Origin of the sequence: Flavobacterium sasangense DSM 21067, assembly GCF_000686885.1 — a bacterium.
Taxonomy (GTDB): domain Bacteria; phylum Bacteroidota; class Bacteroidia; order Flavobacteriales; family Flavobacteriaceae; genus Flavobacterium; species Flavobacterium sasangense.
The window spans coordinates 1-57671 of sequence record NZ_JMLU01000010.1 but is presented as its reverse complement, the minus strand read 5'-3'; the positions used below and the strand labels follow the sequence as shown (position 1 = coordinate 57671).

Sequence of the window (57671 nt, the reverse complement as noted above, 5' to 3'; positions counted from 1 at the left end):
TTGCAAAAAAACCGAGTACAACTGCCGAAACATAAGGATTAAAGCTAAAACTAAGCCCAATTCCAAGTGAAAATGTAAATCCTAAAGAACAAATTAACAAGGTTAACATTCGTCTTCCAAAAGAAAGATTGGGCTGATAGTATAAAATAACCAAACCTCCTAAACTTGCCATTAAACCTTTTCCAAAATTATCAAAATATAATGCCAAAAAAAGAGGAATTGCCACACAAAGTGAAGCCAAAAAAGGAATATGACGCGAGCGTTTACTTTTTTTGAGTTCAAAAAAAGATTTTATTTTATCAACAACTGAGTTCAACATGAATTTAAAATTGCTCGTTCAAAGAATTTTCAAAGAGTAAAGTTAGTTTTTTTAATACTTAACGCTAAAAGAAATTAATAGTTTTAACAAAAAATCCCAATCTTTCGATTGGGATTTTTTTATATCTAAAATCAATTACTTGATAATTTCAATTTTTAATGCTTCTTCTTGGTTAACCGAATCAAAGAAACCTTGTTCGTTCATCCAATCATCACTAAATACTTTACTCATGTAACGAGAACCATGGTCTGGGAAAATGATAACGACTTTACTGTTTGCATCAAATTCACCTTCTTCAGCATATTGTTTCACAGCTTGAAAAGCAGCTCCAGAAGTATATCCTACGAATAAACCTTCTTTCTTAGCTAATTCTCTTGTAGTGTGAGCACTTTCTTCATCTGATACTTTGATAAATTTATCAATGATATCAAAATCGGTAGCGGTTGGAATTAAATTTTTACCTAAACCTTCAATACGGTATGGATAAATTTCAGCGTTATCAAATTCTTTTGTTTCGTGGTATTTTTTCAAAACTGAACCAAAAGCATCTACTCCTAAAATTTTGATATTTGGATTTTGCTCTTTTAAGAAACGTGCTGTTCCCGAAATAGTTCCTCCAGTTCCACTACACGCAACAAAATGTGTAATTTGGCCACCCGTTTGTTCCCAAATTTCTGGTCCTGTAGATTTGTAATGTGCATCTACATTTAAATCGTTAAAATATTGGTTGATATAAACCGAACCTTTAGTTTCTTCGTGTAATCTTTTTGCTACATTATAATAAGAACGATCATCATCAGCAGAAACGTGCGCAGGACAAACGTAAACCTTAGCTCCCATCGAACGCAACATATCAATTTTGTCTTTAGACGATTTTGAACTTACGGCTAAAATGCAATCATATCCTTTGATAATACTCACCATGGCTAAACTAAAACCTGTATTTCCTGAAGTAGTTTCAATAATGGTGTCTCCTGGTTTTAGGATACCTCTTTTTTCTGCTTCCTCAATAATATATAATGCGATACGGTCTTTTGTAGAATGACCTGGATTAAAGGCTTCAACTTTTGCATAGAAATTACCTGGTAAATCAGCTGAAATTTTATTCAGTTTGATTAATGGTGTATTCCCAATTAAATCTAATACACTATTATAGGCTTTTATTTCTTCTTTCATATGAAGATACTGTTTGTTTTAATGTTTCCAAAATACTATGCATTACTAGCATTTAAAGTATTTTATACTTGATTTTTTATTTAAAAGCGTTATTTTGACACTTCTAAAACCTTGCAAATTTAACAAAAAAAGTTTAACTACTTCTTAATTTTTTCTAAATCTAACAAAAATGCAAATTCTTTTGCTAATTCCTTAAGTGCTTCAAATCGTCCTGAAGCACCTCCATGACCAGCATCCATATTAGTATCTAAAAATAATTGCTTGTCATTAGTTTTCATTACACGCAATTTTGCCACCCACTTTGCAGGTTCCCAATACTGTACTTGCGAATCGTGAAGCCCTGTAGATACATACATATTTGGATAATCTTGCTTTTTAACTTGGTCGTATGGCGAATACGAAAGCATGTAATCGTAATATACTTTTTCGTTAGGATTTCCCCATTCGTCATATTCTCCTGTTGTTAACGGAATTGTGTCATCTAACATAGTAGTAACTACATCAACAAAAGGAACTTGTGCAATTACTCCATTATACAATTCAGGTGCCATATTAACAATTGCTCCCATTAACAAACCACCTGCCGAACCACCTTCTGCATATAAATGTTCTGGTGACGTATATTTTTGAGCAATCACAAATTTTGAACAGTCAATAAAATCGGTAAAAGTGTTAATTTTCTTTAAAAGTTTTCCGTTCTCATACCACTCTCTTCCTAAGTCCTCGCCTCCTCTAATATGAGCAATGGCATAGATAAATCCTCTATCTAATAAACTCAAACGAGTGGATGAAAAATAAGGATCCATAGTAGCTCCATAAGAACCATAAGCATATAACAACAATGGATTTTTTCCATCTTTTTTAATACCTTTTCTATAAACCATCGAAATTGGCACTTTAGTTCCGTCGGTTGCGGTTGCCCAAACTCTTTCTTCTATATAATTGTTCTTATCGAATTTTCCACCTAAAACTTCTTGTTCTTTCAACACTTTTTTCTCCTTAGTTCTCATGTTGAAATCAATCACAGAAGATGGTGTTGCCATTGATTGATAACCATAGCGAAGAATTTCAGTATCAAAATCTACGTTAGTTGTGGTGTATGCCGTGTAAGTTTCAATATTAAAAGGTAAGTAATACTCCCCTTTTCCACTCCAAGGCATAATTCTAATTTTATTCAATCCATTTGAACGTTCTTCAACCACTAAATAATCTTTGAAAATTTCGATTCCTTCTAATAAAACATCTTTTCTGTGTCCGATTAAATCTTTCCAGTTTTCAGCAGCAGTTGCGGTTTCTGGCGTTTTCATTAATTTAAAGTTGGTTGCTTTGTCTTTATTAGTAACGATGTAAAAACTATCACCATAATGTGAAATCGAATATTCTAATCCGCGTGTTCTTTTTTGGAAAACTTTAAATTCGCCATTCGGATTTTTCGCATCTAAAATTTGGTATTCCGAAGTCAACGTACTTGACGAACCAATAACTAAATATTTTTTAGATTTTTCTTTGTAAACAAATGTGTTAAACGTATCGTCTTTTTCATGAAAAACCATTGTGTCAGCCGAAGCATCAGCTCCTAAGGTATGTTTGTAAATTTTATCAGAACGTAAGGTTTGTGCGTCTTTACGAGTATAAAATAACGTTTTATTATCGCCAGCCCAAGTAGAACCTCCTGTTGTGTTTTCTAATTTCACTGGAAGAATTTCACCTGTTTCTAAGTTTTTAATTTGGATGGTATATTGTCTTCTTGAAACTAAATCTACTCCAAACGCCACCCATTTGTTATCTTCAGAAACATTTAAACCTGATAAATTGAAATAAGCGTGTCCTTTTGCCATTTCGTTGCAATCGAACATAATTTCTTCTTTAGCTTCTAAACTCCCTTTTTTACGAGAATAAATTGGGTAATCTTTTCCTTTTTCGAAACGAGTAATATAGTAATAACCATTGTATAAATAGGGAACTGAACTATCGTCTTCTTTAATTCTTCCTTTCATTTCCAAGAACAATTCGTCTTGTAATTGTTTCGTATGAGCGGTAGATTTTTGGTAATATTCGTTTTCTTTATTTAAGTAATCAATAACTTCTGGATTTTCTCTTTCATTTAACCAATAGTAGTTATCGATTCTTTTATCACCGTGCTTTTCTAATGTTTTTGGAACAATTTTAGCAACAGGTGGCTGTAATTTATCAGACATTTTTTTTGTTTTATTTTGACTGTGAACTGGAGCAAAAATAACACAACCTAAAAGGAAATACGTGATTTTTTTCATGAAGTTTTACAATAATTATTAACCGCTAATTTACTATTTTTGTCGGAATAAAAAAATTAAAATTATGTTTGGAGATATTATGGGTATGATGGGTAAACTTAAAGAAACCCAGCAAAAAGTAGAAGAAACAAAGAAGCGTTTAGACTTTGTTTTAATTGATGAAAAAAGCACTGATGGCTTGCTTGAAGTAACGCTAACTGCCAACAGAACAATTAAAAACATTACCATAAGTGACGATTTACTTAATGATAAGGAAATGCTTGAAGATTATTTAGTTAACGTTTTAAATAAAGCTATTGAAAAAGCAACAAACGTTCACGAAACAGAATTAGCGGCTGTGGCCAAAGAAGGTATGCCAAACATTCCTGGAATGGATCTATTTAAATAATTTTTTTAACTTGAAAAATTTCAAAAGTATACAAGAAAAATCAAAAAATTTATTTTTTTCAAAGAATGAACCTTGGTGGTTAATTGGTTTTTCGATGTTATTAGCTAGTGGTATTTTTATAGAACCATTATTAATTTGCACATCACTTATTAATGGCAAATTATCCGATATGTGGTTGTATTGGAGTGCAACTATTGGTTCTGCCTTTAGTATTTCTTTTTTTGCACATTTATGGAAAAATGTTCCCATTAACACCGAAAATGAATTCATTTTTTTTAGATTTTCGGGAATAGGTGCCAAATTTTTACATATTTTTAGAAGTATTTATTTGGGAGGATTTATTATACCATTCATTATTGCTTTTAATATTTTAGCATTCAGTAAAATAACTTGTCTAATTTTTCAAATTAAAATTAGCGAAGCAATAGTTTTGATTAGCGTTTTACTAATTATACTTTCTCTCTTTAATAGTTTTAAAAACAGAATAAGAATAGATTTTGTATTATTCATTGTTTTTATAGTTTCTTTTTTAATAGTCTTTATTACCATTTTTTTAAATGTTGATGGTTTAGATAATGTTGCAGTAATATTAAAAACTAAAGAGCAATTGCAAATTTTACCATCTATAAGCTCAACAACTATTAATGCATTCCTTATCTTTATACTAGTTCAATGGTGGTCAGCAACTATTTTAGATTATCCAGATATGAATGGACAAAAATTAATGGCTTCAAAATCAATCAAAGACATTTCAAAAAGCATATTTTTTCCTTCATTTTTAATGGTTTTTTTTAGAATTCTATTTTTTACACTCCCATTTATTGCCGTTTACTTTGGTTTTACCAATGGTTTTACCGATGGTGAATTAGCGTTCACCTCATTGTTTATTAATACATTGCCAAAATGGATGCTAATTTTTGTCATACTTCTTTTTTTTATCCCATTTTTGTCAATTGTTCAAAATACCCAAAATTGGGGAGGCTCGTTATTAATAGAAAATTTCTATAAAAAATACATAGATTTAAAAAGTGCAAACAATTTTTATATTGGAATTTTAGCAATGATTTTTATTATTGTTGTTTCTTGCGCTATTGCTTTATTTTCAGAATCATTAATTGAAATGTCTAAATTATTATTTTCAATGACGGCTGGCGTAGGTCCAGTATTTATTTTAAGATGGTATTGGTGGAGAATCAATGCTTGGTCACAGTTATCTGCAATGATTTCTGGTTTAATTTGTCCAAATATTTACGATTGGTTATTTTCAAACAACGTTTTTTTTAATCAATTTATTAAAACAGTTTCATACAAATATAATATTGATTATTACCCTATAAAACTTGTATTTCTAACTATAATAGTTTGTGCTATTTGGATTTCTGTAACCTTCTTAACTGCTCAAACCGATGAAAAAGTTTTAAAAACTTTTGTAGCAACTATAAAACCAGGAGGTTTTTGGAAAAAATATGAAAATAATGGTAAAGTTTTTTGTTCCCTTAGAATTTTAGGTTGGTTATTACAAACAATTAAAGGGTTTTTAATTTATTTTGTTTTTTGGAATTTTTTAATTGGAGAATATTTGAATTTTATTTTATTGTTATTTTTGGTAATTCTAATTTTTTCTATTTCTTATCATTTTATAAACAAAGCCAATCAAAATTATGATTTAACAATTAATAATAAAAACTAATAAATAAGTTTTATTACCCACAAAAGTCCTCTTTCTTTACAGAATTGATTTATATTTTTATTTAAAATTATTTTATTTTCGCCAACTGAAAATAGATAAGCAATCCCTAATTCTATAGCTAATTTTTCATTTTTTGTATTCTGAAAAAAGATGTTATTAATTCTGAATGGTTTATAAACTATTTTATTTTTTAAATAATTCATTCTATACAGCCAATATAATTGAATAGCATATAAAGCAATAGTATGAAGACCTGTTCTCTCAGTTTTAATCATAATTTCAATCAATTCATTTAGTGCTTTATGTTGAAATAATTCTTTTTTAAAATTAAAATATAATAATGTTTTAATTACCCTTGATACTATCCATGCTTTTTCATAAATATTAAAAGATTTACAATTCTCAAGAAGTTCATTAATATGATTCTCCCACGTATTTGCAATAATTCCATTATAAGAATCAAAAATTATCAAACATTCATAAAAACGTGATACCTCATGATAATGACATTTTTCTAACTCAATCTGATTTGTTATTGTAATAAATTGTTTAAAATAAAATTCCGAAAATTCATTCTGTTTATACAACTTTTGATTAATTAAAAATCCATAAGCAAATAATTTACGATATTCGTTATCAATATTTGGCAAATAATAATTTTCCAATGCTTTTGAAAAATAATTGTCCTTATTGTCTTCATCGACAAAACTCTCATAAAAAAGCAATTGACCATTTGCATTTTTACCTAAAATTTCAAGTAAATAATTTTTTTCTTTTATTTCTCTTATATGAAATCCTAATATTTCACCCGCAGAATAAATTAAAGTACTTTTTTCTTTTCCATTAAGTTTATTTAAAACTAATTCTAATGATTCACAACCTTCTTTATCAATTAAACACGCATTAAGTACTGAAATCGAAAATCCATCGGCAAATTCAGTAAGAAAATAATTAGTATCGAAAGGAATATTTGTTTGGTTTTCACAATATGCATCCCAATCTTTAAATTTTAAATAATTTGCTAATATATTAAGAGTTGATTTATATGGAGTTCTATAGGGCTTTATGACTCCGAAAAGTCTTCCAATTGTATATGACGAAATAAATAGCTTATCATTAGCCAACAAATCTGATAATCTTTTCGCTGCACCAATATTTTTTATTTTGAAACCCGACTGAATTTCAATTTGAGAACATATTGCATTTACATAAGGACTTGGTTGATTCATTTAAGCTATAATTAAGTATTACAAAAATAAGACTTAACAAACTTATACATTTAGCTCATACATACTTGCAATAACTTGCAATAATTTTGAAAAATGAAAAGGACTAGTTTTGAAAAATGAATTCTCATCACTAAAAAAGATCTAAAGAAGAAATTCAAAAAATTAGCACAAAATGGAAAAACTTTTTCAAAAGATTTGCAATAGTCTCGCTATTGTATCATTAGCCGTATTTAGTCAAACTGACGTAATCGCTCAAGAAACATTTACTATCAATCCTGAATTCTCCGAAAACTTTGTCAAATCTCAAGGTTTGAGATTTTTGCCTGTTTTTAGAGTCAATCAAAAAGAAATAGAAGTTTATAAATTAGAAAAAGCAGAAGTTCTCACGGCTGATTACGAAAATGTAAGTAAAGATATCGAACTTGTTAAATTTGGATATGAACAATATCTTTCAAAAAAAGAAGCTATTAAGACAATAATTACAGAATTGAACACATTTATCAATTCTTCTGATTCATACGACAAGAAAGAAAATCATTTAATTGTTGCTCAAAATTTAGCTACAAAACATGATATAATCATAGAAGTCAAAGATGAAAGATTATCTACGAGCTTCTTAAAAGACATCACAAATGACAATTCAACTAAAACTAGAAAGCTTTTGATTCATAAAAACGGCAAACGTACTAGTGAAAAAGATGCTATTGCATGCAAATTGTATCTCGAAAAAATCCCATACAACGAGCCCGTTGAACTGTATCGTGATTTCAATACATATTTGAAATTGACTGAACAATTATCTCGTATCCCTAAAACAGAAATTAGTGAAATCAAATCAAGCACATTAGAAAGAAAATCCGTTATGCTTATTGATTCTGTAGCAACTAACGTTCAAGATTTATCTGGAAATTTTATCGAACTAGGCACGAAATACATTTTGATATATGACAATTACAAGGACATATTCGTGAAATATCAATTAACAGATAAACTTAACGGCTTTTACAATAAGGGCGACGACAAACTATATTCGATAATACAAAATGTCGACACGAAAGACATGTATTATTTAATGAATGATAATTATTTGAGTAAATTAGTGGGTGCTCAAAAAACACAATGGTTAATTGAAACGGTTAATAAATTAGGCTATAAAGAATATAAGTCAGATGATAGATACGATGAAAATTTTTACATCAAATCAAAAACATCTGTAATTAAATTAGATGTTTTTACATATTCTGTACTTAAAGAAAATCATAATTTTATTGCCGAACTTGATGCAGACCAAGGAAAATTAGCTAATCTAGCAAAACAGTCAATACAGCATTCGAATAAATTAGACAGTTATTTAAGCACATATAATGTAAAAAAGAGTAGAATGTCATCGACTGAGTTATCTGCTTGGAGGACAGCTACAAAACAAGCAGATGTACTTAATATGCAAATGTATAAGATATCTGAAAAATATGCTGGAAATTATTCTATCACACCTATTGACAAGAGTTATCATTCAACAATAAGCAATTTTGCTGATAATTTACTAGCCTCTAAAGGCGTTTTAGGAATGTAAATAAAGCTAAATATTATAATCTTAAAAAAACTAAAATGATAACAGCAACATTTAGAGGTACAGGACAATTAAATGGTCCAATAAACATAAACAAGACAATAGAAATTGATGATGTAACTGCTAAAAACCTCGGCGGACAAAATCGCGATGACGTAAAAAGAGCAATTTTATCTGTTCATTTTCCGGGTGTAAAAATTAATCCTAGACAAATTGGAGTAGAAATAAAAAGAGGTCATAGTAAAAAAGAAGATTATAATGATTTAACTGGATTCTTAAAATCAAACTCGCCAAAAAAAACATTTAGCTTTACAAACATCTTAACTTGGATAATATTTTTTCCTATAAAATTAGCATGGTGGATTTTAAAAAGTATATGGCATAATAATCACATGGATGGTAAATGGCGTTAATAAATATTTTTTTTAAAATATTCACAATAATTTGTCTACAAACAAATTTGAAATTAAAACACTATGAATATAAATTTGCAACATTATCAAGAACAATACATTCAGTATGTCAAGAAACAAGAAATTGATGAGGAATTAAAAAAACAATTTATTGAAATATTAATTGAAAAAAAAACAGCAAAAAGGGCAGAAATGTGGAATTCTATGAGGATTCCACTAAATCTAATTAAATATCTACATAATTTAGCAAATCCATTTTACATTGGTTTTGGAAATCCTGAATCAGATATTTTATTTATAGGTAAAGAAAAAGCATTCAATATAATAAATAATCCTGAATCATTTTTAAACGAAAGCATAAATAATTTATTACATTGGGAAAAATCAAATGAAAAAGATGAATTCTCTTTTAATCCAAAAAATCCTTATATGTTTTATAAAACTAAATATAAGCACAAAATAAAAGGGGGAGAAACTTGGGGATTTTATAAAAATATGACCCAAAAAATTGTTTCAAAAAATGAAAACAACATCGAATTAAAAGATGATACTTTTTTCAATTATTGTTTTACTACTGAAATAAATCATATTCCTTCTAAAAAAACTTCAAATGAAAAGTTAATTAATCAAAGATTAGATTTCTTACAAAAGGAAGATTTTTTTAAGTCTTTTAAACATGTAATTATTGGAGCAAAAGGCTCAGTAAGCAAAGAAGAGATTAAACACATTTTTGGTAAATCGCCAATTGAAATTTCAATAATCTTAGGAAATAACAAAAGAACAACTTTTTCTATTGATGTTTTTGAATATGAAAACCAAAAAATTATTTTATGCAATCAATTAAGCGGTGCAACAGGTTGGACGAATGAAGTTTTGGAAAAATTAATTGAAACGATTAATTGAAAAAATCAAAACAATAAGTGATGATTTACTTCAAGACAAAGAAATGCTTGAAGATTACTTAGTTAATGTTTTAAACAAAGCGATTGAAAAAGCAACAAATGTTCATGAAACGGAATTAGCTGCTGTTGCCAAAGAAGGCATGCCAAACATCCCTGGAATGGATATGTTTAAATAATTCCCATTCCTAAAGCTATTGCAACTAAAAGCAATAAAACAGCGACAAAAACTTGGAGAAATTTTAGGGTAACTTTCTTTAAAAGTTGGTTACCCAAATACGCTCCAGTAATCGCACAAAGTGTTGCCGAAATCAACAATACTTTATTTTCATATAAGGTATAAGTTGTGATTTTCGAAGCATAAACACTCAATCGCGTAAAGTCGATAAACATCGAAACTACAATTCCTGTAGCAATGAAACTTTCTTTAGATAAACCAGCTTTAATCAAAAATGCACTTCGCAAAGCCCCTTGATGTCCGGAAAGTCCACCAAAAAACCCGCTTAAAATTCCGCCTAAAGGCAATTTATCTTTCCCGAATTCTAATTTACTCAAAAACGGAACCAAATCTAATAATGCAAAAATTACTAGTAAAATTGCAATGATGAATTTAACTGGAAAAACTTCTAATTGTTTTCCAAAAAGAGAATAACTGAATAATGGTTGTAAATCAGAAATTTGCAATAACAACCACGAACCTAACATCGCAGCAAAAATCGCTGGAATCCCGAATTTCAGCAAAACTTCTTTGTTAGCATGCTTTCCAACCAAGAAAAACTTAAATAAATTATTAGCAAAATGCACTAATCCGCATAAACCTATTGCAATATCAACAGGAAAGAACAACATAAAAACCGGAGTTAATAAAGTTCCCAATCCAAAACCTGAGAAAAAGGTTAGAATAGCTGTTAAAAAAGCAACGATGGATATGATTACGATTTCCATATAATTTTTGTTTCAGGTTTCAAGTTTGAAGTTTCAGTTTTCAAATTAGATTTTCTTAATTTCTATTATTTTTCAAATCTGTGTTACAAAAAATTAAAAAGTCAATTTCGAAAACACTTCCATCACATACTCATGCATTACTTCTTTGTAATCTAAATGCGTTACAATACGAAGTTTTCCATGTCCCATAGAACTAATGGCAATTCCTTTTTGTTTTAACTTTTCCATGAAAAGCTTTTCATCAACTGATGGTTGTAATCCAAAAATCAAAATATTGGTTTCCACTGGTTCTACATTGGCAACCCAAGGCATTTTTTCTAACAAATTGCCTAATTCTTTAGCTCTTCTGTGGTCAATTTCTAAACGACTAATGTTATTCTGTAAAGCAAATAATCCAGCGGCAGCCAAATAGCCTGATTGTCGCATGTTGCCACCAAAAATCTTTCTAATTCGTAAGGCACGATGCATATCTGCTTTACTTCCTAGCAAAACCGAACCAACAGGCGCACCCAATCCTTTAGATAAACAAACCGAAATCGTGTCAAACAATTCACCAAAATGCTTTGGATGTTGTTTTTTTGCTACCAAAGCATTCCACAAACGCGCACCATCTAAATGATATTTCAAATTATGGTCGATGCAAACTTGCTTAATTTCTTGTAAAGGTTGTAAATCATAACAAGCGCCACCACCTTTATTGGTTGTGTTTTCAATACTCACTAACGAAGTTAAAGGTGCATGATAAAACTCTGGGTCGTTGATTCCGTTTTTAACCAAATCAGCTGTAATCATCCCGCGATTTCCATCTACCAAACAACATGAAACTCCGCTATTAAATGATGCGCCACCACCTTCATAATGATAAATGTGCGAGTATTTATCACAAATTACCTGTTCGCCAGGCTGAGTATGCAACTTAATCGCTGTCTGATTTGCCATAGTTCCCGAAGGAAAAAACAAAGCGGCTTCCATCCCAAACAAATCGGCCAAAGTTTCTTCTAACTCATTGACTGTTGGGTCTTGTTTATATACATCATCACCTACTTTTGCATTAAACATAGCGTTTAACATCTCAACTGAAGGCTTCGTTACCGTATCACTAACTAAATTTATTTCCATATATCAATCAGATACCTTATTTTTGATAAAAATTTTTAGGAGCTAATTCCCGCTATCCGTTGCAATCTTTTTTTAAATTTTGTCATACTGAGCTTGTCGAAGTAAAATTTAAAAAAAGGATTTCCACTACTATCGGGGCTATGGCATCCCATTTCAAAACAAAACTACAATATTTATGATAAATACAGAACAAGTCAGAGATATTATTGATCGCCTTGGTGCGTTAAGGAGGTATCTTTGACATCGATGCCAAAACGATTGAAATAACTAATGAAGAAGAAAAAACCTTCGCTCCCGACTTTTGGAACAACGCCAAAGAAGCCGAAATCATTATCCGAAACCTACGTTCAAAAAAGAAATGGGTTGAAGATTACAATAAAGGAATTGAATATTCTGAAGAACTTCAGATTATGATGGATTTCTTTAAAGAAGGCGATGTTTCCGAAGAGGAAGTTGAAGAACACTATCAAAAAACCTTACATCACATTGAAGATTTAGAGTTCCGCAATATGCTTTCCGATGAAGGAGATAGTATGAGTGCTGTTTTGCAAATTACAGCAGGAGCTGGTGGAACTGAAAGTTGTGATTGGGCTTCCATGTTAATGCGAATGTACTTAATGTGGGGCGAAAAGCAAGGATACAAAATCAAAGAATTAAACTTTCAAGAAGGCGATGTTGCTGGAATTAAAACGGTAACCTTAGAAATTGAAGGCGAATTTGCTTTTGGTTATTTAAAAGGTGAAAACGGTGTTCATCGTTTGGTTCGAATTTCTCCTTTTGATAGTAATGCAAAACGCCATACGTCTTTTGCTTCGGTTTATGTGTATCCTTTGGTAGATGATTCAATTGAAGTAGAAATCAATCCAGCTGATATTGAAATTATAACTTCTCGTTCGAGTGGTGCTGGTGGACAAAACGTAAACAAAGTAGAAACTAAAGTACAATTATTCCATAAGCCTACAGGAATTCAAATTCAGTGTTCCGAAACGCGTTCGCAACAAGATAACCGCCAACGTGCGATGCAAATGTTGAAATCGCAGTTATACGAAATCGAGTTAAACAAACGCTTAGCACAAAGAGCCGATATTGAAGCAGGCAAAATGAAAATCGAATGGGGATCGCAAATTCGAAATTATGTAATGCATCCTTATAAATTAGTCAAAGACGTTCGTTCTGGATATGAATCAAGTGACGTTGAAGGCATTATGAACGGTGATATCGATAATTTCTTAAAAGCCTATTTAATGATGATGGGACAAAAAGAAGAATAATTCAGATAAATCAAATCTTATAAATCCGAATTTCAACAATTGAAATTCAGATTTTTTTATGCTTTATTAAAAAAAAACTAAAATCTTTTTATATATTCGGCGAAACTAAACCCACCAAACCAACTAATGAAACAAATTTCAATCGAAGAAATCAATGAAGTTCTAAAAGGAACAATTGTTGGTTCCATAACAACAAAAATTACAGCTCCAGAACAATTAGAAGTCGCTAATGAATCTGAAATTTCATTCATTGGAAATAAAAAATATGAGAAATTATGGGTAACTTCTAAAGCAGGTGTTGCTGTTGTAAATGAAGATATTTCGATAGAACCAGGAGAAAATAGAGCCTTTATAAAAGTAAAAAATGCGGATTTAGCTATGTCACAAGTTTTAGCACTTTTTGCTCCTCCTCCACCTGTTTTCAAAACCAATATTCATCCAACAGCAACAATTGACGAAACAGCTCAAATTGACAATAATGTAAAAGTTGGCGCCAATTGCTATGTCGGTCCAAATGTAACTATAGGAGAAAACACTATTTTGTATTCCAATGTAACCGTTTTAGATGAATGTACTATTGGTAAAAATACTACAATTTGGTCTGGCGCTGTAGTGAGAGAACGTTGTCATATTGGAAATGACTGTATTATTCATCCTAATGCAACTATCGGTGCTGATGGATTTGGTTTTCGTCCTGATCCTGAAAAAGGGTTGGTCAAAATCCCACAAATTGGCAATGTAATCATTGGAAATAATGTTGAAATTGGTGCCAATTCTTGTGTTGATAGAGGAAAATTCAGTTCAACAGTTATTGGAAATGGTTGCAAAATTGATAATTTAGTTCAAATCGGACACAATTGTAAATTAGGAATGTTCTGTATAATGGCTGGAAATAGTGGTTTGGTTGGCTCGGTAACTCTTGGAAATGGCGTAATTATAGGTGGAAGTGCATCGATTAAAGATCACGTTACTATTGGAGATGGCGCAATGATTGGTGCTGGTTCAGGTGTAGCGGCCGATGTTGAAGCTGGAAAAACAGTTTTAGGATATCCTGCAATTGATGTTAAAGACGCACTAAGACAATGGGCAATTTTAAAAAGAATGGTAAACGACTCCAAAAAATAAACATTCGTTAAAAATTAAGACTAAATCCATCTAAAAAATATATTTTTCGGATGGATTTTGTATTTTAGCCAATCAATAAAACAACAAACCCAAATGGACATTAATTTCAATAAAAACGAAGATCATAACAAACTTTTACTTTCCGATTTAAAAAACCGATTTGCCCAAGTTAAATTAGGTGGCGGACCAAAACGTATCGAAAAATTACATGCTGAAGGAAAAATGACAGCACGTGAACGCATTGATTATCTTTTAGATGAAAAAGCAAAAAGCATTGAAATTGGTGCTTTTGTTGGAGATGGTATGTACAAAGAACACGGCGGTTGTCCATCTGGAGGAGTTGTTGTAAAAATCGGATTTATTTCGGGGAAACAATGTATTGTGGTGGCTAATGATGCTACTGTAAAAGCAGGTGCTTGGTTTCCAATTACAGGAAAAAAGAACCTTCGTGCACAAGAAATTGCAATGGAAAATCGCTTACCAATTATCTATTTAGTGGATTCTGCTGGTGTTTATTTACCAATGCAGGATGAAATTTTTCCAGACAAAGAACATTTCGGTCGCATTTTTAGAAATAATGCTATCATGAGTAGTATGGGAATTACTCAAATTGCCGCCGTTATGGGAAGTTGCGTTGCTGGTGGTGCCTATCTACCAATTATGAGTGATGAAGCCATGATTGTAGATAAAACTGGAAGTATTTTCTTAGCTGGAAGTTACTTAGTGAAAGCAGCCATCGGAGAAACAATTGATAACGAAACACTTGGAGGCGCAACAACACATTGCGAAATTTCGGGTGTTACGGATTATAAAGCTAAAGATGATAAAGATGCTTTAGACAGAATTAAAAGTATCGTAGGTAAAATTGGTGATTTCGATAAAGCAGGATATAATCGTGTGAAAGCAGAAAAACCAGCTTTAGAACCAAAAGATATTTACGGAATTTTACCAAAATCAAGAGCTGATCAATACGATATGTATGAAATCATCAAACGTTTGGTTGATAATTCAGAATTTGACGAATATAAAGGTGACTACGGAAAAACCTTAATCACAGCTTACGCTCGCATCGATGGTTGGGCAGTTGGAATTGTAGCAAACCAACGAAAAATTGTAAAAAATGCTAAGGGAGAAATGCAATTTGGTGGAGCAATTTATTCCGATTCTGCGGATAAAGCAACACGTTTTATTGCCAATTGTAACCAAAAGAAAATTCCATTAGTATTTGTGCAAGACGTTACTGGATTTATGGTAGGTTCCAAATCAGAACACGGCGGAATTATCAAAGACGGTGCAAAAATGGTGAATGCGATGGCAAATTCTGTTGTACCAAAATTTACTGTGATTGTTGGAAACTCATACGGAGCTGGAAACTATGCGATGTGTGGAAAAGCATATGATCCAAGATTAATCTTCGCTTGGCCAAGTGCTGAATTAGCGGTTATGGGAGGAACGCAAGCTGCAAAAGTATTAGCACAAATTGAAGCTTCTTCTTTAAAAGCCAAAGGTGAAGTAATTGATGAAGTTAAAGAAAAAGAATTATTTGATAAAATAAAAGCACGTTACGACGAACAAGTTTCACCATACTACGCTGCTTCTCGCTTGTGGACAGACGCTATCATTGATCCATTAGAAACCAGAAATTGGATTTCTATGGGAATTGAAGCAGCCAACCACGCTCCTATTGAAAAACAGTTTAATTTAGGAGTGATTCAAGTATAATAAACAAAATGTAATAACTTAATAACCACGAGTACACGAATGTTTATATTTGTGCGTTCGTGGCTTTTTTATGAAAAAAACAATCTTTCAACCCTTCAAAACTAACATTTCAGGTATTTCTTTACCTGAAAAATTTACATTTCCTTTTTATTACGAACCTCATGAATTAAGCAGAATTGCAACAACTGAATTGCAATCATATTTGGAAACGCAAACCGATTTTGAACACAATTTCGGATTACAAGAAAATCAAGAAGGTTTAGTAATTGGTAAAATGTTTGGTGTTTTGGTTTGTCAAAATCAAGAAGGTGAATTAGGTTATTTATGGGCTTTTTCTGGGAAATTGGCTGGTGTAAATCACCTTCCCTATTTTGTACCGACGATTTTTGATATGTTGCACGAAGATGGTTTTTTCAGAAAAGAAGAAGAAGTTTTGAATGCAATCAATCGTCAAATTGAAATTTTAGAAAATTCAGACGAACTTTATAAAAAGAAAAATCAATTAGACGATACGAAAATTGAAGCTTTAACCGATATTCAAAATCAGAAAGATAAAATCAAAAGATTAAAGTTGGAACGTGATGAAAAAAGAAATTCATTCACTGATTTATCTTCATCTGAAATTGAACAATTAGAACAAGAACTTTCGGAAGAAAGCAAAAAAGAAAGCATTTTGCTCAAAAAAATGAACAAATATTGGAATTTTCAAATAGAAAATGCTCAGAAAGAAGTCAATTTACTTTTAGAAGAAATCAATCAATTGAAAGAAGAACGCCGAATGAAATCGGGAGCTTTACAACAAAAACTATTCGCTGAATATTCGTTTTTAAATCAATTTGATGAACGAAAAAGCATTGGAGAAATCTTTAATAATAATCCGCCAGCTGGTGCTGGTGAATGTGCTGCTCCCAAGTTATTGCATTACGCTTTCGAACATCAATTGAAACCGATAGCTATGGCTGAATTTTGGTGGGGACAATCACCAAAATCAGAAATTAGAAAACATAAACAATTTTATCCGGCTTGTAAAAGTAAGTGCGAACCTATTTTGTTATCACACATGTTACAAGGTTTGGAAATGGAAGCAAATCCGTTTCAAGAAAATCCGGCGGAAGGAAAAAACATAGAAATTGTTTATGAAGATGACATTTTAGCTGTAGTTAATAAACCCGCAGAATTTCTATCTGTTCCTGGGAAAATTATTTCCGATTCGGTTTATCAAAGAGTCAAAGAATTATATCCAAACGCCACTGGACCATTAATTGTGCATCGTTTAGACATGTCGACATCAGGTTTAATGTTAATTGCTAAAGATGAAGAAACCTATGTAAAATTACAAAGTCAATTTATCAAACGAACAATTAAAAAGCGATATGTTGCTTTACTAGATGGAATTTTAGAAGCAAATGATGGTATTATCGATTTACCACTTCGAGTAGATTTAGATGATAGACCAAGACAATTGGTTTGCTACGAACACGGAAAGCCAGCGCAAACTAAATGGGAAAAGATTGAAGTTAAGAATAACCAAACTTTAGTGTACTTCTATCCTATTACGGGTAGAACACATCAATTACGAGTGCATGCTTCACACGAATTAGGTTTAAAAACTCCGATTGTAGGTGATGATTTGTATGGCTCAAAAGCTAATCGTTTGCATTTACATGCTGAAAGTTTAACTTTTATTCATCCTATTTCAAAAGAAGAACTCACTATAACTACCGCTGCAGAATTTTAAAATTCAGTTCTTTTTGTAACATTTTTTCCAATTCAAACTCTTATATTTAGATTTTGAAAACAATCCTTATGAAAAACAGTTTTTTAGTTATCCTAACGATATTAGGAATTCAACAAATTAATGCTCAATTTACACGTCGTGATTCACTTCAAGGTGGTTTACGTATCGAGAGAACTTCTTATGATGTAAAGCGCTATGATTTAAACATTACGGTAAATCCAGAACAAAAAAGCATCAAAGGCTTCAATGAAATCACTTTTGAAGTACTTGTTCCTACTCAAAAAATTCAATTGGATTTATTTGACAATATGAAAGTGGATTCGATTGTTTGGAATACTAAAAAATTAAAATACAATCGCGACAATGATGCTGTTTTTATAGATTTTCCTGAAAAATTAGCTTCAAAATCAAATCATAAATTAAAATTTTATTATTCAGGAAATCCTAGAATTGCCAGAAATGCCCCTTGGGATGGTGGTTTTGTTTTTTCAAAAGACAAAGCTGGAAAAGATTTCATTGCTGTTGCAGTACAAGGAACTGGAGCTAGTTTGTGGTATCCAGTGAAAGATTCTCAAACAGACGAACCAGACAATGGTGCTTCAATTAAAGTTGCCGTTCCGAATGGTTTAATGAATGTTTCAAACGGACGCTTTTTAGGTTCTCAAGACTTAAAAAATGGTTACACTCGATGGGATTGGGAAGTTAAAAACCCAATTAACAATTACACAATAACGGTGAATATTGCTGATTATGTTCACATCCAAGATAAAATGCCCGATTTGGATTTAGATTATTATGTCTTGAGAGAAAACGAAGCGAAAGCTCGTGAGCATTTTATGGAAGTAAAACCGATGATGGAATGTTTTCAGTCAAAATTTGGTCGTTATCCTTTTTGGGAAGATGGTTATAAATTAGTAGAAACACCTTACTTAGGAATGGAACATCAAAGTGCTGTTGCTTATGGGAACAAGTACAAAAAAGGTTACATGGGATTTGATTTATCTGGAACTGGTGTGGGTATGTTTTTCGATTATATTACCATTCACGAAACAGGTCATGAATGGTTTGGAAATAGCATTACAAGTACTGATATTGCAGACATGTGGATTCATGAAGGCTTTACCACTTATTCTGAAACGGTATTTATTGAATGTATTAAAGGATATGATGATGCCATGAAATACATTAACGGTCAAGCTAAAAATGTTAGAAATGATAGACCAATTATTGGTCAGTATGGAGTTAACAATGAAGGTTCAGGAGATATGTATTACAAAGGCTCGTTATTATTAAATACCTTAAGACACGTTATTGCCGATGATGAAAAATGGTGGAAAATGTTATACAATTATTCGGAAACTTTCAAAAAGAAAATTATTACTTCAGACACTGTAATTGATTACTTTAACAAGGCTTCAGGTACAGATTTAACACCAATATTTAGACAATACTTATACACCAACCAAGTTCCTGTTTTTATTTATAAAATCAAAGGTGATTATCTATATTATTCATGGGATAATGTAAATGAAGACTTCAATATGCCTATTGATATTGGTTTTGAAGGGAAAAAAATTAGATTATTTCCAACAGCAAAAGAACAGAAAATCAAACTAAAAAAACTCAGCAAAAAGAGTTTTCAAATTTATGACAATCAGTTTTATGTTAAAATTAAAGAAGACAATTAGTCTTCTTTTTTTATTAATTTATGTTTTAATTAACGCATCAAAAAAACATAATATGTTAATTTTTAGTAAATTAGCCTAGTGTAATTTTAATCCGTTTCTTTATGGCTAGAATTAGAGAATTAAACAAATGGGCTAATGCAAACACATGTATTCCGATAGATATTCTTAGAGTTTCATTAGGTGTTTTTTTACTTTTAAAAGGTGTTTCTTTTATTGTAGACAAAAAATATTTACATGAAATTTTAAATTCAGTAGGAAGTTTCGGTAGCGAAATGTTACTAATTCATTATGTTGCAATGGCGCACATGGCAGGTGGAGTAATGATTATCATTGGCTTCTTGACTCGTTGGTCAATTTGGGTTCAGTTACCTATACTTTTAGGTGCTTTCGCAATAAACTTTATTGGTGTATTTAATCCGTCAGATTTTGTTCAATCATTAATAGCTTTTGCTACAAGTGTATTTTTCATCTTCTTTGGCAGTGGAAAACATTCTGCAGATTATTATTTAAAAATGGAAGAATAACTACCTTAAGGTTGTATAAAAATTTTAATATAGTACTTACATCATAACTTCATAATCCATTCATTTAAGTGTTATATTAGGCTTAATTTATACAACCTTTATTTTTCAATGTTTGATTTCGATTCACTTTTTTTGTTTCTGTTTCTACAAATTGAGTAACAAATAAGATTTCTCTTGGTCTTTCAAATTTTTCTAAAGAATTAAAAATAGACGAATCAATGTCTCTTTTTTCACCTTCAAGAACTAGGACTACTTTTGAACCTAAAACAGCGTCAGGTTGACTAGTAATAAAAAATCTATTTTGAATTTTTGAAGCTAACTTTGTCTCTATTTGTTCAGGAAATAATTTAATTCCTCCACTATTAATAACATTATCATAACGACCAAGCCATTTGAATTGTCTCTCATTTAAAATTTCAACAATGTCGTTAGTTATTACTTTTTCTTCTGAAATACTTGGTGCATCAATTACTAAACAATTTCTCTCATCTATTGAAATGGAAACATGTTCTAAAACATTAAAATACGCCTCACCTATTTTTTTTGCTGCAATATGAGTAATCGTTTCGGTCATTCCGTAAGTTTCATAAATAGCTGATTTAATTTCTTTTAGCTTAGTTGCTAAATCATCTGAAACTTTTGCACCACCAATTATTATCTTTTTAAATTGATGTAATTTATCTAAACTATTTTCAGCTTGAAGAGGAACAATAGCAACAAAGTCATAATTCTTATGAGGCAATAAATCATCTAAGTGCGAACTCGGAGCCATAATATCTAACTCTAAACCAAGCATCATAGCACGAACAATCATCATTTTTCCTGCAATATATCTAGCAGGTAAACACAGTAACGCTTTGTCTTGAGGATGTAAATTGAAAAAATTTCCTGTTGCAATAGCAGAATGAACCATTGATTGCTTCTTGATTGTAATAACTTTAGGTGCTCCTGTGGTTCCTGAAGTAGTCAACTGAATTGTTTCTTTATCATCCAACCAATCCAATAAAAAAACACCTAAATCATTTTCATAATCTTTACCTTCTTTTATTAAAGTATAGGCTAATTGATAAAGAGCTTCTTTATCAAAATGAAAATTATTAATTTTAAATCTATTGTGTATACTTCTATAATTTGGAATCATCGAAATCAATTTCTTTGTTATTTTCTATTAATTTTCCTGTCAATTTTTCTTTCCAATTGTTCCAACCATAAACTTTGGAAAAAATTAAAAGTAAGATTGGAAATATTACAAAAACTGGAGTTAAAACATCGAAGCCAGCTGATGGTTCTGACAAATCTTTTAAAATAGAATTGGTTTGAAATGCCGTCCAATCTGCTGTTAGTAATAAAGCTCCAACCAAATTATTAGCCGCGTGAAATCCTAAAGCTAATTCAAGACCTTCGTCCATTAAAGTCATAATCCCTAAGAAAAAACCAGTTCCAATATAATATAACATAATGATATAACCTATTTTTTCAACTTCAGGATTAGCAATGTGCATTAAACCAAACAACACAGATGTAATAATTAAAGGAATTAATCTGCTATTTGTTGCTAAACCAATTCCTTGCATCATATGACCTCTAAAAAGATACTCTTCAAAACTAGTTTGCATTGGAACTAAAACAACGGCTAACACAAGAAAAATAAAAAATTTCTCAGGATTAAAATTCCAAACAAAATTCTCAGGTTGGGTAAAATAAAGCGCTAAAATCATTAAAGTAGTAACGCTTCCCCATAGGAAGAAAGAGAAAAAAACGCGTTTCCAATCGATTTTTTTACGTGAAGTTGTCAAACTAGTTATTGATTGTCCTTGAACGAATTTGACCCAAAATAAAACAATCAATAATCCAAATGCCAAAGGTCCTACAAGTGCTACAAAAGTTAAATTTACACCTATCATTTTGATAGTCTGTTGAATAACCTCATTAGTATCTACACCTTCAGACATAAGAAAATTGAAAAGCATCAATAAAATAAAACCCAAAGGAATTGGCAAATAAGAAAATAAGTTAACTTTTTTAAATTTTAATTGTTCGATATACATAACTTTTAAACGAATTAAGTTTGCTACTAAAGTACTATTTTTTATTTCTTTGTGAAAAAGAAAACATGATAACTATTTACCATAATCCAAGATGTACTAAATCGAGAGAAGGTTTGTGCGAAATCGAAAACTTAAATCAACCTTTTGAAATTAGAAAATACCTTGATGAACCTTTTACAGAAAAAGAACTAAAAGAAGTAATCAAAAAACTGAATATCAAACCTATAGAACTTGTTAGAACCAAAGAAAGTATTTGGATTGAAAACTATAAAGGGAAAGATTTAAGTGATACTCAAATCATTGAAGCTATGCTCCAAAATCCAAAATTAATTGAACGTCCAATCATTGTTAATGGTAATAAAGCAGTTATTGCAAGACCAAAAGAAAAGATTAACGAAATCCTCTAGTAGTTTTAACAAAGATTTAGGAAACTAAGGCTAAACCAAAAGTTACTTTTGCAGTCTTATTTGAAAAAATATATTATGAACAAGAAAATTCTTACTGTTGCCTTAACATTATTCTTAAGTCTAACTGCTTTTGCACAGCGTCCTGAAGGAAAAAAAATTACTGTTTCTGGTAAGGTCATTGAAAAAGGAACTAATCTTCCTCTAGAATACGCTACAATTGTATTCGAAAATAGTACAACTAAACAACTTTCTGGTGGTATTACCGATGAAAATGGTGTTTTTAAATTTGAAGTAATTGCAGGGAATTACAATGTTAGAGCTGAATTTATTTCGTTTAAAACGGTAACAATTCCACAAAAAGTATTTAATGCTGACTCCAACTTAGGCACAATTCAAATGGAAGCCGATGTAGCACAATTAAATGAAATTGAAGTTGTTGCCGAAAAATCTACAGTTGAAATTAAACTTGATAAAAGGGTTTACAACGTAGGGAAAGATATGATGGTAAAAGGTGGAACTGTAAGCGATGTATTAGACAATGTACCATCTGTAACTGTTGATGCTGAAGGAACTGTAGCTTTAAGAGGTAATGAAAATGTAAAAATATTAATTGACGGAAAACCTTCTGGTTTAGCTGGAATAAATATTGCAGATGCCTTAAAACTTTTACCAGCCGATGCTGTTGAAAAAGTAGAAGTTATTACTAATCCATCAGCACGTTATGATGCAGAAGGCGGTGGCGGTATCATTAATATTGTTTTAAGAAAAGGAAAAGCAAATGGTGTTAATGGTTCTGTAATGGTAAATGCAGGTGATCCTGAAACTTATGGAACCAGCATTAATTTAAATAAGAAAAGTGATGATTATAATTTATTTTCTAACATAGGATATAATTATAGAAATAATCCAGGAAATTCTTTAGTTGACGCCGAATACTTTAATGCAGATGGTTCAACGAGTCGTTTTATTAAAGAAAGAAGAACAAATGAAAGATTAAGTGAAGGTTACAATGCTAACTTTGGTATTGATTTAAATTTATCAAAATCATTAACTTGGACCAATGCGTTAACATTTAGAGAAAATAACGGAAAAAATCCAGATAATGTTTTCTTTTACAATTTTGATGCTTCAAATAATCCAACCTTTGTAAGAAATCGTTTAAACGATCAAAAAAGTGATGAATTCAGTATCGAATACTCTTCAAACTTTACTAAAAAATTCAAGAAAGACGACCATAAATTAACAGTTGATTTTGCTACATCTCAAAACAGAGAAAATGAATTTGCAACTATTTATGATCAAATTTTAGATGATCCTGCTTCTTTAACAACTCAAGGAACATCAAATAAAAACAAACAACAAAGAAATTTGATTCAAACCGACTATGTTTTACCAATTGGTAAAAACGGCCGTTTTGAAGCAGGTTATAGAGGAAGTTTTCAAAAGAACTTAACTGATTTTGTGGTTACTCCTGTTTCCGACTTTTCTAACACATTAGAATATGTAGAAAATGTAAATGCACTTTATACTCAATACGGTTCTAAAATTAATAAATTCTCTTACTTCTTTGGTTTGCGCTTTGAAGACAGCCACATTGAAGTAAATTCATTATCATTAAACGATTACAACACTAAAAAATACAACAACTTATTCCCATCAGCTACTTTTAATTACGAATTTTCTGAATCGAGTTCAGTTAGTTTAAGTTACAGTAAAAGAATTAACCGTCCTAGAGGACGTTTCTTAAATCCTGTTTCATCTTTATCAAGTAACATTAATATCTTCCAAGGTAACCCAGATATTAATCCATCCTACACAGATGCTATTGACTTAGGTTACCTTAAAAAATGGAAAAAGTTAACATTTAATACTTCAGCTTATATCAATATCACAAATGATGCTTTTCAATTCATTAGAAAAGAATCAGGATTATTCGTTGAAGGAGTTCCTGTAATTTTAAGTACGCCTATTAACTTATCAAAAGAATACAGAACTGGTTTTGAATTTAATTTAAACTATACACCTTACAAATGGTGGAGACTAAATGGTAACTTTAATGCTTTTAGAAATGAAACTCAAGGTGACTATTCTTATGTAGATTATTTAGGAAATACTATTAATCAAAATTTTGATAATGTAGCTTTAACTTGGTTTGCAAGAATTTCATCAAAAATTACACTTCCTTACAAAATCGATTGGCAAACAAATGCTACTTACAATGCTCCACAATCAAACGCTCAAGGAAAATCACTAGGTGTTGCTTCAATGAATTTAGCGTTTAGTAAGGATGTTTTAAAAGACAAAGCAAGTATTTCATTAAATGTGAGCGATGTTTTCAATTCAAGAAAAAGAATTATGGAAACTAATATTCCAAACGTGGTAAACTCTTACAGCGAAATGCAATGGAGAGTAAGACAAGTTATGGTAACTTTTACATACCGTTTTAACAAACAGAAAAACGAAAAAGAAAGACAACCTAGAAGAGAAGATAATGGTGGTGAAGGAGATTTTATGGGAAGACCATAATTTCCAAAACCATTACAAATAAAAAAAGTCCCGATTAAATCGGGACTTTTTATTTTAAAAATTAAAAGAAATTTATCCTTCTAATTCAGCTTGTCTTTTAGCTCTTTTCTCTTTAATCAATTCCATGATAGCTCCGCCCAACCAATAGTGAACAAATCCTACTAAGAATATCATCAACCAAAAACCAATAGTTAATATGGTTAAGAAAAGTAAAAAACCTAGGTACTGTTGAAATTCAAACATAATATTTTCCGGAATTTATGAATTCTTGTCAAAGATAATAGGAATATTTATTTTTGACAATATAATTGCTATTATTTTTACCCTAAAACCACTTTTTGATTTTAAAATATATAAACATTACCGCAACAACTGCTAACATTATTCCCCAAATAATAAAATAGCCATACTCCCACTCTAACTCAGGTAAGTTTTTAAAGTTCTGACCATAAACCCCAACGATAAAAGTTAAAGGTAAAAAGAACATCGAAACCACCGTTAAAGTCTTCATAACCTGATTCATTTTATGGTTCTGAGCTGAGAAAAAATAATTTGATGTACTATCTAAAGTAATTAAATCAGAATCTATTTGTTCTAATAATTCTAAACATTTTTGGTGTAATCGTGAGAAAAACGTAAAATTTTCATGCTGAATATCATTGAAAACATTATCATCTTTAATGCTTTTGATAGAATACAAAGAATCGCGTAATGGAATAATCGAACGTTTTAAAAAATTGAAATTATCCCGATGTTTTTCAATCAATTCTAAAACTTCTGGATTCGTATTTTTCTTTGACAAATCAATTAAATCATCCACTTTATTTTCTTCACTTTCAATGGTAATATAAAAATTTTCAATTATCGCATCTAATAACAAATACAATAAATAGTCTGCTTTTTTTGTTCGTACGACTCCAGAATTTGTTCTAATTCGTTCTCTAATGTGTGTAAAAAAATCGCTTCTTTTTTCTTGAAAAGATAACAAAACATTATCCTTTAATAAAAAACTAATTTGCTCTACACTAATATTATCTGACTTTTTTTGAGGTAATAGCGATTTAACATTAAAAAATAAAATATTATGATATTCTTCAATTCTTGTTCGCTTTGTAGTATTTAAAATATCACTTATAATAAAATAATCTGCTTCAAACTTAGCTCCTACTTTTTCAATAAATGTATGATTATTTAAACCATGAATGTTAATCCAATTCACTTTTAAAGCATCAATATTGGCATCTAAGTCATGAGGTTCACATTGTTGAAATTCTATAACGTCATCTGTATTATAAACAAACATTTGCATTTCTGTTGGTGTATCTTTATGAATACCTGTATATTCCAAAGTGCTTGGATGAACTTTTCTTCCTTTCTTGTATTTAATTTTTCTCAAAACAAACAAATTTTATATAAAGATAGGAGTTTTTAAAAATGAGAAGTATTTTTACGAAAATTTATTTTCAATGCAAACGTTATTCATCAACATAAAAGAACTATTACAAATTAGAGAAGTTGAAATTGATAAAATTTCTGGAACCGATATGGCAATATTGCCTAAAATTGATAATGCTTATCTTTTAATTGAAAATAATATCATTTCCGATTTTGGTTCAATGGATAATTGTCCAAAACTTTCTGATGCGAAAATTATTGATGCAACCGGACAAGTAATTTTACCAACGTGGGTAGATAGTCACACACACATTGTGTATGCTGGAAATAGAATTCAGGAATTTGTAGATAGAATTAATGGCTTGTCATACGAGGAAATAGCCAATCGTGGTGGCGGAATTTTAAATTCGGCTAAAAAACTAAACGAAACTTCAGAAGATGAAATTTATGAGCAATCAAAATTACGTTTAGAAGAAGTCATACAACAAGGAACGGGTGCGGTAGAAATTAAATCAGGTTATGGATTAACTGTGAAAGGCGAATTGAAAATGTTGCGCGTTATCAAACGTTTAAAAGAAAATTATCCGATTGCTATAAAAGCTACATTTCTTGGCGCTCATGCTTTTCCAATGGAATACAAAGAAAATCATTCAGCCTACATCGATTTGATTATTAATGAAATGTTACCCAAAATTGCTTCCGAAAATTTAGCTGACTACATTGATGCATTCCTTGAAACTGGTTATTTTTCAGTAGAAGAAACCATTAAAATTATGGAAGCTGGTAGAAAGTATGGATTAGAACCAAAAATTCACGTCAACCAATTCACCGCAATCGACGGAATTAAAGCTTGCGTTGAAAATGGTGCATTATCTGTTGATCATTTAGAAATTGTAACTGATGAAGATATTGAAGTATTGAATAACAGCAAAACCATGCCAGTGGCTTTACCAAGTTGTTCCTATTTTATTAGTATTCCTTATACTCCAGCAAGAAAAATGATGAATGCAGGTTTACCATTAGCTTTGGCTACCGATTATAACCCTGGCACTACTCCATCAGGAAATATGAATTTTGTAGTGGCAACGGCTTGCATCAAAATGAAAATGACTCCGGAAGAAGCCATCAACGCAGCTACAATAAATGGTGCTTACGCGATGGGAATTTCAAAAACGCACGGAAGCATAACAAAAGGGAAAAAAGCAAATCTCATCATCACAAAACCAATCATGAGTTTTTACCAATTGCCTTATGCTTTTGGAACAAATTTAATTGATAAGGTAATGATAGAAGGTAAATTTATTTAATATGATTAAAACTCTTTTACTTGTTGGAATTGGAGGCGCCATGGGAAGTGTTCTTAGATACTTGACTCATTGGTTAACTTCTAAATATTTTCAAAGTTCGTTTCCTTTAAGTACCTTTTTAGTGAATATTTTAGGAAGTTTACTTATTGGTTTATTCATCGGTTATTTAGGAAAATACTTCCCAGAAAACCATCCGTTAAAGTTTTTATTGATTGTTGGTTTTTGTGGAGGTTTTACTACTTTTTCAAGTTTTGCTTTGGAAAACTACAATTTACTTCAAAACAACAACCAAATTACAGCTTATATTTATATGGCAACTTCTATTATTTTAACTGTTTCAGCAGTTGGATTTGGAAGTTATTTATCAAAATATCTATAAAAAAGTCCAATGAAATTACTCTCATTGGACTTTTAAAATTTTATAAAACGATTATTTCAATTCGAAACTTGTTTTAGAAACTAATTCTGCATTTTTGTCAAATACATTTACAAAGTAAGTTCCTTTTGCAAAATCTTTTCCAGGTACTTCTTCATTTACTTGAACTGTTTTGTTTTCATACTTTACAGTAGAAATAAAGCTATAAGTTAACGTTTTATCTCCAGCAGGGATTGTTTTCTTTTCTCCTAAAATATTGCTTTTACTGTCAATAATTTGAACATAATATTCTCTTGAACCTGTCTTAGCAATTTGATTTTCAGCAATTAAAAAACTTACTTTTAAAACATCTGCTCTGCTAGCTTTGTCTGTTTCAATTTGTTTTCCTGAACTTTTTTGTTTAACTGCTAAAACTTTTAAGTTTAAAACCGCTAGCTTAGAACCTTTTTCAACTGTTTTAGTTAGGCTTTCGTTCTGAGTTAATAAAGTATCATTGAATTTCTTAGCATCTGTTAAAACTACTTTTGTACTATCTAAACTAGATGTTAAAGCAACGTTTTGTTCTTTCAATGTTTTATTTTCAGCTACTAAATTATCCATTTCTCTTTTTAAACGGAAGTATTCATTTTTGTATTTTGCCATAGCTGCAGCATCACCTTTCGATTTTTCAACTTGCTCTAACAAAGCTACCATTTTAGCTTGTTCAGCTTGTAATTCATCTTTTAATGCCGTGTTATCAGCAATCATTGTGTCATATTCTGCAATTTTAGCTTTTAATTCTTCAGCTAAAGTATTTTTCTCTGTAGTTAATGAAGTTACTGTCTCTTTATTATCTGAAGAAAGTTTAAAAATATAACCTACACTTCCTAAGAAAAGTAAGGCTAAGACTACTACAGCAGCTTTTAATCCGGAATTATTTGATTTGTTTTCCATTTTTTGGTATTGTTGGGTTAATGTTAAGTTTTCCAAAAATACAATTTTTAAAGTATTTTCTAAATTTTAAACGAATTTTATTTAAAAATAGTACTTTTGATTGCATTTTTTAATTTTATGGAGAATATTACACTTTTAAGCCAAAACGAATTAGCCAAAATAACGAACCACAGAAGTGGCGAAATAAAATTTGGAGAAAAAATCATCACAGTCCCAAAAGACACTGATATTGTGGAATTTATAACCAACAACGAAGCTAAATTTGTACTTTTTGGAATACCAGAAGATATTGGAGTAAAAGCAAATTTAGGAAGAATTGGTGCTGCTTCGGCTTACGATAGTGCTTTACAAAGTTTGGCTAATATTCAACATAATAAGTTTTGTAAAGGAAGTAATCTACTAGTTTTAGGCAAATTAAATGTAGATGAACTTCTAGAAAAAGCCCAAAATTTAGATGCAAACAACAAAGAACATAGAAAAGAACTCTTCAAATTAGTTGAACAATTAGATATTGAAGTTTCACATATTGTACACCAAATTTGTAATGCTGGTAAAATTCCAATTATTGTGGGTGGTGGACATAATAATGCTTATGGAAATATAAAAGGTTTAGCCTTAGCCAAAGGAAAACCAGTAAATGCTATAAATTTTGACGCTCATACCGATTTTAGAATCTTGGAAGGAAGACATTCTGGAAATGGATTCAGTTATGCTTTTGAAGACGGCTTTTTAAAGAAATATTTCGTTTTTGGATTACATGAAAACTTCGTTTCAAAAAGTGTTTTCAATACGTTGAAAGAATTAACTTCGAGAGTTAAATATGTTACTTATGAAGAAGTAGAGGTAAAGCGTGAGAAAAACTTTGAAACCGAATTAGAAAACGCACTTAACTTTATTAAAAACGAACCTTTTGGAGTGGAATTAGATTTAGATGCTATTCCAAATATTCCCTCTAGTGCCATGACATTAAGTGGTTTTAGTGTAGACAAAGCGCGACATTTTACTTACTTTTTCGGGAAACATCAAAATGCTTCTTATTTCCATATTTGCGAAGGAGCTCCAGCTCTTGATGATTCTAAAAACAATCATTTAACAGGTAAATTAATTGCTTCGTTAATTACTGATTTCATGAAAGCCAAAATGGGGTAAAACCAAATTCCTCAAAATAACACTATCTTTGTACCCTTATCAAACTTATTTGATAGGAAAATTTATTATTTATGACATTTAACGAATTAAAATTATTTAACAATATACAACAAGCTTTAGAAGAAGAAGGCTACACTAACCCCACTCCTATTCAAGAACAAGCGATTCCTGAAATATTAGCAGGACAAGATTTAGTTGCCTGTGCTCAAACTGGAACAGGAAAAACCGGTGCATTTGCCATTCCTATCTTAAATTTAATTCACAGAATTGTAGGTTCGGCTAAAAAAGCAAAACATATTAGAACTTTAGTAGTTACACCAACTAGAGAGTTAGCCATACAAATTGATGAAAGCTTCAAAACCTATGGGAAATATACCAATGTAAAATCGTTAGTGATTTTTGGTGGTGTAAATCAAGTGCCTCAGGTAAATGAGTTAAAAATGGGTGTTGATGTTTTAATCGCAACTCCTGGTAGACTTTTAGACTTACACAAACAAGGTTTTATCGATTTGAATCACATGCATCACTTGGTTTTAGATGAAGCGGATCAAATGTTGGATATGGGATTTATTAATGATGTTAAGAAAATCATCAAATTAACTCCTGAAAATCGTCAAACATTATTATTTTCGGCAACAATGCCTTTAGCGATTAGAGAATTAGCGGATACTTTTTTAACACGACCAAAATACATTTCGGTTACGCCAATTTCTAGTACGGCTGAAAATGTAACGCAAAAAGTATATTTCGTAAACAAAGACGAAAAACGTTTACTTTTAAAACAGTTAATTATTCAAGAAAGTTTGAGCAATGCTTTAGTGTTTACCCGAACCAAACACGGCGCTGATAACATTGTAAAAGTGCTAAAAAAGGCTCATATAAAAGCAGAAGCTATTCACGGTGACAAATCGCAAAATGCACGTCAACGTGTTCTAGAACAGTTTAAAAATAAAGAAATCGATATCTTAGTTGCTACCGATATTGCGGCAAGAGGAATTGATATTGAACAACTTCCGTTTGTAATTAATTTTGACATTCCAAATATTTCTGAAACCTATGTGCACCGAATTGGTCGTACAGGTCGTGCTGGAAATTCAGGTTTAGCCATTTCATTTTGTGGAAAAGATGAAAAACCATATTGGCAGGATATTGAAAAATTAATCCGAATGAAAGTCAAATTAATTTCTGATCACCCTTATGAATGGAAAGACGAAGTTAAAAATCCAGATGCAAAACCTGATTTAAGAAATAAAAATAAGATGAATCCAGATTCAAAGTCAAGAAAGTCGGAAGCTTCTAAGAAAAACAAAAAACGTTGGTACTAAGCCAGCGTTTTTTTATTTATCTACTAATCGTTTAATGGTTTCAAACAGTTTATGACTTTCAAAAGGTTTTACGATTACTTCATCTATTTGAGCATCGATAATTTTTTCTTCAATATCTTGTTTGTCGAATGCTGTAACGGCAATAATTGGAATGGTTATTCCTTTTTGTCGTATTAATTTTGAAGTTTCAAAACCATTAATGATAGGCATATTAATATCCATTAAAATGGCATCAAAATCAATTTTACTAACTAATTCTAGAGCCGCGTAACCATCATCTACAATTTCACACTTAAAATGATTGTTTTCAAGTAATTTTTTTGTGACTACTTGATTTATTTTATTGTCTTCAACCACCAAAATTTTGTATTCTCTTCTTACCGAAAGATCTACATCAAAATTATTAACAATAGATTTTGCTTTAGAAACATCAGAATCTAATGGCAAGGTGAATGTTATGGTTGTTCCTATTCCTTCTTCGCTTTCTAATTGAATGGTTCCGTTGAATAATTCGACTAACTTTTTAACTATGGTTAATCCCAATCCTGTTCCTTGATAATCGTCTTCTTTACGATATACTTGAACAAATTTTTCAAAAACTTTATTTTGATCTTCTTTAGCAATTCCTATTCCGTTATCGGTTACTTGGAACTTCAAATAACATTTTGTTCCAATTGTTTCTACCAAATTCGCTTTAACAACTACCTTTCCATTTTCGGTAAACTTAAGGGAATTGCTCATCAAATTGATAAAAATTTGAGACAATCGTATTTTATCTCCAACTAAAACTTCTGGGATTGAATTATCAACTTCAATGAAAATTTGGTTATTATTTTTAATGGCCAAAAAATGAAGCGAATCTTTTATAACCGTTAATTCGTCTTGAATATTGAAAACCATATCTTCTAAAACTACTTGGTTTTCTTCAATTTTATAAACTTTTAAAATATCATTTACTAATGACAATAAATAGTTAGCAGAAAATTTTAAGGATTTTAAATGCGGGCTGTTTTTTAATTCTTTATGTTCGTCTAAAATAATATCAGTAATTCCAACTACTCCATAAAGAGGCGTTCTTAATTCGTGACTTATGGTTGAAATAAACTGCGTTTTTAATTGTGATGCTTCTTCTGCTTTTTCTTTAGCGATTAATAGTTCTCGATTTGCTTCTTTTAAATCAGAATTCGCTTTCGCTTTAAATTTATTATTCCGAATTAAGGAAAGTAATAAAAGCAACAATATGAAAAAGATAACACCTAAAAGAATTACAAAAACACGGTTAGCCTGTAATTTTTCTTGTTGAATTTCTTTTTCTTTTTTAATTTTATCAATCTCTCTATTAATCTCATCGTGTTCTATTTGTAATCCACCTACCTTAACATCATTTAAACGTTCTTCATTGTAAATCTTATCTTGTAATTCATCGTGTTTTAAAAGATAGAAATGCGCTTTTTCGAAATTTTTAATTTTATAATAAAAGTTTGAAATATCATTATAAACATCACTTGCATTAGATTTAATTAACTCAACATCATTCTGCTCACAATAGTTAACTGCCTTTAAATAATACTCTTCTGCTTTTTTGTTATTATTTAAACTATTGTAGTATAAACCAAAATTTGAATTCAACGAGATTTTCGATTCGATATCACCATTTTTATCGACATAATCTTTGACGTCATTAAAATACTGAATACCATTACTAAAATCTTCAACGGCAAAATAAGCACTTCCAATATTCAACTTTGAAAACATAATTTCATACTCATCTTTATGTTGAATTGAATATTTTAACCCTTCTTTATAATGCTTAATTCCTTTTTGAAAATCGATTTTTCTATAACAATAAACATTACCTAAATTATTGTTTAACCAACCTTTAACCGTATCATTGTCTACTTTGTTAGCTAAAACAAGTCCTTTATTGTAATACTCAATTGCTTTTTTGTAATCTGAAAATTCTTCAAAATTTAATCCAATTAGATTGTATGCTTTGGAAGCCAATAAATCGTCATTGTTTTTTGTTGCAAGAATAAGTGCTTTTTGAGCAAAATCAAGAGATTTCTTAGAATCTAATTGTAGAAAACTTTGCCCTGCTTGTTTCAATAATTCCTTAGCTTCTTTTTTTGTTGAATTTGTTGACTGTGCAAATCCCAAAATGGAAGTCAAACAGAAAAATAAAACAAAATAAAAACGCGTGTAAGTTATCATGTAACTGCTTTAAATAGGATTGATTTTAAGAACTACTAAAATAAAAAAAAATCCTGACTAAATCAGGATTTTATAACAAATGTTTATCGTGTTAATTTTTTGTATTTAATACGAGTTGGTGTTACATCTTTTCCAAGGCGTTTGCGCTTGTTTTCTTCATATTCTGTAAAACTTCCTTCAAAACTGTATACTTGTGAATCGCCTTCAAAAGCTAAGATATGTGTACAAACTCTATCTAAAAACCATCTATCGTGGGAAATAATAACCGCACAGCCAGCAAAATTTTCTAAACCTTCTTCTAAAGCTCGTAATGTATTCACATCCAAGTCATTCGTTGGCTCATCTAACAACAATACGTTTCCTTCTTCTTTCAATGTCATGGCTAAGTGAAGTCTATTTCTTTCTCCACCTGATAAAGTAGCTACTTTTTTGTTTTGATCGCTTCCGCCAAAGTTAAAACGAGATAAATACGCTCTCGAATTTACTTGTCTTCCGCCCATCATAATCAATTCTTGACCATCGCAGAAGTTTTCCCAAATGGATTTATTCACATCAATATTAGAGTGTGATTGATCTACATAAGCAATTTTAACAGTATCTCCAATTGTGAATGAACCTGAATCTGGTTTTTCTTCTCCCATAATCATTCGGAAAATAGTTGATTTACCAGCACCATTTGGACCAATAATTCCAACAATTCCCGCTTGTGGAAGTACAAAATTTAAATCATCATATAATAATTTATCTCCAAATGCTTTTGAAACATGTTTCGCTTCAATTACATTAGTACCTAAACGAGGTCCATTTGGAATGTAGATTTCTAATTTTTCGTCTAATTCTTTTTGGTCTTCGTTTAATAATTTATCATAGTTCTGTAAACGTGCTTTTTGCTTAGTTTGACGCCCTTTTGCTCCTTGACGTACCCAATCTAACTCACGCTCTAATGTTTTTCTACGTTTGGATGCTACTTTTTCTTCTTGCTCCATACGTTTTGATTTTTGGTCTAACCAAGAAGAATAATTTCCTTTCCATGGAATACCTTCTCCTCTATCCAATTCCAAAATCCAACCCGCAACGTTATCTAAGAAATATCTATCGTGCGTTACAGCGATAACGGTTCCAGCATATTGTTGTAAATGTTGCTCTAACCAAAGTACCGATTCCGCATCCAAGTGGTTGGTTGGCTCATCTAATAACAATACATCAGGTTGTTGTAATAATAAACGACATAAAGCTACACGACGTTTTTCTCCTCCTGATAATACACTAATCGGCGTATCAGAATCTGGAGTACGAAGTGCGTCCATTGCAATTTCTAATTTATTATCGATTTCCCAAGCACCACAAGCATCAATTCTGTCTTGTAATTCTGCTTGACGATCCATTAGTTTTTGCATTTTATCCGCATCTTCATAAACTTCTGGCAAACCAAAATCGTCGTTGATTTTGTTGAATTCTTCCAATAAAGCAAAAATCTCCGCTGCTCCTTCACGAACTACTTCAATTACGGTTTTAGTTTCGTCTAATTTTGGCTCTTGTTCTAAATATCCTACTGAATATCCTGGAGCGAAAACAACATCTCCTTGGTAGTTTTTGTCAACTCCAGCAATAATCTTCAACAAAGAAGATTTTCCTGAACCATTTAAACCTAAAATACCAATTTTAGCTCCGTAAAAGAAACTCAAATAGATGTTTTTTAATACTTGTTTGTCACTTCCTTGGTAAGCTTTGCTTACTTTTTGCATCGAGAAAATGACTTTCTTATCGTCTGACATAAACTATATGTTTGATTTATGATTATTAAAACTTTGTACTTTTAATTTTACACATTGTACTTTTTACACTCTCCCTTTTAATGCATTGAAAACCCAAGCAATAGCAAAGAAACCAACACCAACGGCAGAAAATCCCCAACCTGCTACATCGGCATATCTATAAATTCCTAAGCCAATCAATAATAATCCCATTAAAATCATAATGAAAGTTGCCCAAGCCAAAATTGTATTTTTATTCATTCCCATAATTAAGTATTTTTAACTAAAGTTTTGTAAAATTTAGGACTGCGAAGGTACAAATTTTAAAACTTTTTATGCTTTGTATTAATTGAAAATTTTAATCAACATTTCCTTCAATAAATCGTGTTGTGACATAGATGAAGCACCTACTCCTTTACTTTTCACATCAATATCGCGTAAAGCAGCAACTATTGCACTTACTTTTTTCATTGGGTAATTTCGAAATGCTACTTCGTAATCTTTAACAAAATACGGACTCACTTTTAAAACTTTAGCCGCATTGAACTGCGATTTATCTTTTAATCCATGATATTGTAATAATTGTGAAAAGAAACCAAACACCAATCCGGTTGTAACCACTATTGGATTATCTTTTGGATTTTGAGAGAAATGATCAATGATTTTGTAAGCTTTCAATTGGTCTTTTTCACCAATAGCCTTTCGTAATTCGAAGTTATTGTAATCTTTACTAAAACCGATATTTTCTTCAATATCTTTTGGTGTAAACGTATGTCCTTTTGGAAGTATAATTTTAAGTTTTTCTAATTCATTATTGATTTTAGATAAATCCGTTCCTAAAAATTCTACTAAGATAGCGGCTGCTTTAGGCTCAATGCTATAACCTTGTCCAGATAAAACACGTTTAATCCAATCGCCAACCTGATTTTCATACATTTTTTTACTTTCGTAAACTACTCCGACTTTATCTAAAAGTTTGGTTATTTTTTTACGCTTGTCTAACGTTTTGTATTTGTAGGCAAAAACTAAAACGGTTGTTGGTTGTGGGTTTTCGGCATACGATTCTAATTTATCAATATAACGCGACAACTCTTGTGCTTCTCTAACTACAACCACTTGACGGTCAGCCATCATTGGATAACGTTTTGCATTTCCAACCACATCTTCCATAGAAACATCACGACCATACAAAATCGTTTGATTAAAATCGCGTTCGTGTTCTTGCAAGATATTTTGTTCAATAAATTCAGTTAATTTATCAATATAATAAGGTTCATCGCCCATAAAAAAATAAATGGGTTTGATGTTTCCGGCTTTAATATCTTTTGTAATTTGAATTACTTCGTCCATAATTTAGTATTCAGTGGTCAGTAAATAGTTGGCAGTTTGTAATATTTAACTAATTTTGAACTATGCAAAAATTGAATTTTCCAACGTATTCCTTTCGGTTCAAAAATAGTGAAAATAAAGTGTCTATTTTTGATGAAATTAGAAAAAAATTTATTCTTCTTACACCAGAAGAATGGGTGCGTCAACACGTAGTTCAGTTTTTATTACAAGATAAAAAGTATCCAAAATCGTATATTAACGTTGAAAAATTAATTAAGATTAACGATTTAAGTAAACGATATGATGGTGTGGTTTTTCAACCTAATGGAGAAATATTTTTACTTATCGAATGCAAAGCGCCAGAAGTTCCTATTTCCCAACAAACATTTGATCAAATTGCTCGTTATAACTTAGTTTTGAAAGCAAAATATTTAATGGTTACCAATGGACTAAATCATTATTTTTGCCAAATGGATTTTGAGAATGAGAAATATGTTTTCTTGAAAGAACTTCCTGAATATAAATGATGGAAGCTGGATGATGGAAGAATTTTTTCTTTGAAACTCCAAATAACCTGAAACTTGAAACCTGAAACAAAAAATCACTTGAAAAAAATAGCAGTAGTCATATTAAATTGGAACGGAGCGAAATTGTTAGAACAGTTTTTGCCTTCGGTAATTGCATTTTCTGATGAAGCTATGATTTACGTAGCCGATAATGCTTCTACTGATACTTCTATTGAAGTGATTCAAAACCAGTTTCCAACCGTAAAAATCATTCAAAATACAGGAAATTTTGGCTTTGCAAAAGGTTATAATGAAGCCTTGAAGTTTGTTGAAGAAGAATATTACGCTTTAGTAAATTCCGATATTGAAGTAACTGAAAATTGGCTGGCTCCTATTTTAGAAATTTTTGAAACGCAACCAGAAACAGCAATTATCCAACCCAAATTATTAGATTTCAAAAAGAAAACGCATTTTGAATATGCTGGTGGCGCTGGTGGTTTTATTGATAAATTCGGTTATCCTTTTTGCCGTGGGAGAATTTTTGACACGATTGAAGAAGATAAAAATCAATATGATGATGAAATCGAAATCTTTTGGGCAACCGGAGCTTGTTTCTTTATCCGAAAACAAGTCTACCGAAAACTAAACGGTTTTGATGATGATTTCTTTGCCCACCAAGAAGAAATTGATTTGTGTTGGCGCGCTTTTAATTTGGGCTACAAAATAAAATACACTTCAAAATCAATAGTGTATCACGTTGGTGGTGCTACATTAAACGAAGGAAATCCAAGAAAAACCTTTTTAAATTTCAGAAATTCATTGTTGATGTTAACCAAGAATTTACCGAAAAATCAATTGTTACCCATCATTTTTATGCGATTGTGTTTAGATGGATTAGCAGGAATTCAATTTGTTTTGAAAGGAAAATTCAAACATTTTTTTGCAATTATTCAGGCTCATTTTGCTTTTTATGGTGTTGTAAATCAATTTTATAAAAAAAGAGGTATAATTCAAAAATCAAATTACTATAAAATAAACAGCATCGTTTATCGTTACTTTATCAAGAATGGCAAGGTCTTTGCTGACCTTTTTTAACAATAGTTTAGGTTTAAAAAAGCTATTTTTTAACAATTTCCATTTAATTTTGTAAAAAAATAATTATCGTATGAGAAGAGTAATGTTATTCGCCACAGTAGCTGCTATTTCATTAAGTTCTTGTGTTTCAAAAAAGAAATACACGGAATTAGAAGCTAAAAACAAAGAAATTCAAGATTTATTAAACACAGCAACCGTAAAATTAAATACGTGTTTGACTGAAAGAGAAGCTTTAGCACAACAAGTTGACTTCTTAAAGAAAAACAATACCGATTTAATTAACAACATGGGTAATTTAACTACGTTAACTACCAAAGGTGCTGAAAATCTGGAAAAATCTTTAGAAAGTTTAAAGGAAAAAGATTTAAAAATCACACGTTTACAGGATGCTTTAACTAAAAAAGACAGTGTAACATTGGCTTTAGTTACAAGTTTAAAACGTGAAGTAGGAATTGACGATCCGGACATTAACATCAATGTTGAAAAAGGAGTTGTGATGATTTCGATTGCTGACAATTTATTATTCAAATCAGGAAGTTACGAAGTAAGTGATAAAGCAAAAGGTGTTTTAGCTAAAGTAGCTAAAGTAATCAACAGCAAACCAGACTTCGAATGTATGGTTGAAGGTCACACCGACAATGTGCCAATTAAAAATGCAGTTTTATTAGACAACTGGGATTTATCGGTAAAAAGAGCGACTTCAATCGTAAGAGTTTTACATAAAGAGTTAGGCGTTAGTCCAAAACAATTAATTCCTGCAGGAAGAAGTTCTTACATTCCTTTAGTAGAAAATGATTCTCCTGCTAACAGAGCTAAAAACAGAAGAACTCGCATTATAATCATGCCAAAAATTGACCAATTCTACGATATGTTAGAAAAGGAAATGAAAAACTTAGAAGGAAAATAATTTACCTTTGAAATATAAAAAAACGCCTCAATTAATTGAGGCGTTTTTTATTTTATAGTACATCCAAACTCCCTTTTCCTTCACGAATTACTTCAGGCTCATAACCAGTTAAATCAATAATAGTTGAAGCTACATTATCTCCATAACCACCATCGATAACCAAATCTACTTTGTTATTCCATTTTTCGAAGATTAATTCTGGATCGGTTGAGTATTCAATTACCTCATCTTCATCGTGGATTGAGGTTGAAACTATAGGATTTCCTAATAGTTTTACGATTTCACGAGCAATATTGTTATCTGGAACACGAATACCAACGGTTTTCTTCTTTCTGAATTCTTTAGGTAAATCGTTATTTCCTGGTAAAATAAACGTGTATGGTCCAGGTAAAGCGCGCTTTAAGATTTTAAATGTAGAAGTGTCAATTTGTTTCACATAATCAGAAAGATTACTTAAATCAGAACAAACGAAAGAAAAATTGGCTTTTTCTAATTTAATGCCTTTAATTTTGGCAATTTTCTCCAACGCACGAGAATTGGTAATATCGCAACCTAAACCATAAACAGTATCTGTTGGATAAATGACTAAACCTCCATTTTTTAAAACCTCAACCACTTTTTTAATTGCGGCTTCACTGGGTTTGTCTTCGTATATTTTAATTATTTCTGACATCTTATTTTTGTTTCAAGTTAATTTAAACTTCTATCCTATAACTTCCAACTTCGCAAATCGCAACAATAATTTCTTCAAACCACCTACATCAAAACGAATTTCGGCTTTTTTGTCTGCTCCTACACCTTCGATGTTTACAATTTGACCTTTTCCAAAACGTTCATGCATTACGATATTACCAACGTTTAAATTAGCATCTACCACATTTGAACTTCCTGAATTACTTGAAACTGGTTTCAGTCTTCTAATATTAGCCGTTGGACTTGGTTGGTCTTGCGTTAAATATTTTGGTGGTGTTCCTGCGGTTGGTTTTGCTAATCTTAATTTCGATTTATCAATATCACCAAAAACATCAATATCCATAACCGGTTTATAACGATAACCCGAATCAACTGGATTCAAATATTCTAAATATTTATCATCAATTTCTTCAATAAAACGCGAAGGTTCACTATCTACTAATTTTCCCCAACGGTAACGCGATTGTGCATACGTCAAATACGCTTGATGCTCGGCACGCGTTAAAGCCACGTAAAATAAACGACGTTCTTCTTCTAATTCGCTTCGCGTGTTTAAACTCATCGCACTTGGAAACAAGTCTTCTTCTAATCCCACAATAAACACGTGCGGAAACTCTAATCCTTTTGCCAAGTGAATCGTCATTAGCGCTACTCTATCGTCATCACCAGTATCTTTATCTAAATCGGTTGCTAATGCTACGTCTTCTAGGAATTCAGCTAATGCGCCTCTGGCTCCGTCAATTTCTTTTTGCCCTTCTGTGAAATCTTTAATACCGTTTAATAATTCTTCTATGTTTTCAATTTTCGCAATTCCTTCTGGAGTTCCGTCTTTCTTAAGTTCTTGAACTAATCCCGTTTTCTTAGTAACATGATCGGTTAAGAAAAACGCATCTTGATTTTCATTAATGACTTGAAAACTTTTAATCATTGTCACAAAATCATTCAACTTCGCTTTTGTTCCCGAATTCAGTTTCAAATCAATTTTATCAATGTGTTCCATTACTTCAAAAATAGAACGCTTGTAATGATTGGCAGCAACTGTTAATTTCTCAACCGTTGTATCACCAATTCCTCTTGCCGGATAATTAATCACACGAACTAAAGCTTCTTCGTCTTTTGGATTAATCACCAAACGTAAATAGGCTAAAACGTCTTTAATTTCCTTACGTTGGTAGAACGACAAACCACCATAAATTCGGTACGGAATATCACGCTTACGTAACGCATCTTCCATAGCACGAGATTGCGCATTCGTACGATACAAAATCGCAAATTGTCCGTTCAGCATTTGGTTTTGCATCTTCTGTTCGAAAATAGTTGCCGCTACAAAACGACCTTCTTCCCCATCGGTTAAACTGCGGTGGACTTTTATTTTTGGTCCGTCATCATTGGATGTCCAAACGATTTTATCTAACTTGGTTTTATTCTTATCGATTACGTTATTTGCTGCTTCTACAATGTTTTTAGAGGAACGATAATTTTGCTCCAATCGGTACAATTGCACATTTTCGTAATCTTTCTGGAAATTTAAAATGTTGTTAATGTTCGCACCACGGAAAGCATAAATACTTTGCGCATCATCACCTACTACACAAATGTTTTGAAATCTATCGGATAAGGCACGAACGATCAAATATTGGGAATGATTCGTATCTTGGTACTCATCTACTAAAATGTATCTAAATCTATCTTGATATTTCGCTAACACATCTGGAAAACGATTCAATAATTCGTTGGTTTTCAATAGCAAATCATCAAAATCCATCGCTCCCGATTTAAAACAACGCTCAACGTATTGTTGGTAAATTTCGCCCATACGCGGTTTTTTACTCATCGCATCGGCTTCTTGTAACTCGGGATTATTGAAATAAGCTTTTACAGTGATTAATGAGTTTTTATAAGATGAAATTCTGCCTAAGATTTGCTTAGGTTTGTAAATATCCTTATCCAATTGCATTTCTTTGATAATCGCACCTATCAATCGCACCGAATCTTGTGTATCGTAAATAGTAAAATTAGAAGGGTAACCTAACTTTTCAGCTTCAATACGTAAAATTTTGGCAAAAACGGAGTGAAAAGTTCCCATCCAAAGGTTTTTGGCTTCGTTATTTCCAACAATATCTGCAATACGTTTTTTCATTTCACGTGCGGCTTTGTTGGTAAAAGTTAAGGCCAAAATATTAAATGCATCTACTCCTTGACTCATCAAATTAGCTATACGAACCGTTAACACACGAGTTTTACCAGAACCCGCTCCCGCAATAACAATCATGGGACCGTCTTTCTGTAAAACAGGTGCTTGCTGTGCTTCGTTTAATTGGCTAATATATCGCTGCATTTCTTTCATAGTTTACTATAACTTTTTAACTAATTTACAAAAATACATCATCAAAAGGGTTAATACAAAAGAAGTTATTAACTCTTATTAATATTAATACAAACAACTGAAATTCTAATTTGAAAATTAAATTTTTTAATCTTAATTTGCGATGAAATTAAACCAACTTAAAAATGACAATCGAAGATAAATTATTAGAAATTGCTGCTTATACCTTACCTGCATTAATTACTGGTGGTGTAGCTTTTGTAATGATGCAAAAATTTTATAACAGCGAAGAAAGCAAACGTAAATTTGAATTACTAAGAGAAAATCAAAAACAAGCGTTACCTATTCGTTTGCAAGCGTATGAGCGAATGGTTTTGTTGTTAGAAAGAATTAATCCAACACAGTTATTACTTCGTGTAGCTCCAATTAGCAAAAGTAAAGATGATTATGCTACTTTATTATCGCACCATATTCAAACTGAATTTGAGCATAATTTAACGCAACAAATTTATTTAACCTCAGAAACTTGGGATATCATATTGAAAGCAAAAAACAGTACAGTGCAAATGATTCGAAAAAATGCACTTCGTGAAGATGTTGTCGATGCAGACAAACTTAGAGAAGCCATTATGATTGAGCTAACAGAAACCGAAGCGCCAAGCAATATTGCCATTAGCTTTTTGAAAGAAGAATTGAAAAGAGTTTTTTAAATAAAAAATCCCGAGTTTGAAGCTCGGGATTTTTTTATTTCTCATTCAAAAATTTCAAATACATTTCTTTCATTTTTTCATCCGAAGTTGTCGCTAATCCTTCAACAATTGTTCTGTATTCTGGTTTTTTGAGTAATAGGCGAACGTTATCTCTTCCAAATTTGGTAAACTGCCATTTATGATGAACGGTTGCTTTAAACAATAATTCAATTACTTTTTCATCATTTGGATTTAGTTGCAATAGCAATTCTAAAGCATTTTGTCTAACAGAACTTTCATACTCTTCTGAAGCAAAATCCAACAATTGATTATACGAAGTAGCTTTCACTTGTTCTTGCAGCTTTTCAGTATTCATTGCTAAAGCTAACCAAGTCAAGCGGAAACTTTTATCATTATTCCCGATAATTCCCTTCGTTTGTTCTAAATAATGTAAACGCTCTTCAGGAAAGTTCTTCCATAAATTGGTTAAAGCGATTTCTTTTGTTTGATACGAATTGTCATTCAACAACGTTTCATATTGCAATTTAAAAGCTTCAGGAATCACAGGTGTTGATTCGGCAACAGCTCTTCTGACCAAAATATCATTTGTGGCTAAAGCGGTTTCTAAAATGACTTTGCGCTCTTCAAAAGGAATATTTCGCGTTTGATATAGGATGTATTGTTTGATTGGATAATACGCATCTGATTTTAGAATTTCTGTCAATTCAGCTAATGATTTTTTACTTTTCTTTAAAGCAAAATACTCTTGAATGAATTTATTTTTTGATAGATATTTTTGAGCGATTTCCATTTCAAATCCATACTTCTCTAACCAAACCTTTTTGAAATTTTCCACATCATAACCCGAAACTTCTTTTACAATTTTTAAGAAATCATCTGTGTTCACGTTTTTGTATTGGTATTTCTTCAAATACTTTTTTACTGCTTTTTGGAAATTCTTTGCTCCAATGTCTTCTCGCATCACATGCAATGCCCAAGCGCCTTTCTTGTAAAACGATAACGAACTCGCCTTTTCATTCATCACCGGAATCGTATCTGTTTTAGAAGCGCGTTTTAGCTGTTCGGCATAATCGTTTAATTCTTCATAGAAATAATCATCTCCAAACAAATGACGCTCTGCTAATAAAGCATAATAAGTCGCAAAACCTTCTTGTAACCAATGATGTTTACCAGACTGTGCCGTAATCAAATCACCAAACCATTGATGGGCTAACTCGTGTGCGTTAACGTTTACATAATTTCTATCGTTAAAACCAGTTGAATCCACCACAAAATCTTGTGCAAAAATCGTTGAAGTCGTATTCTCCATTCCCGCATACAAAAAATCACGAACTGGAACTTGTCGGTAAATGCCCCAAGGATACTTCACTCCTATTTCTTGCTCCAAATAATCAAACATTTGTTTGGAATAGCGATACGTTGGTTCAAATTTTGAAATATCGTTTTTATCCAAATAAAATTCTAAAGGCGTTCCTGATTTAGTTGTTGTAGTTTGCTTTGCAAAACTTCCAATTGCTAACATTGCTAGATAAGATGACATTGGTTTTTGCATTTGATAATTCCAAGTAATTAAATTCCCTTTCGAATTGTACTTATTTGAGATAAAAGCACCATTTGAAATCACTGGGAAATCATTTCTAAATTCAACAGAAATATTAAAAATTACTTTTTCATTTACATCATCAAAACTTGGTAACCAATGACTGGTATAACGTCCTTGTCCTTGTGTCCAAATTTGTAAATTTTCATCTTGACCAGTAAAATAAAGAGTTTGTTTCGGTTTTGCGGAATAGCTGAAAGTCAGTATGTTTTTTCCTTTTTTAAAACCTTCAAATAAATCTAATGTTTTTCCTGAGTTTTTGAATTTCACTGATTTTCCATTGATGGCAACTTCTGAAAAGACCATATAGATAGCTTCAATTTTAATAGTATCAATAGCTTTTTTTACTCTAAATTCATAAATAACTTTTCCTGAAATTGTTTTTCGAGATTCATTTGGTGATATGTATGCTTCACATTTGATAAAATCAACTTTATCAGTTTGTTGAGCAAAAGATATATTAATGAAAAACAAGGTTAAAAGAATACGAAACATCTTGATGGATTTTAATAATGTACGAATATAAACATTTTCAATTTCACTGATTTCTAAATTAACAAATTATAAACTATCTTCGCTTTTGCATTAGGAACACAGATTGAAGTAATTGGATAAATTTTTAAAAAATTCTCAAATCTGTGTTTTAAAAATTGAATTTTGAACTTGTAATTGCACTTGAATTTGAATCTACTCGAAACTCCCATAGAATATCTCAAAGGCGTTGGTCCACAACGTGGCGATTTATTGCGCAAGGAGTTGGGCATTCATAATTATGCCGATTTACTGAATTTATTTCCCAATCGCTATATTGATAGAACGCGTTATTACAAGATAAACGAACTACAAAACAGCAATTCAGAAGTTCAAATCGTGGGTAAAATCATCAATATTAAAACCGTTGAACAAGGCAAAGGACGTTCACGATTAGTTGCCACTTTTGTTGACGATACCGGTCAAATGGAACTCGTGTGGTTCCAAGGTCAAAAATGGATTCGAGAAAGCATCAAAATTAATATTCCGTATGTGATTTTTGGAAAAGTTATCCAATTTGGTGCTACTTTCAATATGGCGCATCCCGAAATGGAATTGTTGGAAGAACACAAAGCCAGTCTGCGTTCGGCAATGCAACCGGTTTATCCAAGTACTGAAAAACTAGCTAATAAAGGGATTTCGAACAAAGTCATCAATAAAATGATGCAACAATTATTTGTGGAAACGCAAGCTTTGTTCTCAGAAAATTTACCGAGTTATCTTTTAGATGAATTGAAGTTAATTCCTAAAAATGCCGCTTTATTCAATATTCATTTTCCAAAAAGCCAAGATTTATTAGCTAAGGCACAATTTCGATTGAAGTTTGAAGAATTGTTTTTCATTCAATTGCAATTGATTACTAAGAACCTCATTCGCAAAAACAAAATCAAAGGATTACCTTTTGAACGCGTAGGCGAAAACTTCACCGATTTTTATAATAATCATTTGCCTTTCGATTTAACCAATGCTCAAAAACGCGTTTTAAAAGAAATCCGTAACGATTTAGGAAGCAATGCACAAATGAACCGTTTACTCCAAGGAGATGTTGGATCGGGAAAAACCATCGTAGCTTTAATGTGCATGCTTTTAGCTAAAGATAACGGCTTTCAAAGTTGTTTAATGGCGCCAACTGAAATTTTAGCCAATCAACATTTTAACGGAATTAGCGAATTAGCGAAAGAACTAAACATCACAATAAAAATTCTAACAGGTTCCACTAAAACAGCAGAGCGAAAAATCATCCATGAAGCCCTAGAAAATGGCTCTTTAGATATTTTAATTGGAACGCATGCTTTGTTAGAAGATAAAGTACAATTTTATAATTTGGGTTTAGCAATTATTGATGAGCAACATCGTTTTGGTGTGGAACAACGTTCAAAACTTTGGAAGAAAAATGATGTTCCACCTCACGTTTTAGTAATGACCGCTACTCCTATTCCTCGAACTTTAGCCATGAGTTTATATGGTGATTTAGATATTTCAGTGATTGATGAGTTGCCTCCTGGTAGAAAACCAATTCAAACAGTACATCGTTATGATTCAAACCGATTGAAAGTTTGGAAATTTTTAAAAGATGAAATTGCAAAAGGGCGTCAAGTGTACATTGTATATCCGTTAATTCAAGAATCAGAAAAAATGGATTACAAAGATTTGATGGATGGTTACGAAAGTATTTCAAGAGATTTTCCTTTACCTCAATATTCTATTTCCATTGTTCATGGAAAAATGAAACCCGCCGATAAAGACGAAGAAATGCGTCGCTTTTCTGAAGGAAAAACTAATATTATGGTGGCAACTACTGTGATTGAAGTTGGTGTGAATGTACCAAATGCTTCTGTAATGGTTATTGAAAGTGCAGAGCGTTTTGGATTATCACAATTACACCAATTAAGAGGACGAGTTGGTCGTGGTGCCGAACAAAGTTATTGCATATTAATGACAAGTCACAAACTCAGTAACGATAGTAAAATCCGGATGGAAACGATGGTTCGAACGAATGATGGTTTTGAAATTTCGGAAGTCGATTTAAAATTACGTGGTCCTGGCGATATTATGGGTAAACAACAAAGTGGTGTTTTAAATCTTCAAATTGCGGATTTGGTCAAAGACAAAGACATTTTGCAATTAGCACGTCATCATGCTATCAAACTCTTAAAAGATGATGCTCCAATGGAAAAACCAGAACATGCAAAACTTCGTGAAGCATTTATTGAGTTAAGCAAAAAGAAAACTATTTGGAATTACATTAGCTAAATTACATTTAATGTAACGAAGTGTAGAAAAATTATAACAAAAAGTAAATTTCAACACCTATTTCGTAACTTTTATAAATAAATCTCAAATTTTTAAAACATTTGTATCTACAACAATGTTAAATAAATGGTAAGGTTTTGGCATAATTATATAGTAAGACTTAGTTTTGTATTAAATCTTAAGTTTAGTTCCATAATTATGAAAATAAAAACTATAAGCATCACGCTAATCACTTTGACTCTTGTTGGTTTAATTGGATATCGAATTACAAAAAACAGTTCCGAATCTGAAAAAGGTGGTGGAAAAGGTGATAAAAAACCGCCAATGATGGTTGATGCCATTGTAGTTTCGGAAACAAATTTTGCGAATACTATTTCCCTTTCAGGTTCTATTGAAGCCAATGAAAATGTGGAAATTAGAAGTGAAGTTTCTGGAATTGTAGAAAAAATTTATTTCACAGAAGGAACAAACGTTAGCAAAGGTCAGGTCTTATTGAAAGTTAATGATATTGAACTTCGTGCACAACTTTCGCAAGCAATCACAAGACAAAGCCTTGCTTCAGAAAATGAAAGAAGAGCTAAATTATTGCTACAAAAAGAAGCTATTTCTCAAGAAGAATATGAGATTGCAAGTGCCGAATTCAGAAGTCTAAAAGCACAAACGCAATTGATTCAAGCACAAATTGCTAAAACAAGTATAAGAGCACCATTTTCGGGAAAAATTGGTTTACGAAATATTTCTCCAGGAACTTACGTAACACCAACCACACTAATCACCAAATTAGTAAGTTCAAATCAAGTTAAAATTAGCTTTTCAATTCCTGAAAAATATGCTTCGGAAGTTGAAAACAATACTCCTATTCAATTTACGATTCCAAATAATACTGAGAAATTTACAGCTAAAATATACGCTATCGAGCCTGAAATTGAAACATCTACTCGAACCTTAAAAATTAGAGCAATTGCCGAAAATCCAAATGGAAAATTACTAGCTGGAACTTTTGCTACTGTTGAGCTTCCATTGAAAAATATCAAAGGTGCTATTCAAATTCCTTCGGAAGCGGTCGTTCCAGTACAAGATGGAAAAGTAGTTTATATTGCTAACAACGGAAAAGCAAAAGAAGTAAAAATTGAAACTATTGCCAGAACTGATAAAGATGTAATCGTTACGCAAGGCGTAAAATCAGGAGATACGATTCTAACTTCTGGCGTTATGGCTTTAAAAGACGAAGCTGATATCAAAGTAAAAGTAAAATAAGCTTTTCTAAATTCTAATTTCAAACTTCAAATTTAAAATGAGTTTATCTACTTTAAGTATAAAAAGACCCGTATTTACCATTGTAATCAACTTGCTGATTATCCTTTTTGGTATTTTAGGATTTAGCTATTTGGGTGTTCGCGAATTCCCATCGATTGATCCTGCCGTAATTAATGTTCGAACGAATTACACCGGTGCCAATGCCGATATTATTGAATCACAAATCACCGAACCACTCGAAAAAGCTATTAATTCGATTGATGGTATTCGAAACATTACATCTTCGAGTAATCAAGGTTCGAGTAATATTACGGTCGAATTCAAATTAGAGAAAAACCTAGAAGAAGCCGCTAACGACGTTCGTGATAAAGTTTCGCAAGCCGTTAGAAGTTTACCACAAGATATTGATGCGCCACCAGTAGTTTCGAAAGCTGATGCCGATTCTGATGCTATTATTTCGATGACGGTTCAAAGTCAATCGAGAAACGCATTAGAATTGAGTGATTATGCCGAAAACGTAATTTCTGAGAGAATTCAAACGATTCCAGGAGTAAGTAGCGTTCAGATTTGGGGACAAAAGCGTTATTCAATGCGTATTTGGATGGATCCTATCAAATTGAATGCTTACGGAATTACAGTTGCTGATGTTCGAAATGCTCTGGACAAACAAAATGTAGAACTGCCATCGGGAAAATTAACAGGTGCTAACACCGAATTAATGGTAAAAACGCTTGGAAATCTTTCAACCGAAAAAGAATTCAACGATATTATCATTTTAGCTGATGCCAATAAAACCGTTCGTTTAAGCGATATTGGTTATGCGGTTTTAGCTTCTGAAAATTTAGAAACCAAGTTTACCGAATCAGGTAATCCGATGGTGGCTGTGGCTATTATTCCGCAACCTGGAACGAATTACTTAGAAATTGCAGAACAATTTTATGCCGAAGTTGACAAACTAAAGAAAGATTTACCAAGTGATATCAAATTAGATATTGCTTTAGATAATACCATTTTTATCAAAAAATCAGTAGTTGAAGTTGCAGAAACATTAGCAATTTCAGTAGTTTTAGTAATCATCATCATCTTTTTATTTTTCAGAGATTGGTCAATCGCTTTCCGACCATTAATTGATATTCCAGTTTCGTTGATTGCTACATTTTTCATCATGTATTTGTGTGGCTTTTCCATCAACGTATTAACTTTATTAGCTATCGTTTTAGCCACAGGATTAGTAGTAGATGACGGAATTGTAGTAACCGAAAACATTTTCAAAAAAGTTGAAGAAGGTATGTCGCCTATCGAAGCGGCTATCAAAGGTTCAAATGAGATTTTCTTTGCAGTAATTTCGATTTCGGTAACATTAGCTGCCGTTTTCTTACCAATTATTTTCTTAGAAGGTTTCGTAGGAAGATTATTCCGAGAGTTTGGTGTCGTAATTGGTGCCGCCGTACTGATTTCTGCTTTTGTATCGTTGACTTTAACGCCAATGCTGAATGCGTATTTAATGAAAGGTGGCGAACAAAAGAAAACGAAATTCTATGAAGCTACAGAACCATTCTTCGTAAGTTTAAACACTGGATATGCGAATTCTTTAACCAAATTCTTAAAGAGAAAATGGTTGAGCTTCCCAATTATTGGAGTTTGTATTGGATTGATTATATTATTCTTTGCAATTCTTCCAAAAGAAACGGCTCCATACGATGATAGAAGTTTAGGAATTGTCAGTGTAACTACTCCAGAAGGTTCTACTTACGAATATACCGATCGTTTTATGGACGATTTATCTAAATTAATCAACGATTCGATTCCAGAGAAAAAAGTGGCATTGGTAATCACTTCACCAGGGTTTTTATCATCATCAGTAAATGCGGGAAGAGTTCGTTTAGCTTTGGTTGACCCAAGTGAACGAGAAAAATCACAAAAAGAAATTGTAGATGATTTGAACAAATGGACAAAAAAATATCCACAAGCGAAAGTAAATGTTTCCGAACAACCTACTATTTCAGTAAACAGACGTGGTGGTTTGCCAATTCAATACATTATTCAAGCTCCAAATTTTGAAAAATTACGAGAAAAGATTCCACAATTCATGGAAGAAGCAAGTAAAAACGAAACCTTTTCGAATGTAGATGTGAATTTGAAATTCAATAAACCTGAAATCAACGTAACTATTAACCGTGAAAAAGCAGAAAGTTTAGGAATTTCGGTCTTAGATGTGGCGCAAACTTTACAATTATCTTTGAGTGGACAACGTTTTGGTTATTTCATGCAAAACGGAAAACAATATCAAGTTATTGGACAATTTGACGAAAAAGATCGAGATGCTCCATTGGATTTAACTTCGATGTTTGTAAAAAACAAAGCAGGAGAATTAATTCAATTAGACAACGTAGTTGAGGTGGAAGAACAAAGTAATCCACCACAATTATTTCATAACAATCGTTATATGTCGGCAACGGTTTCTGCTGGTTTAGCACCCGGAAAAAGTATGATTGACGGTATCAATGCGATGGACGAAATCAAAGAAAAAGTATTAGACGATACTTTCACAGCCGATTTAGGTGGTGAATCACGTGACTTCGTAGAAAGTAGTTCGAATACTTCTTTCGCATTTGGATTGGCGTTATTGTTAATTTATTTGATATTAGCCGCACAATTTGAAAGTTTTATTGACCCATTTATTATCATTCTAACTGTACCAATGGCGGTAGCAGGAGCGTTATTCTCGCTTTGGTTATTTGGACAAACTTGGAATATTTTTAGTCAAATTGGAACCGTCATGCTGATTGGACTCGTTACCAAAAATGGAATTCTGATAGTCGAATTCGCCAACCAACTTCGAGAACAAGGAAAATCAAAATACGATGCCATTTTAGAAGCATCGGAAGCACGTTTACGACCAATTTTAATGACGAGTTTAGCCATTGCTTTAGGAGCTTTACCAATTGCACTTTCGCTTGGTGCCGCTTCTACAAGTAGAATAGGAATGGGAGTTGTAATTGTGGGCGGAACGATGTTCTCGTTAATCTTAACTTTATTTGTAATTCCATCCATTTATTTAATGTGGTCGAAAGCAAAAAAACACCGACCAGAATTTGATAATTTAGACGCTTTAGAGAAATAATAGTATGCAACATTTATATAAAATAGTATTCCTTTTTATCATCGGATTTTCAGCACAAGCACAAGATTTGCTTACCCTTGAAGATGCGGTTAAAATTGCTTTGGAAAACAATTACGATATTAAAATCGCAAAAAACAATTCCAAAATTGATGAAACAAACAACAATTTAGCCAATGCTAGAATGTTGCCTTCGTTGAATGCAAATTTCACTAACAATAATAGTCAATTAAATACCACGCAAACGCAAGCTGATGGGACTGAAAGAAAACTAGACAACGCTAAAAACATGAACTTAACCTATGGTGTTGGTTTAGATTGGACGATTTTTGATGGCTTAAGCATGTTTGCAAGAAAAGAGCAATTGAACGCTTTAGAACAACAAGGAAAAGCCGAATTACAAACCGCAATTTTAACCCGAATTAGCGATGTCTATACAACGTATTTCGATTTAGTGCAACAACAACAAGTATTGGCTTCGATTGATACCGCAATTGTGATTTCAAACCAACGTTTGACAACCGCTCAAAATCGTTTTAGTATTGGAAAAGCTTCGAAATTAGAAGTTTTGAATGCACAAGTAGATTTGAATAGCGATTTAAGTTTGCAATTGAAACAAAGAGAACTCATCAAAATCAGTAAAATTAGATTGAACGAATTATTAGTTTGTGATATTCAGACTGATTTTAAAGTCGCTAATGAAGTTACATTCGAACAAAATTTAGATTTCAACGAGTTAAAATCTACAGCCGAAAAACAAAATCCGCAATTACAAGCGCAAATTCTATCTAAAAAAGTAGCCGATTTGAATTTAAAACAAGTCAAAGGCAATCGTTATCCAACGGTTAGAATTACTTCGGGTTATAATTTTACGCGTTCGGAAGCTTCTTTGGGATTCATCACGCAATCTTCTGGACAAGGTTTTGTGTATGGAGTTACTGCGACTGTACCGATTTTTAATGGATTTCTTCAAAACAGAAACGAAAAAGTAGCGAAATATCAAGTGGAGAATGCAGGATTCCTTTTGGAACAACAAAAATTATCACTAACCTCACAATTGTCGTCTTTATTTGCGAGTTATCAAACCAATTTAGAATTGGTAAAAGTGGAAGAAAAAAACTTAGAAATTGCCAAACAAAACTTAGATATTACGTTAGCGAAATTCAAAATTGGAACTATCACGACTATCGAATTTAGAACAGCTCAGCAAAATTTTGTAGAAGCATCAGTTCGTTACTCGAACGCACAATATGTAACCAAACTTTCAGAAATCAACTTAAAAGAATTAGCCGGTACATTAAAATTGAATTAATATAATTAGATTTGTTAAAGCGTTTAATTGTGAAACTGTGAAACTGTAAAATCGAAAAATTGAATTATCAAAATCCACAGCTTCACAACTAAACAATTCAACATTTAAACATTAATAAATGGTTCAATACAACCCAAAAGACTGGATTACTTTTATTTTTCGTTTTCACGAATCGGATACCTTTCGTCAACTGATTCCGATGATGATTTTCATTGGATTTTATGCTTACGGAATCGCCTATTTGGAATTGGAATATTGGAAACTTTCTGAAACCAGTCATGTAAAGAATCTAAATGTAATGCACACCACTGTTGGTTTTGTATTGTCGTTATTATTGGCATACAGAACCAATACGGCTTACGACCGTTGGTGGGAAGGTCGAAAACAATGGGGTGCTTTAGTGAACAATAGTCGAAATTTAGCCATAAAACTTTCCGCTTATTTGTCTGATGAGAATGATAGAAATTTCTACAGAAAAGTGATTCCGGCTTATGCTTCGGTGCTTTCCAAACATTTATTGAATGAAGAAGTAAGTAAAATGTTGTTTGAAGGTTTGGATTTAGAAATGGATCACCACAAACATCGCCCGAATCAAGTGGCAAAAATGTTGTTTCAAAAAGCGAATGATTTGTACAAATCAAGAAAAATTACGGGTGACCAATTTTACATCATCAATTCCGAATTACAATCGTTTACCGATATTTGTGGCGCTTGCGAACGTATTAAAAACACACCTATTCCCTACTCTTACAGTTCGTTCATCAAAAAATTCATCTTCTTTTTTGTGATGACCTTACCTTTCGGCTTCGTATTTAGTTTGGGTTACTATGTAATTCCTGTAGTGATTTTCATCTTTTATGTTTTAGCGAGTTTAGAATTAATCGCCGAAGAAATTGAAGACCCATTTGGCAACGACGCCAACGATTTACCGATGACAAAAATTGCATCGAATATTAAGAAGCATGTGGAAGAGATTTTGTAAGGATTTGGAGGAAATTTGGTATATTTGAGATGGTATCTTGTTACTAATAGATTTTAAAAAAAATTAAATGATAAAAGTATTTAATAGAATCTTACTCATATCTAGCTTTTTGTTTGTACAAGTTATTTTCAGTCAAAAAATTGACGATGATAAAACAATTGAGAAAATAAACACAAGCATAAAAGATTTTTTCATTTCAAAAGGTGAAATAGACAATAAAAATAAACTTGGGATTGGAGCATGGGAAATTACTGATGGCTCGGAAATCGGCTATAAAGAAATCGGTATTTATCTTATAAGAACTGTTTATAGAAATGATGGAACTGATTATCTTTTGCTAAAAAATGGAGAAAACTTTGAAATTGTTGATTTTAATGATTTAAAAAATGTAATCACTAAATCGACAATTTTATTAAATAATAAAACAGAGGAAGACTATCATCTGTACATATCTAAAATATTGAAATGTTATGATGAGAATTATGCATTCTCTAAAAAGAAAACTCTAAGATTTGAAAAAAAATAAGTGTCAATTATGAAAAACCTATTCCACACAACACTCCTACTCTTCACCATAGCTTTATTCACAAGCTGTAAACAAGAAACCATCACCACTCAAAACGAGTATTTTGCGCAATCAGCTGACAGTATTCAAAATGGCGGAGTGAAAGTTATACCTATTTCCACACCAAAAGGCACTTTTAATGTTTGGACAAAACGCATTGGAAACAATCCAAAAATTAAAGTATTGCTTTTAAATGGTGGTCCAGGTGCTACGCACGAATATTTTGAATGTTTTGAAAATTTCTTACCAGCTGAAGGTATCGAGTTCATTTATTACGACCAATTAGGTTGTGGAAATGCCGATAATCCAAACGATACTTCGATGTGGGATTTACCAAGATATGTGGAAGAAGTAGAACAAGTTCGTAAAGCTTTAAAGTTAGACAATACTAATTTTTACTTGTTAGGCCATTCATGGGGCGGCATTTTAGCTATGGAATATGCTACAAAATATCAAAACAACATGAAAGGCTTAATCATTTCCAACATGATGGCAAGTTGTCCAGAATATGACAAATATGCCAATGAAGTATTAGCCAAACAAATGAATCCAGAAGTGTTGGCAGAATTGATGAAAATGGAAGCCAATAACGATTTTTCCAATCCAAAATACATGGAATTATTACTTCCGAATTTCTATGAAAAACACATTCTTCGTTTCCCTGCGAAAGACTGGCCAGAACCTGTAAACCGTTCTTTTGCTAAGATGAATCAGTCGCTTTACGTAACCATGCAAGGTCCGAGTGAATTTGGAATTTCAGGAAAATTAGAAAAATGGGATAGAAAAGCCGATTTAAAAAACGTAAAAATCCCAACATTAGTAATCGGTGCTAAACACGATACAATGGATCCAAAACATATGGAAGAAATTTCGAAAATCTTACCAAATGGTTCGTATTTATTCTGTCCAAAAGGAAGTCATATGGCATTCTACGACGATCAAAAAACATATTTTAGTGGATTGATTTCGTTCTTAAAAAAATAAACCAAAAGCAACTCTTAGTAGTTGCTTTTTTTGTATATTAGTTTTCTATTTCAAAATTTAAAATGGCGAACAAAGCGTTACTTTTTACTCCAGCTTTAACCCACGAAAAGTCGTTAAAAACTTTGGTGGAAAATCGTACCATTTTCTCCTTAGACCATTGCGAATTGAATATTTTTGAAACCTATCAAAAATCGGATTTGGTTCCGTTGAAGTTTAATGATTTGGTGGTTACGAGTATGTTGCGCGGTAAAAAAGTAATGCATTTATTTGAAGACCCAAGTTTTGAATATTTACCCGGCGAAACCGTAATTGTGCCTTCCAATGCCGAAATGAAAATCGATTTTCCTGAAGCTTCAAAAGACAATCCTACGCAGTGTATTGCTTTGGCCATCGATAATCAGATTATTACGAATACCTTGGATTTTTTAAATGAGAAATATCCCAAAGAAGGAAAGAGCAATTTATGGAAATTAGATCACGAAAACTATTTCTTTTATAACAATGTAGAATTAGCAGGAACCATCAATAAACTGATTAAAGAATGCATGGGGAATTCGCTAACCAAAGACGCTCTTGCCGATTTAACTCTTCAAGAATTAATTATCCGAATCATTCAAACGCAAACCACAAAACGTTTTGAAAATGAAACATTCCTTGATAGCAATAGTCCGATTACACCAGCGATTGAATATATCAAAAGTAACATTCGAGAAACGATAAATTTGAAAGATTTGAGCGATAAAGCGTGTATGAGCACCACTTCATTTTATCGTTATTTCAAAAGAGAATTAGGCATGAGCCCAATTGAATATATCTTGAACGAAAAGATAAAATACGCCAAAAAACTATTGAGCAATCCCAACATTCAAGTCAATGAAGTTTCGTATGCTACCGGTTTTGAAGATTGCAATTATTTCATAAGATTATTCAAAAAATACGAAGGAGTTACGCCGAAGCAATATCAGTTGATGAATTATAATGGGTGAAAAAAGTTCAAATTCAAGAACAAGCACAAAAAACAATTGGAGTTAAGAATCTGAATCAATAAATTCCATAAACAATAAGTATTATTTAACTTTTCTGTCATGCTGAATTTATTTCAGCATCTAAAATATAGTCAGAAGCTGAAATAAGTTCAGCTTGACAAATCTCCCTATTCATTCAACCTTATTTCTTCTAAATTCTGAGCTTCTTCTTCTGTGAATAATCTATAATTTACTTTGAATGTTTTTCCGTAAGGGGTTTCTAATGAAAATCCGCCTGCTCCTATTCCATCCGTTACATCAAGCGTAAAATGAGCGTGTTTCCAATATTCGAACAAATCTTTGTCCACCCAAAATTCAAATCCTTGAAGGGTTCCAATGCAAACATCGCCATAGCGCAAATAAAATCCGCCTTTTTCAAAACATTGAGGCTGCGTTCCTTCACAACAACCGCCTGCTTGATAAAACATCAAATCACCAAACTTATCCGAAAGCATTCTGATTAATTCTATTGCTTTTTCGGTAGCTTCTAATCGTTTTATTTTTTCCATATTTTGAATTTTAAACATATAAGCCATATAAGTTTTATCACCGTAGTAGCCTTCTTAAATGCTCTTGATAATAAACACATAAAACTTCATACAAGCTTATATGACTCCTATGTTTGCAAAGTTAATTTATAAGTTGTTATGATTTTTAAATTTGCATTAATAAAGTGAAAAGAGATGAGAGTAAGTTAAATGACAAATAGCTCTATGAAGCACATTGAATATAAGAAATTACCTCATTTCTTTTTATCTTTTAGAGTCTGAACAGAATGTAAGGAATTAAGAGAATCTTAATATCCAGAATATCCAATCAGGAGAAAAGACGGAGGAAGATTCATCACTTTATGATTAAATTTTAAACAAAAGTAATGATGAGAAAAGTAGTAAAGCAAGTAGCGGGAATTGACGTTGCACAAAAAGAATTAGTAGTTACCTTAGGTCGTATGTTA

General features: G+C 31.7%; 48 protein-coding genes and 1 pseudogene (1 of these 49 running past the window's edge). 30 read left to right on the top strand and 19 right to left on the bottom strand.

From position 1 onward, the window contains the following. From BP92_RS0108990 to BP92_RS0108980, 3 genes are all read right to left on the bottom strand, one after another. Nucleotides 1-319, bottom strand: partial view of an FUSC family protein gene (locus tag BP92_RS0108990; protein WP_026725760.1) — the beginning only. The gene continues 755 nt to the left of window position 1, outside the view; 319 of the gene's 1074 nt are visible here — the first part of the coding sequence; its start codon is at nt 317-319; its stop codon lies beyond the left edge, outside the window. Nucleotides 320-454: 135 nt separating this feature from the next. Then, complete coding sequence (locus BP92_RS0108985) at nt 455-1495, bottom strand: PLP-dependent cysteine synthase family protein (RefSeq protein WP_026725759.1); 1041 nt, start codon at nt 1493-1495, stop codon at nt 455-457. Between the two features lie 137 nt (nt 1496-1632). Next, nucleotides 1633-3768: a S9 family peptidase gene (locus BP92_RS0108980; protein ID WP_026725758.1), complete on the bottom strand. Its 2136-nt coding sequence runs from the start codon at nt 3766-3768 to the stop codon at nt 1633-1635. A gap of 64 nt (nt 3769-3832) precedes the next feature. Here BP92_RS0108980 and BP92_RS0108975 point away from each other — a divergent pair, with 64 nt between their 5' ends. Together BP92_RS0108975 and BP92_RS0108965 are read left to right on the top strand one after the other, a co-directional pair. Continuing rightward, nucleotides 3833-4156 carry a YbaB/EbfC family nucleoid-associated protein gene (locus tag BP92_RS0108975; protein WP_026725757.1) on the top strand — a complete coding sequence of 108 codons (324 nt, stop codon included), beginning with the start codon at nt 3833-3835 and terminating at the stop codon, nt 4154-4156. A 10-nt stretch (nt 4157-4166) separates the two neighbouring features. Next, on the top strand, nt 4167-5846 hold the full coding sequence (locus BP92_RS0108965) for a sodium:solute symporter family transporter (protein WP_150111900.1): 1680 nt from the start codon (nt 4167-4169) through the stop codon (nt 5844-5846). Here the strand turns inward: BP92_RS0108965 and BP92_RS0108960 are convergent. Then, entirely contained in the window at nt 5843-7075 is a 1233-nt protein-coding gene (locus tag BP92_RS0108960; protein WP_026725755.1) for a hypothetical protein, read from the bottom strand. The two genes, BP92_RS0108965 and BP92_RS0108960, sit on opposite strands and share 4 nt — an antisense overlap. 172 nt (nt 7076-7247) lie before the next feature. Between BP92_RS0108960 and BP92_RS0108955 the strand changes: the two genes are divergently transcribed. From BP92_RS0108955 to BP92_RS16045, 4 genes and pseudogenes are all read left to right on the top strand, one after another. Continuing rightward, the gene (locus tag BP92_RS0108955; RefSeq protein WP_026725754.1) at nt 7248-8648 is read left to right on the top strand and encodes a hypothetical protein; all 1401 of its coding nucleotides are present in this window, start codon (nt 7248-7250) and stop codon (nt 8646-8648) included. Between the two features lie 35 nt (nt 8649-8683). Beyond that, nucleotides 8684-9058, top strand: coding sequence for a hypothetical protein (locus tag BP92_RS0108950; RefSeq protein WP_026725753.1), 375 nt, complete (start codon nt 8684-8686; stop codon nt 9056-9058). A gap of 63 nt (nt 9059-9121) precedes the next feature. Further along, the gene (locus BP92_RS0108945) at nt 9122-9961 is read left to right on the top strand and encodes a hypothetical protein (protein ID WP_026725752.1); all 840 of its coding nucleotides are present in this window, start codon (nt 9122-9124) and stop codon (nt 9959-9961) included. Between the two features lie 10 nt (nt 9962-9971). Beyond that, nucleotides 9972-10136 (top strand): annotated as a pseudogene (locus tag BP92_RS16045) (YbaB/EbfC family nucleoid-associated protein); the annotation flags it as partial. Here the strand turns inward: BP92_RS16045 and BP92_RS0108935 are convergent. Continuing rightward, entirely contained in the window at nt 10129-10902 is a 774-nt protein-coding gene (locus BP92_RS0108935; protein WP_026725751.1) for a sulfite exporter TauE/SafE family protein, read from the bottom strand. The pseudogene BP92_RS16045 and the gene BP92_RS0108935 sit on opposite strands and share 8 nt — an antisense overlap. 93 nt (nt 10903-10995) lie before the next feature. Then, nucleotides 10996-12021, bottom strand: coding sequence for a threonine aldolase family protein (locus BP92_RS0108930; protein ID WP_026725750.1), 1026 nt, complete (start codon nt 12019-12021; stop codon nt 10996-10998). Between the two features lie 175 nt (nt 12022-12196). Here BP92_RS0108930 and prfB point away from each other — a divergent pair. From prfB to BP92_RS0108900, 6 genes are all read left to right on the top strand, one after another. Next, nucleotides 12197-13292 (top strand): peptide chain release factor 2 gene (prfB, locus tag BP92_RS0108925; protein WP_150111899.1). Its coding sequence is split into 2 segments (ribosomal slippage): nt 12197-12259 and nt 12261-13292, totalling 1095 coding nucleotides; the frame shifts between segments, so codons are not numbered across the junction. Nucleotides 13293-13418: 126 nt separating this feature from the next. Next, nucleotides 13419-14417 (top strand): UDP-3-O-(3-hydroxymyristoyl)glucosamine N-acyltransferase, encoded by a 999-nt coding sequence (gene lpxD, locus BP92_RS0108920; RefSeq protein WP_026725748.1) that lies wholly within the window; start codon nt 13419-13421, stop codon nt 14415-14417. Nucleotides 14418-14510: 93 nt separating this feature from the next. Continuing rightward, entirely contained in the window at nt 14511-16139 is a 1629-nt protein-coding gene (locus tag BP92_RS0108915; RefSeq protein ID WP_026725747.1) for an acyl-CoA carboxylase subunit beta, read from the top strand. Nucleotides 16140-16209: 70 nt separating this feature from the next. Beyond that, entirely contained in the window at nt 16210-17877 is a 1668-nt protein-coding gene (locus BP92_RS0108910; protein WP_026725746.1) for an RluA family pseudouridine synthase, read from the top strand. A 68-nt stretch (nt 17878-17945) separates the two neighbouring features. Then, nucleotides 17946-19565, top strand: coding sequence for a M1 family metallopeptidase (locus tag BP92_RS0108905; protein WP_026725745.1), 1620 nt, complete (start codon nt 17946-17948; stop codon nt 19563-19565). 101 nt (nt 19566-19666) lie between these two features. Next, nucleotides 19667-20089: a DoxX family protein gene (locus tag BP92_RS0108900; protein WP_026725744.1), complete on the top strand. Its 423-nt coding sequence runs from the start codon at nt 19667-19669 to the stop codon at nt 20087-20089. 82 nt (nt 20090-20171) lie between these two features. Here BP92_RS0108900 and BP92_RS0108895 read toward each other — a convergent pair whose 3' ends face one another. Both BP92_RS0108895 and BP92_RS16040 read right to left on the bottom strand, forming a co-directional pair. Continuing rightward, complete coding sequence (locus tag BP92_RS0108895) at nt 20172-21230, bottom strand: AMP-binding protein (RefSeq protein WP_035693192.1); 1059 nt, start codon at nt 21228-21230, stop codon at nt 20172-20174. Further along, nucleotides 21214-22137, bottom strand: a complete 924-nt coding sequence (locus BP92_RS16040) for a CPBP family intramembrane glutamic endopeptidase (protein ID WP_035693190.1) — start codon at nt 22135-22137, stop codon at nt 21214-21216. Before BP92_RS16040 ends, BP92_RS0108895 begins: the two co-directional genes overlap by 17 nt. Before the next feature lie 65 nt (nt 22138-22202). Between BP92_RS16040 and arsC the strand changes: the two genes are divergently transcribed. Continuing rightward, complete coding sequence (gene arsC, locus BP92_RS0108885; RefSeq protein ID WP_026725742.1) at nt 22203-22544, top strand: arsenate reductase (glutaredoxin); 342 nt, start codon at nt 22203-22205, stop codon at nt 22542-22544. Between the two features lie 75 nt (nt 22545-22619). Then, nucleotides 22620-25070: a TonB-dependent receptor domain-containing protein gene (locus BP92_RS0108880; RefSeq protein WP_026725741.1), complete on the top strand. Its 2451-nt coding sequence runs from the start codon at nt 22620-22622 to the stop codon at nt 25068-25070. A 72-nt stretch (nt 25071-25142) separates the two neighbouring features. On the opposite strand, the gene BP92_RS17215 is transcribed toward BP92_RS0108880, so the two are convergent. Then, a complete protein-coding gene (locus BP92_RS17215) occupies nt 25143-25313 on the bottom strand; it encodes a hypothetical protein (RefSeq protein ID WP_008258162.1) in 171 nt (56 codons plus the stop codon). A gap of 82 nt (nt 25314-25395) precedes the next feature. Further along, nucleotides 25396-26466 (bottom strand): magnesium/cobalt transporter CorA, encoded by a 1071-nt coding sequence (gene corA, locus BP92_RS0108870; RefSeq protein WP_026725740.1) that lies wholly within the window; start codon nt 26464-26466, stop codon nt 25396-25398. 70 nt (nt 26467-26536) lie between these two features. Here corA and hutI point away from each other — a divergent pair, with 70 nt between their 5' ends. Then, nucleotides 26537-27772: an imidazolonepropionase gene (gene hutI / locus BP92_RS0108865; protein ID WP_026725739.1), complete on the top strand. Its 1236-nt coding sequence runs from the start codon at nt 26537-26539 to the stop codon at nt 27770-27772. A 1-nt stretch (nt 27773) separates the two neighbouring features. Next, entirely contained in the window at nt 27774-28151 is a 378-nt protein-coding gene (gene crcB, locus BP92_RS0108860) for a fluoride efflux transporter CrcB (RefSeq protein WP_026725738.1), read from the top strand. 51 nt (nt 28152-28202) lie between these two features. On the opposite strand, the gene BP92_RS0108855 is transcribed toward crcB, so the two are convergent. Then, on the bottom strand, nt 28203-29081 hold the full coding sequence (locus tag BP92_RS0108855; protein WP_026725737.1) for a coiled-coil domain-containing protein: 879 nt from the start codon (nt 29079-29081) through the stop codon (nt 28203-28205). A gap of 117 nt (nt 29082-29198) precedes the next feature. Here BP92_RS0108855 and BP92_RS0108845 point away from each other — a divergent pair, with 117 nt between their 5' ends. Further along, the gene (locus BP92_RS0108845) at nt 29199-30230 is read left to right on the top strand and encodes a formimidoylglutamase (RefSeq protein ID WP_026725736.1); all 1032 of its coding nucleotides are present in this window, start codon (nt 29199-29201) and stop codon (nt 30228-30230) included. Nucleotides 30231-30301: 71 nt separating this feature from the next. After that, a complete protein-coding gene (locus BP92_RS0108840; RefSeq protein WP_026725735.1) occupies nt 30302-31555 on the top strand; it encodes a DEAD/DEAH box helicase in 1254 nt (417 codons plus the stop codon). Nucleotides 31556-31567: 12 nt separating this feature from the next. On the opposite strand, the gene BP92_RS0108835 is transcribed toward BP92_RS0108840, so the two are convergent. From BP92_RS0108835 to holA, 4 genes are all read right to left on the bottom strand, one after another. Continuing rightward, complete coding sequence (locus BP92_RS0108835) at nt 31568-33766, bottom strand: ATP-binding response regulator (protein WP_026725734.1); 2199 nt, start codon at nt 33764-33766, stop codon at nt 31568-31570. A gap of 83 nt (nt 33767-33849) precedes the next feature. Beyond that, entirely contained in the window at nt 33850-35541 is a 1692-nt protein-coding gene (gene ettA, locus BP92_RS0108830; protein ID WP_026725733.1) for an energy-dependent translational throttle protein EttA, read from the bottom strand. Nucleotides 35542-35604: 63 nt separating this feature from the next. Then, complete coding sequence (locus BP92_RS0108825) at nt 35605-35787, bottom strand: CAL67264 family membrane protein (protein ID WP_026725732.1); 183 nt, start codon at nt 35785-35787, stop codon at nt 35605-35607. A gap of 78 nt (nt 35788-35865) precedes the next feature. Next, entirely contained in the window at nt 35866-36870 is a 1005-nt protein-coding gene (gene holA, locus BP92_RS0108820) for a DNA polymerase III subunit delta (RefSeq protein WP_026725731.1), read from the bottom strand. 62 nt (nt 36871-36932) lie between these two features. Here holA and BP92_RS0108815 point away from each other — a divergent pair, with 62 nt between their 5' ends. The 3 genes from BP92_RS0108815 to BP92_RS0108805 all read left to right on the top strand — a co-directional run bounded on the left by BP92_RS0108815 (nt 36933) and on the right by BP92_RS0108805 (nt 39357). Next, entirely contained in the window at nt 36933-37376 is a 444-nt protein-coding gene (locus BP92_RS0108815; protein ID WP_026725730.1) for a type I restriction enzyme HsdR N-terminal domain-containing protein, read from the top strand. Nucleotides 37377-37454: 78 nt separating this feature from the next. Then, on the top strand, nt 37455-38450 hold the full coding sequence (locus tag BP92_RS0108810; protein WP_026725729.1) for a glycosyltransferase family 2 protein: 996 nt from the start codon (nt 37455-37457) through the stop codon (nt 38448-38450). Between the two features lie 70 nt (nt 38451-38520). Further along, on the top strand, nt 38521-39357 hold the full coding sequence (locus BP92_RS0108805; protein WP_026725728.1) for an OmpA/MotB family protein: 837 nt from the start codon (nt 38521-38523) through the stop codon (nt 39355-39357). Nucleotides 39358-39409: 52 nt separating this feature from the next. On the opposite strand, the gene BP92_RS0108800 is transcribed toward BP92_RS0108805, so the two are convergent. Next, on the bottom strand, nt 39410-40030 hold the full coding sequence (locus BP92_RS0108800) for an L-threonylcarbamoyladenylate synthase (RefSeq protein WP_026725727.1): 621 nt from the start codon (nt 40028-40030) through the stop codon (nt 39410-39412). A gap of 30 nt (nt 40031-40060) precedes the next feature. Further along, nucleotides 40061-42388: an ATP-dependent helicase gene (locus BP92_RS0108795; RefSeq protein WP_026725726.1), complete on the bottom strand. Its 2328-nt coding sequence runs from the start codon at nt 42386-42388 to the stop codon at nt 40061-40063. Nucleotides 42389-42561: 173 nt separating this feature from the next. On the opposite strand from BP92_RS0108795, the gene BP92_RS0108790 reads away from it, so the two are divergent. Next, nucleotides 42562-43086, top strand: a complete 525-nt coding sequence (locus BP92_RS0108790) for a DUF7935 family protein (RefSeq protein WP_026725725.1) — start codon at nt 42562-42564, stop codon at nt 43084-43086. A gap of 34 nt (nt 43087-43120) precedes the next feature. On the opposite strand, the gene BP92_RS0108785 is transcribed toward BP92_RS0108790, so the two are convergent. Next, nucleotides 43121-45181 (bottom strand): M1 family metallopeptidase, encoded by a 2061-nt coding sequence (locus BP92_RS0108785; RefSeq protein ID WP_035693186.1) that lies wholly within the window; start codon nt 45179-45181, stop codon nt 43121-43123. Between the two features lie 180 nt (nt 45182-45361). Here BP92_RS0108785 and recG point away from each other — a divergent pair, with 180 nt between their 5' ends. The 8 genes from recG to BP92_RS0108745 all read left to right on the top strand — a co-directional run bounded on the left by recG (nt 45362) and on the right by BP92_RS0108745 (nt 56677). After that, nucleotides 45362-47470: an ATP-dependent DNA helicase RecG gene (gene recG, locus BP92_RS0108780; RefSeq protein ID WP_026725723.1), complete on the top strand. Its 2109-nt coding sequence runs from the start codon at nt 45362-45364 to the stop codon at nt 47468-47470. A 198-nt stretch (nt 47471-47668) separates the two neighbouring features. Then, the gene (locus tag BP92_RS0108775; RefSeq protein WP_026725722.1) at nt 47669-48727 is read left to right on the top strand and encodes an efflux RND transporter periplasmic adaptor subunit; all 1059 of its coding nucleotides are present in this window, start codon (nt 47669-47671) and stop codon (nt 48725-48727) included. A 37-nt stretch (nt 48728-48764) separates the two neighbouring features. Next, entirely contained in the window at nt 48765-51851 is a 3087-nt protein-coding gene (locus tag BP92_RS0108770; protein WP_026725721.1) for an efflux RND transporter permease subunit, read from the top strand. Nucleotides 51852-51855: 4 nt separating this feature from the next. Further along, nucleotides 51856-53160: a TolC family protein gene (locus tag BP92_RS0108765; protein WP_026725720.1), complete on the top strand. Its 1305-nt coding sequence runs from the start codon at nt 51856-51858 to the stop codon at nt 53158-53160. 118 nt (nt 53161-53278) lie between these two features. After that, a complete protein-coding gene (locus tag BP92_RS0108760; protein WP_026725719.1) occupies nt 53279-54142 on the top strand; it encodes a bestrophin family protein in 864 nt (287 codons plus the stop codon). Between the two features lie 67 nt (nt 54143-54209). Further along, the gene (locus BP92_RS0108755) at nt 54210-54668 is read left to right on the top strand and encodes a hypothetical protein (protein WP_026725718.1); all 459 of its coding nucleotides are present in this window, start codon (nt 54210-54212) and stop codon (nt 54666-54668) included. 9 nt (nt 54669-54677) lie between these two features. Then, a complete protein-coding gene (locus BP92_RS0108750) occupies nt 54678-55691 on the top strand; it encodes a proline iminopeptidase-family hydrolase (protein ID WP_026725717.1) in 1014 nt (337 codons plus the stop codon). 62 nt (nt 55692-55753) lie between these two features. Continuing rightward, complete coding sequence (locus BP92_RS0108745) at nt 55754-56677, top strand: AraC family transcriptional regulator (RefSeq protein WP_026725716.1); 924 nt, start codon at nt 55754-55756, stop codon at nt 56675-56677. Between the two features lie 167 nt (nt 56678-56844). Here the strand turns inward: BP92_RS0108745 and BP92_RS0108740 are convergent, their stop codons facing one another. Beyond that, entirely contained in the window at nt 56845-57225 is a 381-nt protein-coding gene (locus tag BP92_RS0108740; protein ID WP_026725715.1) for a DUF779 domain-containing protein, read from the bottom strand. Nucleotides 57226-57671: the final 446 nt, after the last annotated feature.

Bases quoted from the DNA above. Each gene is read 5' to 3' on its own strand.
- BP92_RS0108905 (WP_026725745.1), top strand. From the start codon at position 17,946: ATGAAAAACAGTTTTTTAGTTATCCTAACGATATTAGGAATTCAACAA.
- BP92_RS0108750 (WP_026725717.1), top strand. From the start codon at position 54,678: ATGAAAAACCTATTCCACACAACACTCCTACTCTTCACCATAGCTTTA.
- BP92_RS0108960 (WP_026725755.1), bottom strand. From the start codon at position 7,075: ATGAATCAACCAAGTCCTTATGTAAATGCAATATGTTCTCAAATTGAA.
- BP92_RS0108825 (WP_026725732.1), bottom strand. From the start codon at position 35,787: ATGGGAATGAATAAAAATACAATTTTGGCTTGGGCAACTTTCATTATG.
- BP92_RS0108950 (WP_026725753.1), top strand. From the start codon at position 8,684: ATGATAACAGCAACATTTAGAGGTACAGGACAATTAAATGGTCCAATA.
- ettA (WP_026725733.1), bottom strand. From the start codon at position 35,541: ATGTCAGACGATAAGAAAGTCATTTTCTCGATGCAAAAAGTAAGCAAA.
- BP92_RS0108855 (WP_026725737.1), bottom strand. From the start codon at position 29,081: ATGGAAAACAAATCAAATAATTCCGGATTAAAAGCTGCTGTAGTAGTC.
- BP92_RS0108975 (WP_026725757.1), top strand. From the start codon at position 3,833: ATGTTTGGAGATATTATGGGTATGATGGGTAAACTTAAAGAAACCCAG.
- BP92_RS0108915 (WP_026725747.1), top strand. From the start codon at position 14,511: ATGGACATTAATTTCAATAAAAACGAAGATCATAACAAACTTTTACTT.
- BP92_RS16040 (WP_035693190.1), bottom strand. From the start codon at position 22,137: ATGTATATCGAACAATTAAAATTTAAAAAAGTTAACTTATTTTCTTAT.
- BP92_RS0108880 (WP_026725741.1), top strand. From the start codon at position 22,620: ATGAACAAGAAAATTCTTACTGTTGCCTTAACATTATTCTTAAGTCTA.
- holA (WP_026725731.1), bottom strand. From the start codon at position 36,870: ATGGACGAAGTAATTCAAATTACAAAAGATATTAAAGCCGGAAACATC.
- BP92_RS0108775 (WP_026725722.1), top strand. From the start codon at position 47,669: ATGAAAATAAAAACTATAAGCATCACGCTAATCACTTTGACTCTTGTT.
- BP92_RS0108910 (WP_026725746.1), top strand. From the start codon at position 16,210: ATGAAAAAAACAATCTTTCAACCCTTCAAAACTAACATTTCAGGTATT.
- BP92_RS17215 (WP_008258162.1), bottom strand. From the start codon at position 25,313: ATGTTTGAATTTCAACAGTACCTAGGTTTTTTACTTTTCTTAACCATA.
- BP92_RS0108955 (WP_026725754.1), top strand. From the start codon at position 7,248: ATGGAAAAACTTTTTCAAAAGATTTGCAATAGTCTCGCTATTGTATCA.
- lpxD (WP_026725748.1), top strand. From the start codon at position 13,419: ATGAAACAAATTTCAATCGAAGAAATCAATGAAGTTCTAAAAGGAACA.
- BP92_RS0108745 (WP_026725716.1), top strand. From the start codon at position 55,754: ATGGCGAACAAAGCGTTACTTTTTACTCCAGCTTTAACCCACGAAAAG.
- BP92_RS0108835 (WP_026725734.1), bottom strand. From the start codon at position 33,766: ATGATAACTTACACGCGTTTTTATTTTGTTTTATTTTTCTGTTTGACT.
- BP92_RS0108790 (WP_026725725.1), top strand. From the start codon at position 42,562: ATGACAATCGAAGATAAATTATTAGAAATTGCTGCTTATACCTTACCT.
- BP92_RS0108795 (WP_026725726.1), bottom strand. From the start codon at position 42,388: ATGCAGCGATATATTAGCCAATTAAACGAAGCACAGCAAGCACCTGTT.
- crcB (WP_026725738.1), top strand. From the start codon at position 27,774: ATGATTAAAACTCTTTTACTTGTTGGAATTGGAGGCGCCATGGGAAGT.
- BP92_RS0108805 (WP_026725728.1), top strand. From the start codon at position 38,521: ATGAGAAGAGTAATGTTATTCGCCACAGTAGCTGCTATTTCATTAAGT.
- BP92_RS0108945 (WP_026725752.1), top strand. From the start codon at position 9,122: ATGAATATAAATTTGCAACATTATCAAGAACAATACATTCAGTATGTC.
- BP92_RS0108840 (WP_026725735.1), top strand. From the start codon at position 30,302: ATGACATTTAACGAATTAAAATTATTTAACAATATACAACAAGCTTTA.
- BP92_RS0108930 (WP_026725750.1), bottom strand. From the start codon at position 12,021: ATGGAAATAAATTTAGTTAGTGATACGGTAACGAAGCCTTCAGTTGAG.
- hutI (WP_026725739.1), top strand. From the start codon at position 26,537: ATGCAAACGTTATTCATCAACATAAAAGAACTATTACAAATTAGAGAA.
- BP92_RS0108800 (WP_026725727.1), bottom strand. From the start codon at position 40,030: ATGTCAGAAATAATTAAAATATACGAAGACAAACCCAGTGAAGCCGCA.
- BP92_RS0108845 (WP_026725736.1), top strand. From the start codon at position 29,199: ATGGAGAATATTACACTTTTAAGCCAAAACGAATTAGCCAAAATAACG.
- BP92_RS0108760 (WP_026725719.1), top strand. From the start codon at position 53,279: ATGGTTCAATACAACCCAAAAGACTGGATTACTTTTATTTTTCGTTTT.
- BP92_RS0108895 (WP_035693192.1), bottom strand. From the start codon at position 21,230: ATGATTCCAAATTATAGAAGTATACACAATAGATTTAAAATTAATAAT.
- BP92_RS0108740 (WP_026725715.1), bottom strand. From the start codon at position 57,225: ATGGAAAAAATAAAACGATTAGAAGCTACCGAAAAAGCAATAGAATTA.
- BP92_RS0108765 (WP_026725720.1), top strand. From the start codon at position 51,856: ATGCAACATTTATATAAAATAGTATTCCTTTTTATCATCGGATTTTCA.
- arsC (WP_026725742.1), top strand. From the start codon at position 22,203: ATGATAACTATTTACCATAATCCAAGATGTACTAAATCGAGAGAAGGT.
- BP92_RS0108980 (WP_026725758.1), bottom strand. From the start codon at position 3,768: ATGAAAAAAATCACGTATTTCCTTTTAGGTTGTGTTATTTTTGCTCCA.
- BP92_RS0108770 (WP_026725721.1), top strand. From the start codon at position 48,765: ATGAGTTTATCTACTTTAAGTATAAAAAGACCCGTATTTACCATTGTA.
- BP92_RS0108755 (WP_026725718.1), top strand. From the start codon at position 54,210: ATGATAAAAGTATTTAATAGAATCTTACTCATATCTAGCTTTTTGTTT.
- BP92_RS0108900 (WP_026725744.1), top strand. From the start codon at position 19,667: ATGGCTAGAATTAGAGAATTAAACAAATGGGCTAATGCAAACACATGT.
- BP92_RS0108985 (WP_026725759.1), bottom strand. From the start codon at position 1,495: ATGAAAGAAGAAATAAAAGCCTATAATAGTGTATTAGATTTAATTGGG.
- BP92_RS0108935 (WP_026725751.1), bottom strand. From the start codon at position 10,902: ATGGAAATCGTAATCATATCCATCGTTGCTTTTTTAACAGCTATTCTA.
- BP92_RS0108785 (WP_035693186.1), bottom strand. From the start codon at position 45,181: ATGTTTCGTATTCTTTTAACCTTGTTTTTCATTAATATATCTTTTGCT.
- BP92_RS0108815 (WP_026725730.1), top strand. From the start codon at position 36,933: ATGCAAAAATTGAATTTTCCAACGTATTCCTTTCGGTTCAAAAATAGT.